The sequence below is a fragment of the Nocardioides sp. GCM10023255 genome, assembly GCF_042653125.1.
In the GTDB taxonomy this organism is placed as follows: Bacteria; Actinomycetota; Actinomycetes; order Propionibacteriales; family Nocardioidaceae; genus Nocardioides.
In genome coordinates this window covers 1-57,671 of record NZ_JBHSHU010000007.1, presented here as the reverse complement: position 1 = coordinate 57,671, position 57,671 = coordinate 1, and the positions used below count along the sequence as shown (strand labels likewise).

The window sequence follows — 57,671 nt, the reverse complement described above, 5'->3', positions numbered from 1 at the left end:
ACGGCCCGGCGCGCCGTCGTCGCCGACGTCGCCGCGCCGCACCTGTACGGCGGCCTGGTGGCGGCCGAGGACCTGCCCGGTCGCACCCTGCACGCGATGCGTGACTTCCGGATGGGCCCGGGCACGGTGAAGGTCGACTGGGCCCTCGACGGTCCCGTCCCGTGGGCGTCCGCCCCGGCGTACGCGCCCGGCACCTTCCACGTGGCCGACTCGGTCGAGCAGATGAGCACGGCCCTGAGCCAGGTGGCCGCCCGCCACGTCCCCGCCGAGCCGTTCCTGCTCGCCGGGCAGATGAGCACGACCGACCCCACCAGGTCGCCGGCCGGGACCGAGTCGCTGTGGGCCTACACACACGTCCCGCAGGAGACGGCCGGCGACGCCGGGGACGGCTCGGTCCGCGGGGTGTGGGACGACGCCGACTGCCAGCGCTTCGCCGACCGGATCCAGGAGCGGATCGAGAAGCTCGCCCCCGGCTTCGGCTCCCGGGTGCTGGCCCGGCGGGTGCTCGGGCCACGGGAGCTGGAGGCCCGTGACGCGAACCTGATCGGCGGGGCGCTCGACGGGGGCACGGCCCAGCTGCACCAGCAGCTCGTGTTCCGCCCGGTGCCGGGTCTGGGCCGGGCCGAGACCCCGGTCCGGAACCTCTACCTCGGCTCCTCCTCAGCCCATCCGGGTGGCGGCGTGCACGGGGCTGCCGGCCGCAACGCGGCGCGGGCCGCCCTGGCCCACGCGCGGCTGCGGCGACTGACCCTGCGCAGGCCCTGAACCGCTCCGGCCCCACGCGTGTCCCCGCGACGGGTGGGTACGAGACCGTCATGAGCAGCCCCCGACACCTCGACACCAGGCCCCGGTCCGAGAGCGTGGACGAGCAGCCCGACTCGCCGCTCGAGCTCACCAAGCGGTCGTGGTTCTACGTCGCCCGCAAGACCCTGCGCGAGTTCTCCAAGGACCAGTGCACCGACCTCGCCGCCGCGCTCACCTACTACGCGGTGCTGGCGATGTTCCCCGCCGCCATCGCGTTGCTGTCCCTGGTCAGCCTCGTGGGGCAGGGGACCTCGACGGTCGACACGCTGCTGCAGATCATGCGCGACGTCGGTGCCTCGTCGCAGGCCGACACCCTCGAGCCCACCCTGGTCCAGCTGAGCACCTCCTCCGGCGGGGGGATCGCGCTGGTCCTCGGTCTCGCCGGTGCCGTCTGGTCGGCGTCCGGGTACGTCGGCGCCTTCGGACGCGCCATGAACCGCATGTACGAGGTCCAGGAGGGCCGGCCGGTCTGGAAGCTGCGCCCGGTCATGCTCGTGGTCACCCTGGTCCTCGTGCTGCTCGCGGCGGTCACGATGCTCGGCCTGGTGGTGTCCGGCCCCGTGGCCACCGCGGTCGGCGACCAGATCGGTCTCGGCTCGGCGGCACTGACGGTCTGGAACATCGCCAAGTGGCCTGTGCTGCTGCTCATCGTCGCCCTGATCGTGGCGATCCTCTACTGGTCCACGCCCAACGTCCGCCAGCCCCGCTTCCGCTGGATCAGCGTCGGCGCCACCGTCGCGATCGTGGTGTGGGTCCTGCTCTCGGCCGTCTTCGGACTCTACGTGGCCAACTTCTCCTCCTACGACAAGACCTACGGCTCGCTGGCCGGCGTGATCGTCTTCCTGCTGTGGCTGTGGCTGACCAACCTCGCGCTGCTGTTCGGCGCCGAGCTCGACGCCGAGCTCGAGCGCGGCCGCGAGCTGCAGTCGGGCATCGCAGCGGAGGAGACGATCCAGCTGCCCCCGCGGGACGCGCGCAACATCAGGAAGGCCGAGAAGAAGCGGCGCAAGGACATCGAGAAGGGCCGACAGATCCGGCTGCAGAACGGTGCCGCCGACGAGGAGCGCTCGTGACGCTGACGTCGCTGTGGCGGGACCGTGCGGCACGCACCACCCCGGCGGCGATCGAGCTCGACGGGCACTGGGACGCGCTGGTCGTCGGGGCCGGCATCACCGGCCTGACGACCGCGCTGCTCCTGGCCCGCGCCGGGTGCTCGGTGGCCGTCGTCGAGGCCCGGGAGGTCGGGGCCGGCACCACCGGCGGCAGCACCGCCAAGGTGAGCGTGCTGCAGGGGACCCAGCTCTCGCGGCTCGCACGGCGCCAGTCCGACGCCGCCGTCGAGCAGTACGTCGCCGCCAACACCGAGGCGAGCGCCTGGGTGGACCGCTACTGCGCCGAGCACGGGGTCGCGCTGCAGAAACGGCCGGCGTACACCTACGCGACGACTGCTCGCGGGGAGCAGGCGGCCCGGGCCGAGCTCGCGGTCGCGCAGCGGGCCGGGCTCCCGGTCGCCTGGACCGAGACCCCCGAGCTCCCGTTCGCGACGAGGGGTGCCGTGCGGCTGCCCGACCAGGTCCAGCTCGACCCCATGGAGCTGCTGCTCGCGCTCGCGGCCGACCTGGAGGCGCACGGCGGCACCCTCGTCGAGGGGGCGCGCGTACGCCGGGTGACGGGCCGTCACCCAGTGACCGTCACGTCGGACAGGGGCTCGGCCACTGCGGACTCCGTGGTGGTCGCCACGAACATGCCGGTCCTCGACCGGGGCGGGTTCTTCGCGCGGGCCAGCGCCCAGCGGTCCTACTGCCTGGCCTTCTCCGGGGCCCGGCCGACCGTGCAGGGGATGTACCTCTCTGCCGACTCCCCGACCCGCTCCCTGCGGGACGCCCCCGGACCGGACGGACCGCTGCTGCTGGTCGGCGGCAACGGGCACGGAACCGGACGCTCCGCGTCGCCGCAGGCGAAGGTCGACGACCTGCTCGCCTGGACCCACGAGCACTTCCCCGGCGTGGAGCTGACCCACACGTGGTCCGCCCAGGACTACGTGACCAGCCACGCCCTGCCCTTCGTGGGACCGCTGGTGCCGGGCCGGGACGACCTGCTCGTCGCCGGCGGCTACGCGAAGTGGGGGATGACCAACGGGGTCGCAGCCGCGCTGGCACTGAGCAGCCGGTTGCTGGGCGGCCACACCGAGTGGGCCGCGGTGCTCGACAGCTGGTCCCCGGCATGGCTGCGGGGCGCGCCGCAGGCGGCTCTCCTCAACGGCGAGGTCGGCTGGGAGATGGCGCGGGGCTGGCTCGCCCCGCTCACGCACCGCGGCGGTCGGGCGCCCGAGGAGGGGCGTGGGGAGGTCCGGGTGGACCACCTCGGGCCACCGACCGCCGTCTCGACCGTCGACGGCGTCGTGCGCCGGGTGTCGGCGGTCTGCCCGCACCTCGGTGGCGTGCTGAGGTGGAACGACGCCGAGCACAGCTGGGACTGCCCGCTGCACGGCTCACGGTTCGACAAGGACGGCGAGCTGCTCGAAGGGCCCGCGACCTGTGGGCTGCGCCGGGTGGCCGACTGACCCCCGGGACGCGACGTGGGCCGGGTCCAGGCCGGAAAAGGTGTTGAGGGCGGTCCCGGGATCGGGTTGAGTTCCGCCTGCACGTCGTACGGCCCTGCAGCGTCGGCCGGCGGCAGCATCTCACTCTCGATCGCGAAGGACCGACATGTCTTCTCCGGCCCTCTCGGGCACCGATCAGCCCCGTGACTACGGCGTCCTCCGGTGGTTGGTGGCCGCCACCTTCGTCGTCATCCTCAACGAGACGGTGATGTTCAACGCGCTGCCGAGCCTGATGCGCGAGTTCTCCGTCGACGTCACCACCGCCCAGTGGCTCTCGACCGCGTTCATGCTGACCATGGCCGTGGTCATCCCGGTCACCGGCTGGTTCCTCCAGCGGGTCACCACCCGGCAGGCCTTCGGCCTGGCCATGGCGGTCTTCTGCGCCGGCACCCTGATCGCGGCGCTGGCCCCGGTCTTCTGGGTGCTGCTGGTGGGGCGCGTCGTGCAGGCCTCCGGCACCGCGGTGATGATGCCGCTGCTGATGACGACCCTGATGACGATCGTGGCGCCCGAGGACCGGGGCCGGGTGATGGGCAACGTGACCTTGGCGATGTCCGCGGCGCCCGCCCTGGGGCCGACCGCGTCGGGCTTCGTCCTCGAGATCGCCAGCTGGCGCTGGATGTTCGGCATCGTGCTGCCGATCGCCGCGACCATCGGCCTGGTCGGCGCCACCCGGCTCCGCAACGTGGGGGAGCCCCGCGCCGGGTCGGTGCACGTCCCGAGCGTCGTGCTGTCGGCGATCGGCTTCGGCACCCTGGTCTACGGGCTCAGCAAGTTCGGCGAGGGCGGCGACGCCCGCCTCGAGGGCGCGGTCTGCGCGATCGTCGGCCTCGTGTTCGTGGTCGGCTTCGTGACCGTCCAGCTGCGGCTACAGAAGGTCGGGGAGCCGCTGCTCGACCTGCGCACCCTCCGACAGCCCACCTACCGGCTCTCCCTGCTGATCATGGCGTGCGCCTTCGCCGGGATGTTCGGGGCGATGCTGATCCTGCCGGTCTACCTCCAGAACCTGCGTGACCTGAGCACCCTGCAGACCGGCCTGATGATGATGCCGGGCGGCCTGGCGATGGGCCTGCTGGGCCCGCGCGTGGGTCGCTGGTTCGACGCGCACGGCAGCCGCCGGCTGGTCCTGCCCGGGGGTGTCGGGGCCGTCCTGTCCCTCGCGATGCTGACCCAGGTCGACCTGTCGACGCCGATCTGGCTCATCCTCGCGGCGCACGTGCTGCTGATGGTCTCGCTGGCGCTGATCTTCACGCCCGTGTTCACCCTCGGGCTCGGAGACGTCCCGCCGCACCTGTACTCGCACGGCAGCTCGCTCCTCGGTGCCCTGCAGCAGGTCGCCGGTGCCATGGGCACGGCCGTGGTGGCGACCCTGATCGCGCTGCGGACCACGCACCTGCTCGAGCAGGGGGAGGACGTGCTCTCGGCGCAGGTCGGCGGCATGACCGCGGGCTTCTGGTTCGGCGTGGCGCTGACCGCCGTCGTCCTCGATCTCCTGCTCCGGCTGCCGAACCGGGCCGCGGTCCCGGCGCCCGCCCCCGCGCCCGACGCGCAGCTGCCCGCCCCCGCGGAGGCCGTGCCGCTGCAGGCCCCGGAGGGCTGAGCACGCAGGGTTCCTGCGGGCTCGCGGCCGTGGCCGCCCGACCGCTCCGGCACGCGACGAGGGCCGACTCCCTGGTGGGGGTCGGCCCTCGTCGTCACGGCGCGCGCTCAGGCGCAGCGGCTCACCGCACGCGCACCGTGAAGGCCCTGGTGGTGGCGCCGGTCACCGCGTCGGTGCCGTCGACCGCCAGGCGGTAGCGGAAGGTGCCCTTCCGGGACTGCCGGCCGAAGGTGACCCGGGCGGCGCCCTCCTCGTCCGACCGGACTGTGCGGACGTCGGTCCAGACGCCGTTGGTCAGGCGCTGCAGCGTGAGCGGCTCCTCGTCGGCCTGCTGGACGCTCACCGCGTCGGAGGTCACGACGTTGCCCTTGTCCACCGTGACGGTGCTGGTGCGCCATCCGGCGATCGTGGTGACGCCGACCGGCAGGTCCGTGGTGGCCGGGTCGCCGTCGTCGGTGACCAGGCAGCGGACCGTGCCCTGCCAGTGGTAGTTCGTGCCGCCCACCTGCGTCCAGACCACGGAGTACGACGTCACGCCGGCCGGCCAGTCCCGGTGGCTGGCGTAGGGGAAGGACGCGGTGCCGCCCCAGAAGCCGTCGTTGTTGTGGAAGTTCAGCGTGACCTGACCCTTGTCGGTCTGCACGCGCACGTTGACGTCGTTGGCCTGGCCGTCGGGGATGTTCGCCGGGTAGTCGACCGTCAGGCCGGTGCAGGACGGGTCGTCGTACTCCCAGTCCCAGCTGAAGTCACCCGGGTCGGACGGGCCGGTCGGTCCCGTGGGGTCGGTGGGGTCGGTGGCCGGCGCGTAGGTGTCGATGCTCGCGCTGGCGGTGCTCGAGGCCGCGGTGCCGGCGGCCGGGGTGCCAGTCGCGGTGGCGGTGTTCACGATCGTGCCGGTGGCGGCCTCGGCCGCGGTCACGGTGTGCGTGGCGGCGGGGAGCGCGGGGCAGGTGGTGGTGGCACCGACCGGGAGGGTGGCGACGCAGGTGGCGCCGGAGGCCAGGGCCGGGATCATGGGGTCGGTGACCTTGACGTCGGTCAGGGGCACGTTGCCGGTGTTGGTGACCGAGAAGCCGTAGGTGAGGGTCTCGCCCTCGGCGGCCAGGGAGTCCTCGTCGGCCGAGTCGGTGACGGACTTGGTCAGCCTGAGTGCCGGCGCCGCGGCGGGTGCCGCCTTGGTCGCGATGGTGGCCCGGGCGCTCCCGGTCGCGGCGACGGAGGAGCCGCCCGAGGACTTCGCCGCGGCCGTGGCCGTGTTCACGACCGAGCCGGCCCTGACCTCGGCCGCGGTCACGGTGTGCGTGGCGGCGGGGAGCGCGGGGCAGGTGGTGGTGGCACCGACCGGGAGGGTGGCGACGCAGGTGGCGCCGGAGGCCAGGGCCGGGATCATGGGGTCGGTGACCTTGACGTCGGTCAGGGGCACGTTGCCGGTGTTGGTGACCGAGAAGCCGTAGGTGAGGGTCTCGCCCTCGGCGGCCAGGGAGTCCTCGTCGGCCGAGTCCGTGACCGACTTGGTCAGCTTGAGCGCGGGAGCCGGGGCCTCGCAGCCCTGCACCCAGAAGACCTTGGACTTGCTGTTGTTGCCCTGGGAGCCGCCGGTCTCGACGGTCAGCTTGACGTGGTAGCCCTGCTGCGCCTGCGGCTGGCCCTTGAAGGCGAGGACGTAGGTCTTGCGCCCGTCGAGGTCGGTGCCGCCACCGGCCGCGTCGCCGCCGACGAACACCGAGGTGTCGCCCTGGACCGTGAGCCCGACGTCCTTGGTCGGCGCCTGCATCTCGAAGTCGACCTGCGAGATGATCTTCGAGCCCTGGTCGAAGCCGTACCACTCGACGGTGAGGGAGCAACCGGTCAGGTGCGGGTCGTTGCCGGGGGTGCCCTCGTCGGCGAGCTCGGCGATCTTGATCGTGCCGTTGTTGCCCGCGGGGTCGTTGCCGTTGCCCGCGAAGGCGGCGGACGGGACGAGGGCGGCGGCGGCCGTCATCGCCGTGACGGCGACGAGGGCTGCGAGGCGGTGGCGCACGTGGGCTCCTGCTTCTGCGCGGACTGCTGGGACGAGCAGGAGCGTTCCACGCGCGGGAGGGCCTGCAGCCGTTCTTCGTCGAACCTTCCGCGGACCTTGAGGCTTTCTGGAGGAAGTCGCACCGGATCCCCCGTTCCGGGTACGGGAATGCCTGGCAGCACCGCCGGTTGTCACCAGGTGGTAGCCCCGCGAACGCATCGACGAGAGGACCCACCGTGCCCGACGAACTCGCCACGATCGGACTGACCGGACTGGCCGTGATGGGCCGCAACCTGGCCCGCAACATCGCCCGGAACGGCCACCGCGTGGCCGTGCACAACCGCACCACCGCCAGGATGGAGTCCCTGCTCGAGGAGCACGGTGACGAGGGCGACTTCGTCGGCGCCAGGACCCTCGCGGAGCTGGTCGCCGCGATCGAGCGCCCGCGCGCCATCATCGTGATGGTCAAGGCCGGCGATCCCACCGACGCCGTCATCGACGAGCTGGCGCCGCTCCTCGACGAGGGCGACATCGTCGTCGACGCCGGCAACGCCCACTTCGCCGACACGGTGCGCCGCGAGCAGGCCCTCGCCGAGCGTGGCCTGCACTTCGTGGGCATGGGCGTCTCCGGGGGAGAGGAGGGCGCCCTGCACGGCCCCTCGATCATGGTCGGCGGCTCCGAGCATGCCTACGAGCGGCTCGGCCCGGTGCTGCGCGACATCGCCGCGCAGGTGGACGGCACCCCCTGCTGCGCCCACGTCGGGCCCGGCGGGGCGGGCCACTTCGTCAAGATGGTGCACAACGGCATCGAGTACGCCGACATGCAGCTGATCGCCGAGTCCTACGACCTGCTGCGCAGCGTCGTCGGGCTGGAGCCGGCCGGGATCGCCGAGGTCTTCCGCGACTGGAACGCCGGCGACCTGGAGTCGTTCCTCATCGAGATCACGGCCGACGTGCTCACCCACACCGACCCCGACGGGCCGCCGTTCGTCGACGTCGTACGAGACGCGGCGGAGCAGAAGGGCACCGGGCGCTGGACGGTGCAGAGCGCCCTCGACCTCGGGGTGCCGGTGACCGGAATCGCGGAGGCGACGTTCGCGCGCAGCCTGTCCGGGCACACCGAGCAGCGCGAGGCCGCCCGCGCGGTGTTCAGCACCGGTCCCGAGGCGGTGGACCTCGGGGACGGGGACGCGTTCGTCGACGACGTCCGCGCCGCCCTCTACGCCTCCAAGGTGGTCGCCTACGCCCAGGGCTTCGACCAGATCGCGGCCGGCAGCCGCGAGCACGACTGGGGCATCGACCCCGGGGCGATGGCCACGATCTGGCGGGGCGGCTGCATCATCCGGGCCCGGTTCCTCGACCGGATCCGCGAGGCGTACGCCGCCGAGCCCGACCTGACCACGCTGCTCACCGCGGAGTTCTTCGCCGATGCCGTGAACCGCGGCGCGGAGGCGTGGCGCCGGGTGGTCGCGACCGCCGCCCGGGCCGGGGTGCCCACCCCGGCGTTCGCCTCGTCCCTCGCCTACTTCGACGGGCTGCGGCGCGAGCGCCTGCCCGCGGCGCTGATCCAGGTGCTGCGCGACGACTTCGGGGCGCACACCTACCAGCGCATCGACCGGGAGGGCACGTTCCACACCGACTGGGCAGGGGACCGCTCCGAGACTCAGCTGTGACGACCACCGGACAGTCCGGCAGGAAACCCGTCGGGCCGACGACCCGGGACGACGAAACGTGCCGGACTATCCGGTGGAAGCGGGATGGGTGTGACGCGGGGATCGACGGGTACGTCACGCCCATGACCAGCCTGCACGAGCTCGGCGAGGGCGTCCTCCCGCGCAGCGCCCCCTTCGGTGACCTGCTGATCGACTACGACGCCCGGGTCCTCGAGCCCCGGCCGTGGACCGCGGCCCAGTCGCGGTGGGCGGCCGAGTTGCTGCGCAACGCCCCGGCGGGCCCGGCGCTGGAGCTGTGCGCCGGGGCCGGGCACATCGGGCTGCTGGCGATCCGGCACGAGCCCCGGCCGCTGGTCAGCGTTGACCTGAACCCCATCGCGTGCGACTACACCCGGGCGAACGCCGAGCGCGCCGGTCTGGCGGACCTCGTCGAGGTGCGCGAGGGAGCCATGGACGAGGTCCTCGAGCCCGACGAGCGGTTCGCGCTGGTCATCGCCGACCCGCCGTGGGTCCCCCGGGCGGAGACCGGCCGCTACCCCGAGGACCCCGTGCTGGCGATCGACGGGGGCGTCGACGGGCTCGACCTGGCCAGGCGGTGCTGGACCCTCGCCGACCGGCACCTGCTGGCAGGGGGCTCGGCCGTGCTGCAGCTCGGGACCGTGGCGCAGGTGCGCCGGCTGGCGCGCGAGCTGCGCGGGAAGACCCGGCTCAGGGTGCGCGAGTGGCGCTCCTTCGAGCGCGGCGTGCTCGTCGCCCTCCGGGCCTGACGCCCAGGCCAGGCCCGGGGGAGATCGCCTAGGGTCGCGCCTTCGCAGGAAGCACCTTGTGGGTCCCGTCGCACCACGGCTGGGCAGCGGACTTCCCGCACCGGCACACCGCGCTGACCGGCCTGGTCGTGCGATGGGTGCGGCCCTGGTCGTCCTGCACGACGTGGTCGCCGCGCAGCAGCAGCGGCCCGCCGGGGCAGATCACGACGTCCGGGTGCTCCATGTCCCGGGGCCGCTCGGCGCTCATGCCGCCCACTGCGCGAGCAGGACCCGAGCGACCCGGTCCTCGAGGTCGAGGCAGGTGAATGCTCCGAGGAACACGTCCACGGCCAACGCGGGCTCGGCGGCGACCAGACCGCCGCAGATGGTGCGCACGGCCAGCTGCTCGTGCACCGCGTCGGCCTCCACGTGCTCGCGGTAGTAGTGCGCCATCTCCTCTGCCAGCCCCAGCCGCTCGATGCCCTGGGCCATCTTCCGCGAGGGCAGCGAGCTGGTGGCCTCGAACGCCGCGAGGTGCCCCAGTGCGGCGCCGCGCAGCCGCCGGTGCAGCCCGAAGAGCGACATGGCGTTGTTCTGCTCGAGCACCTCCAGCGGTACGTCGTCCACGTAGGCGCCCGGCTCGGCACTCAGGCCGCACGCCTCGAGGCCGCGGGCGAACAGGTGGGCGTGCAGCCGGTTCGGGTCGCCGGTGCCGTACTCGTCGTACTGCAGCTCGACCAGCGCGGCCTTGGTCGCGACCTCGAGCCGCGGCACGACCCAGGCGGTGGGGTCGGCCTCCTTGAGGTGGTAGACCGAGCGCAGCCGGAACAGGTCGAGGACCTGCTCGGCGTCCGCCTCGCGCTGGACGTACGACGCGAGGGAGGCGCCGTCGTGGCTCTCCACATACGCGAACAGCGCCTCCGCGAACCCGTCGCCGCCGGGCATGGTGTCCGGCGCGGCCCAGCGCTCACGCAGGCGGCCCTCGAAGGCCCGCTCGAGCCGGCGGCGCAGTGCCAGCAGGTCGGGGTCCCACTCGAGGTCGTCGTCGACGTCCTCGAAGCCGCGGTGGTGGAGCTCGTAGAGCGCCCAGAGCGCGATCTGCTCGTCGTCGATGCTCTCGGGGTCGGCGGCGACGACCGGGGCGAGGTCGGCCGGTCGCACCCGCATCGCCTCGAACAACGACTCGCTGAGTGCGCCGCGCGCCTTGGGGGTCAGCATGCGGGAGAGGTACCCCCGGCGTCGCACCCCATGCTCGGCGGGTCTGCCGACCACGCCACACACGGAGGAGAAGGGCGCCGACCGGCCCGACGGGGGATGCAGGCCGGTCGACGCACCTCGAATGCTTCCCGGCCGCCGGGACCCGCGCTCGGTGCGCAGGTACCGATTCGACTAGTACATCCGCACTAGGTGGACGCTGGGGGCCCGCCGGCGTCACTGCCCGGGAGCCACGTCGTCACGACCGTCCCCCCGCCGGGAGGGCTGCTGAGCGCGCACCAGCCGCCGGCGATCGTGGCCCGGTCCTGCATGGTGAGCAGCCCGCGGTGGCCCGGGGTGGGCGGTGCGGGGGTCGCGCCGAGCCCGACCCCGTCGTCGGCGACGGACACCTCGATCCCGCCGTCGCGCCCCCGGACCGTGACCGCGACGTGCCGCGCACCCGCGTGCTTGCGCGTGTTGTTGAGGGTCTCCTTCGCGATCCGGTAGGCGATCGCCCGCACCGCGTTGGGCACGTCCGGCTCGTGCTCGCCGTCGACGGTCCACTGCACGTCGGAGAGCTCGAAGATCTCCTCCGCGGCGCGGGCGAGGGCACCCGAGAGACCGCGCTGGAGGTCGGGCGGCTCGAGGTCGAAGAGGAGGGAGCGCAGCCGTTCGGTCGCTCCCGAGACGCTGGCCTGCAGGGGCTCCAGCGTCTCCAGCAGGTCGGGGGCGCGCTCGCGCAGCCGTCGGTTCAGCAGCCCCAGGCGCAGGTCGACCGCGGCGAGGGCCTGGACGGGGTCGTCGTGGACGTCGGCGGCGATCCGGGTCCGCTCGGCGTCCTGGGCGTCGACGAGCCGGGTCAGCAGCGCCTGCTGCTGCTCGGCCAGCTCCTGGCGCGCCGCCTCGGCGGCCAGGCGCTCGCTGATGTCGCGCTGCACGGTGGCCAGCGCGAACGGCTCGCCGCTCTCGGGGTCGTGCATCAGGAAGCTGACGATCTCCACCGGCACGGGAGCGCCACGGTGGTTGCGCAGGGTGGACTCGCCCTCCCAGTGCCCGGTGGCGACCACCGCGGGCTGCTCGATCTCGAGCGAGGCCCGGATCCCCTCGGGCGTCAGGTAGTCGGTGATGGTGGTCTTCGTGACGTCGACCTCGGGATCCAGCCCGATGAGCTCGCGCCCGCCCGGGTTGACGTACGTCACCGCCCCGTCCAGCCCGGCGATGGCGATGAAGTCGGGGGAGGCCTCGACCAGGGCCTTGAACCGCATGAGGTCGGCGTTCACGGCGCGCAGCGCGGCCTCGGTCGTACGCAGCTCGGTGACGTCCTTCGCGGCCCAGGCCGTGCCCAGCGCCGCACCGGTCTCGGGATGGTGCAGGTGGAACACCTCGAGCTGGGCGACCATCACGTGGTCCGCGAGCGGGATGCGCAGGTCGCCCGACCAGCGCTCCGTCGCCTGCAGGCTGCGCCGGATCTCGTCCCCGGTCGCGTCGGGGACGTACGACATCAGCGTCGCCCACACGTCGTCCCGGTCGATCTCGATGCCGTACTCGTCGATCCTGGGGTTGGTGTAGACGAAGCGGTCCTGCTCGTCGGCGATGGCGATGAGGTTGTCGGAGGCGTCGGCCAGGGCCTTGAACTTCACCAGCTGCTCGCGGTCCTCGCGCTGCGCCTCCAGCAGGAGGGCATTGTCGAGGGCCAGGGCGCACCGGTCCGCGATGTCCGCGGTGAGGTCGAGGCGGTCGTCGTCGAACACGCCCCAGCTCCCCGAGCGGGTGATGTCGATGGCGCCCACCAGGTGCCCGCGGGAGCGCAGCGGGACCCGGAGCATCGCGTGCCCCGGGTCGGTGTGGACCACCTGGAGCACGCCGAGGGCCTCCACCTCGGCCGAGGTGGGACGCTCCGGCTGCTCGCCGTCGCACGGCTCCGCGACGCCGTCCCGGATCCAGCGGGCCCTCTCCTCCAGCTCGTCCCTGCCGCGGACGCGCACCCAGACCGTGACGGCGTCCGCGAAGGACTCGCCGACCGAGCGGGCGACCATGCGCACGAGCGCGTCCGGGTCGAGGACCTCACGGTTCATCGCGGCCGAGATGTCGGCCAGCATCGTGGCCCGATGCCGCGCGGCCCGCAGCTCGGCCTCGGCCCGCCGCTGCTCGGTCACGTCGGTGCTCACGCCGAGCGCCCCGGTGATCGCCCCGTCGGGGCTGCGCACCGGCTCGTAGTAGACCGACAGGATCCGGCCGTGGAACTCCCTCTCGATGCTGAAGGTCTCGCCGGCCAGGACCCGCCGGAGCGCGACGAGCGACCGCTCGTCGTCGGCGTACACCTCGAAGAGGTCGCGGCCGACCAGCTCGCCCGGCCGCACCCGGAGCGGGCCCAGCCCGGGGCCGGTCGAGAGAGTGCAGCGCCCGGTGGTGTCGAAGCCGAAGATGACGTGCGGTCCCATCGCGGGACCGCGCTCGGCCGTCTCGTGCATCCCTGGCCCCCCTCCGGTGGTGTCGGGCGACGGCGCCTCGACAGCGGTGGCGGCCATCGTAGGCACGACCGAGGTGAGCAGGTCGGGTTCGGCCCGGACCCGACGGCGTCGTACCCGAAGGTGGTCATGACGCGGCAGCGGCGGCGTTCCTAGGCTGAGGCCCCTGCCCACGGAGGACTCATGCACGGACACTGCAGAGCGGTCAGGATCGTCCTCGGCCTCGTCCTGGCGCTCACCGGCGCGGTCGCGGTCACGCCGGACGCCCGGGCGCTGGCCCCGCAGGCGCTGGCGCCGCCCGGGGTGCCGTGGACCTGGGGCGGCAACTCCTACGGCCAGCTCGGCATCGGGACGACCTCCCCGCGCCTGGTGCCGGGGCCGGTCAGCACCCTCGGCGACGTCGTCGACCTGCACGGGGGACGCGAGCACGTCGCGGCCCTCCGGTCCGACGGCAGCGTCTGGGTGTGGGGCAGCAACGTCCAGGGCCAGCTCGGGCTCGGGACGTCGGGGAACAGGCTCACTCCGACCCGGGTCACCTCGCTCAGCGGCGCCGTCGCGGTCGAGACCGGCCACAACCACACCGTCGTGCTGCTGGGCAACGGGACCGTGTGGACCGCGGGGCTGAACAGCGACGGCCAGCTCGGGGACGGGACGACCACCAACCGCCGGTCGTTCGTCCGGGTCCAGGGCCTGAGCGACGCCGTGCTCATCGCGGCCGGCCGCGACATGTCGTACGCCGTGCGCGCCGACGGCACGGTCGTCGGCTGGGGCCGCAACGCGGAGGGTCAGCTCGGGGACGGGACGACCACCCGACGCCTCACGCCGGTCCGGGTCGGCCAGCTGACCAACGTCACCGCCATCGCCGGCGGCCGCGACCACGGCCTGGCCGTGCGGTCCGACGGCACGGTGTGGGCCTGGGGTGCCAACACCTACGGCCAGGTGGGCGACGGGTCCCAGACGAACCGGCGCGCGCCGGTCCAGGTGGCCTCCGGGGCCGTCGACGTGAGCGCCGGTGCGCACCACTCCCTGGCGCTGCGCGCCGACGGGCGGGTCCAGTCGTGGGGCCGCAACTACCGGACCGAGCTCGGCGACGGCACCACCACCAACCGCTCGCGACCGGTCTTCGTGCTGAACGTCTCCGGGGCCACCTCGATCGGCGCCGGTCGCGACACCGGGATGGCCGTGCTCGGCGACGGCACGGTGCGGGTCTGGGGGCACAACGCGAGCGGGCAGCTCGGCGACGGCACCACCACCAACCGCTCGACCCCGATCGTGCTGCGCGGGGTCAGCGGCGCCACCAAGGCGGCCGGCGGCGGGGCGGCGTACTCGACGGTCCTGGTCGACCACCGCTGAGCCTCGCCGCACCTCGACGACGCCCGGGAACGACGAAGGGCCGGTCCGTGTGGACCGGCCCTTCGCGGGTGGTACGGCATCAGGGACTCGAACCCCGAACCCGCTGATTAAGAGTCAGCTGCTCTGCCAATTGAGCTAATGCCGCGTGCGGTGAAGCGAGAAGAACTCTAGCAGCGGCCGGGCTGCGAGGAGAAATCGGGGGCGGTCACCGGGACTCGAGGACCGCCTGCGCGGCGTTGTGGCCGCCGATGCCGGAGACGAAGCCGCCGCGTCGTGCGCCCGAGCCGCACAGGAGCACCGACGGCGCCTCGGTCTGGACGCCCCACCGCTGGGCCGGAGTGTCCAGCCGCGCCCGGTTGGAGGCCCACGGCCACTCGAGGTCGCCGTGGAAGATGTGCCCGCCCGGCATCGCCAGGTCGGCCTCGACGTCCTGCGGGATCTTGGCCTCGATGCAGGGCCGCCCGTCGGCGTCGCGCGCCACGCAGGACTCGATCGGCTCGGCGAAGTGCTCGTTGAGCGCGGCCAGCGCCCGCTCGACCGCCAGCGCCTTGGTGGCGGCCCGGTCCTGCTCGAAGAGCGCCGCGGGGGTGTGGATGCCGAAGTAGGTCATCGTGTGCGTGCCGGCCGGGGAGTCGCCCAGGATCGAGGGGTCGGTGAGGGAGTGGCAGTAGACCTCCCCGGGCATGGTGGCGGGGAGCCGCCCGGCGGCGGCGTCGTCGTACGCCGCCTGCAGCTGGGTGTAGTCCTCGGCCACGTGCAGGGTGCCGGCGAAGGCGACGGCCGGGTCGATGCCCGATCGGAGCCGCGGCAGCCGGTCGAGCAGCAGGTTGATCTTCAGCTGGGTGCCCTGCGGCTTGCCGGCCGGGTCCTCGCCCTCGCCGAGCAGGATCCGCAGCACCCAGGGCGCAACGTTGGCGAGCACGAACCGCGCCGAGACCGTGTGGTCGCGGCCGCCGTCGTGCCAGGTCACCTCGGCGCCGTCGCCGGCGTCGCGGATGCCGCTGACCCCGGCCGAGGTGATGATCTCGGCGCCGGCGGCCGTCGCCGCCCGGGCCAGGGCGTCGGTGACCGCGCCCATCCCGCCGACGGGCACCCGCCACTCGCCGGTGCCGTTGCCGATCACGTGGTAGAGGAAGCAGCGGTTCTGCACCAGCGACGGGTCGTGCACGGAGGCGAACGTCCCGATCGCGCTGTCGGTCGCGACCACCCCCCGGACCGTGTCGTCTGCGAAGCGCGACTCGATCACCTCGCCCAGCGGCGTGGTGACGAAGTCGCGCCAGATGCCGGGGTCGACGTCGGCGCGGATCGCCTTCTCGGTCGGGAGGGGGGAGAGCAGCGTCGGCGCCACCACGTGTGCGAGGTCGGCCACGTCGGCGTGGAACTCGCGCCAGGCGTCGTACTCCGCGTCCCCGCCGGTCAGCTCGGCGAACGACCGTCGGGTCGCCTCGCCCTCGGGCCGCTCGACCAGGAGACCGGTGGGCTTGCCGTCCCGGACGACCGGGGTGTACGACGCGGTCGAGCGGGACGCGAGCCGGATGTCGAGGCCGAGGTCGTCGACCAGCTGCTCGGGCATCAGCGAGACCAGGTAGGAGTAGCGCGAGAGCCGCGCGGGCCGACCGGGGAACGCGGTCGCCGACACCGCGGCGCCGCCGGTGTGCGCCAACCGCTCGAGGACGAGCACGGAGAGTCCCGCGCGGGCGAGGTAGGCGGCCGAGACGAGGCCGTTGTGCCCGCCGCCGACGACCACCACGTCGTACTGCTGCTTCTCCGAAGTCACCACGCCAAGGTAGCGGTCTCTGAGACCCTGAGGGCAGCCACCCGGCGCCGCTCCGGCGACGCCGTGGTGGCCGATGTGTGGATCGATGCGTGCGAACGACGGGGAGGGCCGGTGGAGACGAAGTCCTGGCGGCTCCAGGTCGCCGCCCTCATGGGGGCCGTCGTCGGGTTCGGGCTCAGCGCGGTCGTCGCGGCGCCGGACGGTGGCACCGGGATCGGCATCTGGCCCGTGGGCGGTGCCGTGGCCGCGCTGCTGCTGACGCCGCGCCAGCGGGTGCCGCACGTGACGGCGCTCGTGCTGACCGTCGCCCTGGCCACGATCTGGGCCGGCGGGCGTTCGTGGGGCGTCGCGCTCGGGCTCGCCGCGGGGATCGCGCTCGCGAGCTGGCTCGTGTGGAGGTTCCTGACCGAGGGGCGCTCCGGCCGGCCGCCGTTGACGGACAACGCCGACCTGACCAGGTTCTACGCAGCGACGGCCGTCGGCGCGCTGGTCGTCGCGGCCACGGCGATGGTCACCTCCGCGCTCAGCGGCTTCGGCCACCCCGCCCTGACGGCGCTGACCATCGGCACCGCCCAGCTCTGCTCCCTGATCACCGTGCTGCCGTTCTTCGCCCGGCTGCGCCACCACGAGTCGACGGCACCGACGTACGAACGCGTGCTGCAGTGGTTGCTCATCGTGACCATCACCCCGCTGGTCTTCCTGCCGCACGAGTTCCCCAGCCTCGTCTTCCTGGTGATCCCGCTGCTCGCCTGGGGCGGCCTGCGGGGCAACCCCTACGAGGCGCTGGCCCAGACGATGGCGGTCTTCGGCATCGCCATCGAGCTGACGACCTACGGCTTCGGTCCGTTCGCCGACGTGCCCCGGACCTACGGGCTGCCGATCGACGCCCGGCCGATCCTGCTGGCGGTGTTCGGCATCGCCTGCGCGGTCGTCGTGGTGCCGATGATGCTGGTCGTGGGGGAGCAGCTCGCCGACGCGCGCCAGGCCGCGGCCGAGCGCGACAAGGTGCAGCGCATCGTCAACGGCGCCACCGGGATGGCCATCATCGGCACCGACCAGGCGGGCCGGATCACCCTCTTCAACCCCGGAGCGCAGCGCCTCTTGGGCTACGCGCCCGAGGAGGTGATGGGGGAGTCGACCCGGATGCTGCACAGCGACCGGGCGGTCGCCGAGAAGGCGCGCGAGCTGGGGGTGCCCCACGACTTCGTGGCGGTGGCCCTCGCGCTGACGGACCCGGGGATGGCCGGCACCGACATGGTCTTCACCCGCAAGGACGGGGTCGAGCGCAACCACTCGCTGACCCTGAGCCGGCTCGAGGACGACCGCGGCCGCACGCTCGGCTACGTCAGCACCTCCGAGGACGTCACCGAGCGGGTCGAGGCCCAGGCCAAGCTCGTCGAGGCGCTGGAGACCGAGCGCACCGCCGGGGAGCGGCTGCGGGAGGTCGACCGGGTCAAGGACACCTTCGTCGGCAGCGTCAGCCACGAGCTGCGCACCCCGATCACCAGCATCGTCGGCTACCTCGAGATGCTGGAGGAGGGAGCGTTCGGCGACCTCTCCCCGGCGCAGTCCGACGCGGTCCGCCGGGTGAGCGCGAACAGCTCCCGGCTGCTGCTGCTCATCGACGACCTGCTCACGCTCTCCCGGGTGGAGGACGACGGGCTGGTGCTCGCCGACCGGGCGCTGGACCTGCGCGCGCTGGTCCGGGCCGGCCACGACGTGGTCGCGCCCGCGTGGGAGGCGCGCGACCTCAAGGTCCACCTCGAGCTGCCGGACGACCCGGTGCCATTCCTGGGGGACCGGGACATGATCGAGCGGGTCGTCGTCAACCTGGTCAGCAACGCGGTGAAGTTCACGCCCGACGGCGGGCACGTGCGGATCGGACTGACGGCCGAGGGTGACACCGCGCTGGTCGAGGTGGTCGACACCGGGCTCGGCATCCCCGCCGAGGAGCAGGGCCGGATCTTCAGCCGGTTCTTCCGGTCCTCGCTGGCGCAGAAGCAGGCGATCCCGGGCAGCGGCCTGGGGCTGTCGATCACCCGCGCGGTCGTGGAGAAGCACGGCGGGCGCGTCGAGCTGGACTCCGCCGAGGGCGAGGGGTCGACCTTCTGGGTGTGGTTGCCGGTCGTGGTCTGAGCCAGGCCCCGTCGCGCACCCCTGCCGGAATATCCAATCTTCAACTATCGTTGGACCCGGTGACTTCCGAGGAGGTGGGCCGATGCCCGCGATCACCGTTCCCGACCTGACCGTGCTCGACCGGATCCGGACACCCGGCCTGGGCGACCAGCCGCGTCCCGTGTGGCAGGTCACGACCGCCCCGCAGGGCTACGAGGGGGAGGGGTTCCCGGTGCGGCGCGCGTTCGCCGGCATCGACCTCGCCCACCTCGACCCGTTCGTGATGATGGACCAGATGGGCGAGGTCGAGTACGCCCCCGGCGAGCCCAAGGGCACGCCCTGGCACCCGCACCGCGGCTTCGAGACCGTCACCTACATCATCGACGGCGTCTTCGACCACCAGGACAGCCACGGCGGTGGCGGCACCATCACCAACGGCGACACCCAGTGGATGACGGCCGGCTCCGGCCTGCTCCACATCGAGGCGCCCCCGGAGTGGCTGGTGCAGAAGGGTGGCCTCTTCCACGGCATCCAGCTCTGGGTGAACCTCCCGCGGGACGCCAAGATGAACGCCCCGAAGTACCAGGACCTGCGCTCGGGCGAGGTCGCGCTGCTGACGTCGTACGACGCGGGCTCGCTGGTCCGCGTGATCGCCGGGTCCGTGGACGGCCACGCCGGCCCGGGCTCGACGTACACCCCGATGGCGCTGGCGCACGCCACCCTCGAGCCGGGCGCGCGCCTCGACCTGCCGTGGGACGTCGACTTCAACGCGCTCGTCTACGTGCTGAACGGGCACGGGACGGTCGGTGACGGGACGCCCGTCCACACCGGGCAGTCCGCGGTGTTCGGCGCGGGCGACTACCTGACCGTGACCGCGGACCGCAGCCAGGAGAGCCGCTCGCCGAAGCTCGACGTGATCATCGTCGGCGGCCGGCCGATCCGCGAGCCCCTGGCCTGGGCCGGGCCGTTCGTGATGAACACCAAGGCCGAGGTCCTGAAGGCCTACGAGGACTTCCAGCGGGGCCACTTCGGGCACGTCCCGGCCTAGAGCGCACACCCGGCCGGCGTTGCCGGACACCCGCTTCCTGCGGTTTCGGGGGCGGGAGGCGCCCGGCGCCCCTACCCTGAGCGGGTCGCCCGGACCTCTCGGGCGGAGCGGGAGGACGGTGCCGGATGAGTGGCTCGATGCTCTACACGATCGGGACCGCGCTGAACCACGCGCGCGACCACGCGCTCGAGGTGGACCTGCTCGTGGGCGGCCAGTGGATGACGGGGGTCGTCGCGGCCGTCGACGGGTTCGGCGTGCTGCTGGTCTCGGACGGTGACCACGCCGTCGTCCGCGCGGAGGCCGTCTCCGCGGTGCGGATCGCCGGTGGCCCCCCGCAGCGGTCGGAGATCGCCGCCCACGTCCGCCCGATGCCCGGTCCCGAGCCGGCCGCGACCCGCGACTGACGTCCGGGATCACCGGTCCGGGGTGCGTCGGGGCGGCCCCGGGGCCGCGGCTGCAGCATGATGGCTCGCTGTGACCGGTCCCGAGCTGCGCCGCCACCAGGCCGAGGCGCTCGCCGCGCTGGAGCGGAGGTGGGCGGCGCGGACGACCCGGACCTGGGTGACGCTGCCGCCCGGCGCGGGCAAGACGCTCGTCGGGCTGCGCACCGCGGCCGCGATGCTGGCCGGCGGCAGCGTGTCCCGGGTGGTGGCCTTCGCGCCCAACACGGCGATCCAGGGGCAGTGGGCGGCCCAGGGGTCCGCGCTGGGGCTGGAGGTCGGGACCGACCGGGTTCTCGACGAGCCGGTGACCGCCCTGACCTACCAGTCCCTGGCCGTCTTCGACGCGGACGCCGAGGTCGACGACGACGGTCTCGAGGGCACGCTCCTGGCCCGGCTGCACCCGGGCGGCCGGGCGCTGGTCGAGGAGCTGTCGGCCTGCGGACCGGTGCTGCTGGTGCTCGACGAGTGCCACCACCTCCTCGAGGTGTGGGGCCGGCTCCTGGCCGAGCTGCTCGACCGCCTGCCGCAGGCCGTGGTGCTGGGCCTGACCGCCACCCCGCCGACGGCGCTGCCGGCAGACCAGGCGGCGCTGGTGGAGGAGCTCTTCGGGGACTGTGCGTACGCCGCGTCCATCCCGGCGCTGGTCCGCGAGGGCGACCTGGCACCGTTCAGCGAGCTCGTCTGGCTCGCGTCACCGACCGCGGCGGAGTCCGCGTGGCTGGCGGAGTCCGCAGCCCGGTTCGCCGAGCTGCTCACCGACCTCACGGACCCGGAGTTCGGCTCGACGCCCTTCCTGTCGTGGCTCGACGCGAGGTTCACCGATCCCGACGTGCCCTGGCTGAGCGTGCTGCGCACCGAGCCCGACCTCGCCCGGGCCGCCCTGCGCGCCCACCATGCCGGCATGTTGGCGCTCCCGCCCGGCGCCCGCCTCGCCGAGGAGCACCGGGTCGACCCCACCTCGGACGACTGGGTGCTCCTCGTCGAGGACTGGCTGACCCGGTGCGTGCGGGCCTCCTCCGACCCGGCGGACGAGGAGGTCGTGGAGGCAGTGCGGCGAGCCCTGCCCTCGGTCGGCTACGTGCTGACCCGGCGCGGCATCAGGCGGGGACGCTCGGTGGTCGACCGCGTGCTCGCGAGGTCGGAGTCCAAGACGGTGGCGGCCACGGCGATCGTCGCCCACGAGCAGGCGACGCTCGGGGACCGGTTGCGGATGCTCGTGCTCTGCGACCACGAACGGGCCTCGGCGCTGCTGCCGGCGGACCTCGACCGGGTCATGGACGCCCAGTCCGGGTCGGCGGTCGCCGTGGTCGCCGGGCTGGTCGCGGACGCCGGGACCGCCGGGCTCGACCCGATGCTGGTCACCGGCTCGACGGTCGCGGCCTCGGCGACGACCCTGGCCGCCTTCCGGGAGTTCGTCGCCGCCCGTCCCCGGGCGGCGGAGGCCGACCTGGCCGCGCGGCTCGAGGTCCAGCCGATGCCTGAGGCGGAGGGTGTGGCTCGGCTCGTCGGTCCGTGGTCGAGCCGGACCTGGGTGCGGCTGGTGACGGACTTCTTCACGGCCGGGGGCACCCGGGTCCTGGTCGGCACCCGCGGCCTGCTCGGTGAGGGCTGGGACGCCCCGGCGGTGACCGGGCTCGTCGACCTGACCGCGGTCACCACGACCACGGCGGTGACCCAGACCCGGGGCCGCGCGCTGCGCGTGGACCCTGCCTGGCGGGAGAAGGTGGCGGTCAACTGGACGGTCGTGTGCGTGGCCGACGACCACCCCCGGGGCGGCAACGACTGGGACCGGCTGGTCCGCAAGCACGCGGGCTACCTCGCCCTCGACCAGACCGGCGAGGTCACCGACGGCGTCGCCCACTGCGACTCGCGGTTCTCGGCCTTCGCCCCGCCCGACACGGCGGACTTCGACGCGATCAACGCCGAGATGGTCGTGCGCAGCCAGCGGCGTCACCTGACCGCGGAGGCGTGGGCGGTCGGCACGCCGTACGTCGACGCGGCCGTGCCGGCGATCCGCGTCCTCGCCGAGGAGCGTTCCCGGCTCGGGTCGGCCAGCACGCCCGCTCCGGTGGTCGCCGGCCCGACGGAGCTCGCGGTCCGGGACGCCGCGCTGCTCGGTAGCAGCCCCTGGCCGGCGCTGCTCCTCGGTGCCGGCGGGCTGTCCGGGGCGGGTGCCCTGCTCGCCGGCCACGCCGCGCTCCTGGGTCTCGGCGTCGTCCTGCTGGTCGTGGCCTGGTTCGTCCGCCGGGGGCAGCGCCGGGCGCGCGGGACTCGGGTTCTGGCCGCCGCCTGCGTCCCGCCGTCGGTCGCCCAGGTGGCGTGCGCCGTGGCCGACGCCCTGCACGCGGCCGGACTGTCCCCGGCGGGCTCGGACGCGGTGCGGCTCCGGGTCGAGCCCGGCGGTGAGTACCGCTGCGTCCTCGAGGGGGTGGGGGAGCCCGAGGCCGAGACCTTCGCGGTCGCCGTCGACGAGGTGATGAGCCCGCTCGGCACGCCCCGCTACGTCGTGCCCCGGTGGGTGGTGCCTCCGGGCCCGTGGCCGTCGAGGACCGCGCTCGCGGCCGCGTCCGGCCGGGCGGAGGCGACCGCCGAGACCTGGCACGCGGTGCCGACCGTGCTCGGCGTCAACGCGGGGCGGGCCCGCGCCTTCGCCCGGGCCTGGCAGCACTGGGTCGGCGGCGGCGAGGCGGTCTTCACCGGCTCGCCGGAGGGCGCCGGCGTGCTGGCCGCCCAGGCGGGGACCGATCCGTTCGCGGTCACCACCCTGATGCGCCGGCACTGGGGCTGACCGCCCCCGGGTCGTGTGGCTCCGAGTGCGCCCGGGCGCACTCACCCCCACGACTCACACCAGGGGCTTCTCGAAGAACGCCTCGGCGTGGGGGTTGTCGTTGTAGCGCTCGATGCGCCGGTAGCCCGCCCGCTCGTACATCGCGATGGCCTCGGCGAGCGAGTCGTTCGTGTCCAGCCGCACCGTGGCGTAGCCGAGGGCGGCCGCCTCGCCCTCGAGGTGACGCAGCAGCCGGGACCCCAGGCCGGCGCCGCGCAGCGACGGGTGCACCCACATGCGCTTGATCTCCGCGGTGCCGGGGGCCAGGCGCTGGACGGCTCCGCAGCCGACCACGCGGTCCTCGTCACGCGCCACCACGAAGATCCCCTCCGGCGGGCTGAACGCCGCCGCGTCGTGGGTCCATGCGTCGCCGGGGTCGAAGCCGCCGGGAAACCGCTCGTCGAGCTCGTCGAAGTAGCTGCGCACCGCGGCGACCGCCTCGGGGGCGCTCGCCGCGACCGGCTCGAGGTCGAGGGTCGCGGCCCGGACGAGCAGCTCGGCGGTCGCCAGCGCCTCGTCGAGCCGGGCACGCTGGGACTGCGACAGCGGGGCGACCAGGTCACGGGCCAGCCGCTCGGAGCGGTCCTCGAGGCTCTGCCACTCCTCGAGCCCGCGTCCGGTCAGGGTGGCCAGCCGGCGGCGCCCGTCCCCGGGGTCGGGCACGACCTCGACGAGGCCGTCGTCGGCGAGCTGGCGCAGCAGCCGGCTCAGGTAGCCCGAGTCGAGCCCGAGCCGCTGCCGGAGCGTGAGCACGCCGGCGCCGTCCGGCCCGATCTCGAAGAGCAGGCGCGCGAGGCCCAGCGGTCGGCCGGACCCGAGGAACGACTCGTCGAGGACCCCGACCCGCTGGGTCCAGGCTCGGTTGAAGCGGCGCAGGACGGCGTACGGCGATGCGGCCATTCTCTGACCCTAGTCAGAGAAACCGGTGCGTCAAGGAGCGGGATCGACGAAGCCCCGCCTGCGTTGCAGGCGGGGCTCCGGACTGGGGTGAGTAACGGGACTCGAACCCGCGACATCTGCGACCACAACGCAGCGCTCTACCAGCTGAGCTATACCCACCAAGGCAGATCCCGGCAGTGCCGGGATCGGTGAGGAGTGTACTAGTCCTTGCCGGTTTTCCCCGCATCGGGCTCGTCGCCGGTGAGACCGGTCAGCGCGCCGCCGTGCCGGGCCGCGATCGCGCGGGCGGCCTCGCTCTCGGGGCCGGGGGAGGGCACGAACACGGCCTCGCGGTAGTAGCGCAGCTCCTCGATGCTCTCCTGGATGTCGGCCAGGGCCCGGTGGTTGCCGCGCTTGGCCGGAGCCTGGAAGTAGGCGCGCGGGAACCAGCGCCGCGCGAGCTCCTTGATCGAGGAGACGTCGACGATCCGGTAGTGCAGGAACGACTCCAGCTGGGGCATGTCCCGTGACAGGAACGCCCGGTCGGTCGCCACCGTGTTGCCGGCCAGCGGGGGACGGCTGTTGTCGGGGCAGTGCTCCTTGATGTAGGCCAGCACCCGCTCCTCGGCCTCGGCCATGGTGATGCCGTGGTCGAGCTCGGCCAGCAGGCCGGACGTCTCGTGCATGGTGCGCACGAAGTCGTTCATCTGCTCGATCGCCTCGGTCGGAGGCTTGATGATCAGGTCGATGCCCTCACCCAGCACGTTCAGGTCGAAGTCGGTGACCAGGGCCGCCACCTCGATCAGGGCGTCGGCCTTCAGGTCGAGCCCGGTCATCTCGCAGTCGATCCAGACCAGTCGTTCGTTCACGTGACGCACCCTACTGCGCCGCACCCCCGGACTCTCAGGCGAGATTCAGCCCGGCCACCTAGGGTCGGAGGCGTGAAGGAGTGGTTCGGCCTGGTCGCGCGGCTGGTCACCGGGGGCGTCTGGATCGCCGCCGGTGCCGTGAAGCTGCCGGACCCGGCCACGAGCGTGCAGGCGGTCCGCGCCTACCAGCTGCTGCCCTCGTCGCTGGTGCCGACGGTCGGTCAGCTGCTGCCCATGGTCGAGATCGTGGTCGGGCTCTGCCTGGTCCTCGGCGTGCTCACCCGGGGCGCCGCGGTGGTCTCGTCGCTGCTGTTCCTCGGCTTCATCGTGGGCATCGCCTCGGTCTGGGCGCGCGGGATCACCATCGACTGCGGATGCTTCGGCGGCGGCGGCTACGACCCGGACGCCCGGTCGCAGTACCCCTGGGAGATCGCCCGCGACGTCGCGCTCCTGATCCTGTCCGGCTACCTCGTCGTGGTCGGGCGCACCCGCCTGGCCGTGGACAACCTGCTCTTCCGTCGTACCCCCGCCCCTGAAGGACGCTGACCTTGTCGAAGAAGACCGCCCGTGACTCCCGCGCCGAGCGGGCCGCCGCAGCGCTGAAGGAGCAGCAGCGGGCCGAGCGGCGCCGGGCCACCCTGATGATCGGCGGGGTCGTCGTGGCCATCCTCCTCGTCGTGGTCGGTGGCTTCCTCGTCAACCGGGCCCGCGACACCAGCACCGACGTGAGCGCGCCCCCGGCCGGCACCGGCGACTACGGCGTGGCCATCGGCCAGAAGGACGCGCCGCACACCGTGGTGATCTACGAGGACTTCCTCTGCCCCTACTGCGGTGAGCTGGAGAAGGTGAGCCACGACGAGCTCGCCTCGCTCGCAGACGAGGGCAAGGTGTACGTCGAGTACCGCCCCTTCAACCTGCTGGACACCGACTACTCCGTCGCCGCCGCCGCCGCGTTCAAGGTCGTCCTCGACGAGTCCGGACCCGACGTGGCCAAGAAGTTCCACGACCTGCTCTACGCCGACCAGCCCGAGGAGTCCGGCCCCTACCCGGACAGCAGCTGGCTGGTGGACAAGGCCGTGGAGGCCGGCGCCACCGAGTCGGACGTGCGTGACGGCATCGAGAGCGGGGCCGGCAAGTCGTGGGTCGAGGACGCGTCGAAGGCAGCCGACGCCGCCGGGGTGCGCGGCACGCCCACGATCCTGCTCGACGGCAAGGTGTTCACCGACGGCCGGACCGTCGACCAGCTGTCGCAGAACCTGGTCGACCAGCTCGGCTGAGCGCCCGGGGCGCGGGCGCGGCCTAGGCTCGGGCCATGCAGGTCGAGCGGGTGCAGCGCTGGGTGATGTCCGCCCTGCTGCTGACGACCGCGACCATCTTCGCCGGCGGGCTGTCGGTGCTGGCCGGGTCGGTCGACCGGGCGGGCGCCGAGCCCGGCCTGCTCACGATCGCCGCCGTCGTCGGTCTGCTGGCCATGGCGGGGGTGCGCCTCATCAACGAGAAGCCGGTGCTCTCACCGTGGCTCCTGCTCGGCGTGGTGCCGGCCCTCGCCATTTGGTACTTCGCGATCCACCGCTGACATCATCGGCTGGTGAGCACCCAGCACCCTCTCTCAGCGTTCGTGGCCGGCCTGCCCAAGGCCGAGCTGCACGTCCACCACGTCGGCTCCGCGTCGGCCCGGATCGTCAGCGAGCTCGCCGCCCGCCACCCCGGCACGGTCCCCAGTGACCTCGAGGAGCTCCAGCGCTTCTACGAGTTCCGCGACTTCGCCCACTTCGTCGAGGTCTACCTCGCGGTCGTCGACCTCATCAAAACGCCCGAGGACATCCGCTACCTGACCTACGAGGTGGCCCGCGAGATGGCGACCGGCCAGAGCCTCCGGTACGCCGAGCTGACCTGCACGCCGTACACCTCCGTGCAGCCGCACGTCGAGGGCAAGGGCATGCCGATCGAGGCCTACACCGAGGCGATCGAGGACGCCCGGGTCGCCGCCGAGCGCGATTTCGGTCTGGTGCTGCGCTGGATCTACGACATCCCGGGCGAGTCCGGGGTGCCGTCGGCCGACGCCACCCTCGACTACGCGCTGAACCACCGGCCCGAGGGCCTGATCGGCTTCGGCCTCGGCGGGCCCGAGATCGGGGTGCCGCGGCCGCAGTTCCAGCCGCACTTCGAGGCGGCGCGGGCCGCCGGCCTGCGCAGCCTGCCGCACGCCGGCGAGACCACCGGCCCCCAGACGGTCTGGGACGCGCTCACCCTGCTCGGCGCCGAGCGGATCGGGCACGGCACGTCCTCGGCCCAGGACCCCGAGCTGCTCGCCCACCTGGCCGAGCGAGGGATCCCGCTCGAGGTCTGCCCGTCGTCGAACATCGCCACCCGTGCCGTCGCCACGCTCGACGAGCACCCGATCCGGGCCTTCCGCGAGGCCGGCGTGACGATCACGATCAACTCCGACGACCCGCCGATGTTCGGCACCGACCTGAACCGTGAGTACGAGATCGCGGCCGACCTGCTCGACCTCGACGAGGAGGGCGTCGCCGACCTCGCCCGGGCCGCCGTGCACGCGTCGTACGCCGACGACGACGTCAAGAAGCGCCTGCTGGGCGAGATCGACGCGTACGTCGCGGGCTGACCGGCCCGCACATGCGTCGGCCGCGCCAACTCATACTTGGCGCGGCCGCCCTTGTTCTACCCACCCGGGCGTGGGATCCACGCATCCGGAGCGGTGTCGTCCTCGTCACGTCAGCCCGTCGAGGTAGTCGGCGAAGCCGCCCGAGAGCCGACCGCGGCGACGTGCGGACGTCGTGACCGCGGTGGTGCTCGTCGCGATCCAGGGGAAGCCGGCGCACCGGACCGCCTCGACGAGGAGCGCGTCCTCGTGCAGCGGCACCGCCGGGAAGCCGCCCACCTGCAGGCAGGCGTCGAGCGAGAGGCCGAGGTTGGCCCCGTGCACGTGGGGGTGGCCCTCCTGCAGGCGGTGACGCTCGTGCCAGGCCCGCCACCGGCGGGCGTCCAGCCCCTGCCGGTCGGGGCGGACCGCGCCGACGACCATCGCGAAGCCCTCGGCGGCCAGGTCGAGCTGCCGGGTCAGCCAGTGCTCCGGCACGACCGTGTCCGCGTCGGTGTTGGCCACCCACACCCGCCGCTGGTGGGCCCCGGCGCCGAGCGCGACGGCCCGCTCCACCCCCGTCCGCCGGGCCAGGCCGACGCAGCCGGCGGTCGTCTCCACGACGTCGGTCCCGGCCCGGGCCGCAACGAGCGCCGTCGCGTCGGAGCAGCGGTCCGCCACGACCGTCACGGAGGTCCGCACGTGCGGATGGGTCCGGACCAGGTGGGCGACGGCGCCGGCCACCGAGTCCAGGCACGCAGGCAGCAGGTCCTCCTCGTCGTGCGCGGGCACCACCACGTGCACGCGGTCGTACGCCGTGGTGCGGTGGCCGTCGCTCACGCCGACGGCTCGGGCCACTGCTCGGCGGGGGCGAGCACGGAGATCTCCACGTCGCGGTCCTCGTAGCGCGCCATCTCCGGCGGAAGGGAGCTCGCGCGGAACCGCTCGTGCACGTCCGGGCCGTCGAGGACCCAGCCCTCGACCGGGTGCCGCCAGTGGCACAGGAGCACCACCCCGCCCGGCTCGAGACAGCCGCCGATCCTCGCGATCAGCCGGTCCAGGCTGCCCGGGCTCAGGAAGTAGCCGGTCTCGGACACGACGACCAGGTCGAACCGGCCCTCGGGCCAGTCCCGCGGCACGTCGCACTCGCGCACCTCGACGGTGCTCCAGTCGGCCAGGCGGGCGCCGGCCCGGGCCACCGCGGTGGGGCTGCGGTCGACCGCCACCAGCTCGTCGCAGCGGGTCGCGAGCTGCTGGGCCAGGGCGCCGGTGGAGCAGCCGATCTCGAGACCCCGGCGGAACCGCGGCCGGGGCAGGGCGGCCAGCGTCAGCTGGCGCTTGCGCTCCTCGTACCAGCGCTCGTCGACGCCCCACGGGTCCGCCTGCTGCTGGTGGAGGTCGTCGAGGGCGGGGTCGGCCAGGGGCTCGGTCACGAAGTGCTCGACCGGTGCGTTGAAGTGGGCCAGCACCCGGTCGGGCAGGAGCACCCCGTCGCTGGGCGCCGGTGACAGCGGCCGGACCTGGGTGGTGTGGGCGTGGATGGCGAGCCACTTGCGCTGGGTGACCTGGGCCGAGAGGTCGAGGCGTCGCATCTGCGGCCAGGGGGCGGCGTCGGGCTGGTCCTTGTGCCACATCCAGATGGGGTACTCCGCCAGCTTCGCGCCGGTCCGCTCCGCGGCGGCCGCCGCCGCCCGGCCCGCGGCCTCGTGGTCGGGGTGCCCGTCGCGGCGCCAGGGCGCGGCCAGCAGCGTGGCGCGGCCGTCACCGATCAGGTCGACCAGGCTCGCGGTCACCTCCGCCTCCACGTCGGCGACGCCGCCGTCGGAGGCGCCGAGGAAGACCAGCGGGGCCTCGGGCGCCAGGATGCCCAGGGCGCGCTCGGCCTCGGCGAGGCGGCGGGTGGCCAGCGCGTGCCGGCTCAGGGTGGGGGAGTCGGGGTGGGAGGCCTCGCCGGCGGTGAGCAGCACGACGTAGACCGTCAGGCCGGCGGCCGCGGCGGTCGCGATCAGCCCGCCGGCGCCCAGGCTCTCGTCGTCGGGGTGCGCCGCGACCACCACCAGCCGGGAGCAGGGCACCTCCCCGTTGACGAGCGTCAGCTCGGGGACCGCGCCCCAGGAGGGGTGCCGGCGCCAGGCCGCCGCGTCGGTGCCGGTGCCGTCGTGGGTGAAGGCCGCGGTCACCAGGGGCCTCCGTCCGTCGGGGTGCTGCCAACGACCCGGTCGCCGAGGGCGGCCGCATCGCGCTCCGCGTGGTGCTGGCGCACGTAGAGGAGCAGGTCCGCCACCCGCGCCGCGTGCTCGGGCTCCAGCGCCAGGGGCCCCGGACCCAGTGCGTGGTCGGCGACCACGAGCACCCGCTCCACCGCGTCGGCGACCACGTGGCGGACCCGCAGGGCGAGGGCCGCGCCTGCCTCACCGGTGGCGGCTCCGTCGTCGACCTGGCGGGCCGCCTCCGCGAGCACGGCGCGGGCGGCGGTCAGGGTGGCGTCGAGGGTGCCGACGTGCACGAGGGCGACCTGGTCGGGGGTGCGCTGCCGCGCCTGCTGCAGGACCCGGCGCGCGACGCCCACGGCGCCGCCGTACCAGACCGCCGCCACCCCGATGCCGCCCCAGGCGAAGCCGTCGCGGCGCAGGTACCACTCCGGTTCGCCGACCGGCGTGGCCGGCGCGCTCTCGAAGCGGACCGGGCCGGAGGGGACGTCCCGCAACCCGCGCGCGTGCCAGGCGTGCTCCACGGGGCGGACGCCCGGGTGGCGCAGGTCGACCGCGAACAGGGCGCGCCGCGTGCCGTCCACCCAGGCCGTGACCAGGGCGTGCGTGAGGTGGCCGGCCAGCGAGCACCAAGGCTTGGTGCCGGAGAGCAGCCAGTCCCGGCCGTCGTGGGCGGCCTCGAGGCGCACGCCGGCACCCTCGGCCGCGAAGACGCCCCACGTGCTCCCGTCGGCCGGTGCGGGGGATCCCGACTCGGCGAGGATGGCCCGCGCGTCGAGGTGGGGCTCGAGGGTGCGGGCCACGGAGAGGTCGCTGGACGCCACGGTGGCGAGCGCCTCCCACAGCTCGGCCGTGGAGCCGCGCCCCGGCAGCGGCAGCTGGTTGCCCCAGGACCGGGCGAAGTCGACGGCGGACCGCGGAACGTCGTGGGCCGCCTCGCGGGCGGCCTCGGCCACGAAGCCGAGCGAGGCGCTGACCAGGCCCGGCTCGCGCCGCAGCAGGACGGGCGGGCTCACCTGGTCGGACACGGGACTCCTCCGGTTCGGCGACTGCCGCCCGGGCCCGGGTGGCACGACACGGTAGGAGATCACGGCAACCCGTCGCTTCCTCCGCCAGGGTGAAATACAGTTTCGCCATGGCCCCCGACCAGACTCCGCCGATCCGGCTGGCGATCGTGAACGACTACGAGATCGTCGTCGCCGGCGTGGCGGCCATGCTGGCGCCCCACCAGGACCAGGTCACGGTCGTCGAGATGGACTCCGGGATGCCGGTGATGAGCAACGTCGACGTGATCCTCTACGACACCTTCGGGCAGGTGCAGGGTGACGGCGTCGACCTCGAGGACCTGGTGCACGGCAGTGGCGCGAAGGTCGTCATCTTCAGCTGGAACGTCCAGCCCGAGCTCGTCTCGCGCGCGGTCACCCGCGGCGCCGCCGGCTACCTCTCCAAGGGCATCGGGGCGAAGGAGATCGTCGACTCCCTGGTGCGCGTGCAGGGCGGCGAGGTCGTCGTACCCGCCCGGGAGGACGGCCTGGACCGGAGCGCCGGCGTGTGGCCCGGCCGCGAGTGGGGGCTGACCGAGCGGGAGGCGGAGGTGCTGGCCCTGATCACGCAGGGGTTGAGCAACCAGGAGATCGCCGACCGCAGCTACCTCAGCATCAACTCGGTGAAGACCTACATCCGCACCGCCTACCGCAAGATCGGCGTCACCCGTCGGTCACAGGCGGTCGTGTGGGGGATGAAGCACGGCTTCGAGCCCGACCGCCTGCGCGTCGTGGAGGCCACCGGCACCGAGTGATCCCGGGCAGGTGTGGGATCGCGACATCGGGGTACCTGCCCCGACGTGACCGTCTCGGACCCCCTCACCGACCTCACGCGACGCGAGGCGCAGGTGCTCGCGCTCATCGCGCTGGGCAGGAGCAACCAGGAGATCGCTGCCGAGCTGTACGTCAGCGTGAACTCGGTGAAGACCTACATCCGCACGGGCTACCGCAAGATCGGTGTCAGCCGCCGCGTCGAGGCGGTCAGGTGGGCGATGCAGCACGGGCTCGAGGCGACGGTGCTGCAGGACCTCTCGGCGCCCCCGGCAGGACTCGAACCTGCGACCTAGAGATTAGAAGGCTCTTGCTCTATCCAGCTGAGCTACAGGGGCGGGGGATCGGAAATACAGTCGGGAATGACATCGGGATTGCAGCGATGTAGTTCTCCGTGGCTGACGTCCGGCCCGCGGGACAGTATGCCTCAGTCCGTCCGATCCGTTCCGGAGGCCGCCTCAAGCGCGGCCGCCACGGCCTCGAACTCGGCGAGGGCGGCGGTGAGGTCCTCCACGATCTCCCGGGCGATGATCTCGGGCGCCGGGAGGTTGTCCATGTCCTCGAGGGACTCGTCACGCAGCCAGGTGATGTCGAGATTGGCCTTGTCCCGGGCCACGAGCTCGTCGTAGGTGAAGGACTTGAACCTCTCGGTCTCCACCCGCTCCGCCCGGTCCTTGCCGGGCAGGTAGCAGTCGACGAAGTCGTCGAGGTGCGGCCGGCGCAGCGGGTTCTGCTTCAGGGTGAAGTGCTGGTTGGTGCGCAGGTCGTAGACCCACAGCTTCTCCGTCCAGGGTCGCTCGGCCGCCGGCTTCTTGTCGAAGAAGAGCACGTTGGCCTTCACACCCTGGGCGTAGAAGATGCCGGTGGGCAGGCGGAGCATCGTGTGGAGGTCGAAGTCGCGCAGGAGACGCCGACGGAGGGTCTCGCCGGCACCGCCCTCGAAGAGCACGTTGTCCGGGAGCACCACGGCGGCCCGGCCGTTGATGTCCAGGATCGTCGCGATGTGTTGAACGAAGTTCAGCTGCTTGTTCGAGGTGGTGACGATGAAGTCCTGCCGCTCGATCTCGCGGTCCTCGCGGACCTCCCGGCCGTCCGCGCCCACCATCGTGAGGCTGGACTTGCGCCCGAACGGGGGATTTGAAAGGACGACCGACCAGCGTCTGCCGGGGTCGGCGATGAGCGCGTCCTTGACCTCGATCAGGGACGGCCCGTTCGCGGTGCCGATGCCATGGAGAAGGAGGTTCATGGCTGCGAGGCGTGCGGTTCCGTCGACCAGTTCGTAGCCGTGCACGAAGCTGTCCCGGAGGTGGTCGCGCTGCTTGGGCGTCAGCTGTGCGGCATCCCGTGCGGCGTACTCGTGGGCGGCCAGGAGGAATCCGGCGGTGCCCGCTGCGGGGTCCGCCGCGGTGTCGTCCGGGGTCGGCTGGACGCAGTCGACCATGGCCTGGATCAGCGGCCGAGGAGTGAAGTACTGCCCGGCCCCGGACTTGATGTCCTCGGCCCCCTTGGACAAGAGCTCCTCGTACGCGTCGCCCTTGATGTCGGTGCCGGTGGCTGACCAGTTCTCCTTGTCGATGAGGTCGACGATGAGTCGCTTGAGTTTGGCTGGGTCTTGGACCCGGTTCTGCGCCTTGCGGAAGATCGTGCCCAGGGTGCCCGGCTGCTTGGCCAGACCCAGCAGGATCTGGGTGTAGGTGGTCTCCAGCTCGGCGCCCTCGGCGTCGAGGAGCTTCTGCCAGGAGTACTCCTCAGGCACGATCTGCTCCGGCCTGAGGGTCCGGGTGGCCCGCTCGTGCGCCATCTTGAGAAAAAGCAGGTAGGTGAGCTGCTCGGTGTACTCGATGGTCCCGACGCCGTCGTCGCGCAGGACGTTGCAGTAGGACCAGAGCTTGTCGACGAGGCGACGGGAGTCAGACACGGGTTGTCTCTCTGTGGCTGGGAACCAGTTCGGGGTGGGGTCAGCTGTTTTCGTAGCTGGTCTGGATCAGGGGGAGGGCGCGACGAAGTTGGTCTTGGTCGGCGATTCGCAACTCGAGATCCCCGGTGCCGAAGTGACCGATTGTGCGGACATCTCGGCTGAATCCGGGTTCGAGGTCGACTTCATCAGGATTCACCTTGAGGAACACCAGCAGTGTCTGGGTCTGAGGGTGCACCTCGACGCACGCGAAGTTCTTCAGGCGACGGAAGGCGAAGTACAGCTTCAGCGCCTTCTTCGTCACGTCGTCGCCGAGGCCTTCACAGAACGCCTCGAGCTCCCCGTAGAGGTCCTTCAGGCTTGCGGGCGATTGTTCCAAGTAGTCCGTGACCGTCTTGTCGCTGGACTTCCCGGGGGACCCCGCCGGGGTGGGCGGTGCGCCGGCTGCACTGGTGGAGTCGAGCTTTGCGGACGTCATTAGTTCAAGGGCGAGGAACTCACCCTTGAAGTCGCGGTACCGAACAAGCTCGATGCTGCGGTTGATCTGTTGGACAGCGTGCTCGTCGTAGCGGGTGAACCCACTGGCAACACAGATCAGCCGGGGATTCCGCCAGTCGATCGCCTTGGCTACGTCGGCACCAAGCTTCTCCATGACGAGTAGTTGAAACTCGGCTCGGTGGTCAAGCAGCCAGTCGAGGTAGAACAGGCCTTGGTTGATGACGTTCTCGTTGACGGCGCGCTTGTATTCGAAGATCACCGGCGAGAAGTTCTCATCGAGCCCGAGTGAGTCGATGCGCCCGCCGTGCTTGACGCCGGTGCCGTACTCGCTGGCCAAGAAGCGGATCCCGAACAGTGTCTCCATGTTCCGCTCTACGACCTGCTGAAGCGACTTCTCAAGGGCGACGGAGGAACTGGACAGTTCGGTGGCTTGGCCATTGGCAATCCGGAACAACTTGAGGTCAGACAACCGCGAACTCCTCGATAACATCCGTGTCGGAAGCGCGTCCGGTAAGGCGACCTGCGAAGGCTGCAGAAAGCACGGCCCGACGTAGCGAGGAGGATCGCGCCTCGGCCACAGGGATACTCGACTCCATTCGCCCGATGGCTGCCAACTGCTCGGTGAGTCGTTCGACCACTGCCTTCGAGACCCCAGCCGGGGGGACGATCACCGGCATCTTGCGGATCATCTTGAGGCTGATTGAGGCGAGGTTCACGCTCTGCTTTCCGTTCCGCTCCGCCCAAGGTCCCCCGAACAGGTTGGCCGTCCAGGACAGGAAGTACGGATCCAGATCCACGTCTTCCCGTATCCGGGCCCGGAAGACGTGATTCTGATGGATGCAGCGGTCGATTTGGCTCTCCCACACCCAGCCGCGAGCCAACTTGTCGCGGTCGCCGCCTTCGTTGAGCAGCACATCCCCGGGCAGTAGCCGAAGTTGCGCGGCCTTGACGGGTGGCACGCGGATGGTAGCTATCTGGCCAAGGTTGAGGTGTGCTCGTTGGACGTTGGCAACCCGCAGGTAGGGCACCTCGATGTAGCTGGGCTCGTCCTGTTTCTTGGCGTCCTTGGTGACCCCACCGACGACGTCAGCGACTTCTTCAAGTCGGCGCCACGTCCATCCATGGGGTAGGGGCGTGAGTTCTCCATCCGTTGCCCCCGCCGGTGTCAACGCGGCCGGAATGCGATCGCCTGTGACGAGTTCGCCGGTTAGTTCTTGGATGACAAGCCGATCTTGAAGCCGGCGCAGCCGAGCCGCCGCCAGATCTAGCCCGGCCTCCGCGGCGTCGAGCCGGGAGAACTGGTCTTCTAGCGTCTCCGCGATTCGGCACTGCTCGTCAAGGGAGGGGAAAGGTATGAGCTGCTTCATCACCTGAGCGGGTTTGGCGCGCGTATGGCTGCCCGTAACACCCGAGACCTGGGCGACGATCCAGTCGCGGAACTGAGGGCTGCTCAAGTAGTAGCGGAGAAAGTCGGGCAGAATCCGACCATGTGGTTCTGGACGAAGAGTGATCCATTCCGGGGACGCAATCTGTACCGCATCTCGGGTCGGGCCCACCTTCCAAACCCGGTTGAGTCTCGGATTGATCTTGCACAACAACACGTCGTTGGGTTTCACCGGACGCTTTGAGCTGCGGATCTCACGGCCATCGACCTTCTCGGGGCGTCCGCCCGAGAAAGAGGGAACACTCCAAAGTTCATATTCAGTGCCAGGGGCGGGTGTGATCGAGCCCTTCACCTCAGGAGCGATCTCTTCCAAAGGGAGGGCTTGCCACCCTGCTGGAAGGGTCATGCGGTGAGCTCCTCGTTCAGCAAATCGATCAAGTCGGCGGTTCGGTCGCCGAGGTCGCGGAGTGCCCCGTCAACGCCTCCGCGTTCGGTGAAGGGGGCCTCATCGAGGTCGTCGGGACTGATGCCGGCCGACGCGGCGATGACTTCGACCATGCGGTCTAGCCACCACCTTTCGGATTCCGAGAACGTCGCGCCGGCCTGCTCTTGCTGGGCCAGCCACGAGGCGTACCGCTCGTGCACGCGGTCGGCGTACGGCACGAGCTGGTCGTCGGCGCCGACCGTATAACGGAGGAGCGAGATCAGGTCGGTCAGGGTGTGGCGTGTTCGTGTCCCGCCGCCAGCGCTCGTCGGTCCGGGGGTGTCGAGGGCCACGTAGGCGTCCCAGATGATGTCGGGAGTCCAGTTGTGAGGCGGCCGGCTGATGCGGTCGGCGAGCTCCTGGATGTCCGCGTAGGAGATGCGCCGCTCGCGGGCTTCGGTGAGGAGCTGGATGGCGGTGATCTCGTCCCGATGCTCCTCGAGGTAGGCGCGCCAGGACTCGACGACTGCCTTGGCCTTGGTGGTGTCGACGACGCCGTGGGCGTCGAGGAGGACGTCGCGGCTGACCTCGTCGATGACGCGGTCGTGGGTGGCGCGCAGCTCGAGGATCCGCTGCCGGAGCTCGGGGTTGGCGGCGATGGGTCGGACGGCGGTGTCGAGGAGCTGTTGGATGGCCGCTGCGGGGTCCGGCGCGCCGTCGGCTGCCTTGACCTGTACGTCGGGGTCGACGGCGTCGACGAGGCCGCGGACGATGTCGCGCACCGGGCCGCCGGCGACGTCGTCGAGCTCGGTGCGTTCCTCGGGGGTGAGCTCGAGCTCGAGCTTGGCCAGGCGGGAGGCGAGGGTGGCGGTCTCGTCCTCGGTGAGGGTCAGTGCGGCGGCCTTGTCGAGCAGCTTCTTGAGCGGGACGGACTTCTGCCGGTTCAGGGGTGGGTCGACGAAGTCGTGTTCGGTGACGCCGATCGCGTCGACGATGACGAAGCGGGTCTTCTCGGTGGCGTCGGGGGTGACGGCCTGGAAGTCGGCGGGGGTGATGGTGCGGGCGCCGCGGCCCTTCATCTGCTCGAAGTACTGCGCGGAGCGGACGTCGCGCATGAAGAACACGCACTCCAGCGGTTTGACGTCGGTGCCGGTGGCGATCATGTCGACCGTGACCGCGATGCGCAGGGTCGCGGAGGTGCGGAACGCTTGGAGGTGGCCCTTGGGGTCGCGGGCGTTGTAGGTGATCTTGGCGGCGAAGTCGTTGCCCTTGCCGAAGACCTCGCGGACGTTGGTGACGATCTCCTCGGCGTGGTTGTCGTCCTTGGCGAAGATGAGGGTCTTGGGCACGGTGGAGCGGCCGGGGAAGATCTCGGTGAAGAGCCGGTCCCGGAAGGTCTCCAGGACGGTGCGGATCTGGCTCTTGGAGGTGACGGCGCGGTCGAGCTGCTTGTCGGTGTACTCCAGGTCCTCGTCGAGGGTCTCGAGGCGCTGCACCCGGGTGCGGCGGTCGACCTTGGGGACGACGGTGCCGGCCTCGATGGCCGAGCCCTTCTCGCTGATCTCGGTGCGGATCCGGTAGAGGTCGAAGTCGACGTTGACCCGGTCAGCGACGGACTGGGGGTAGGTGTACTCCGAGACGAGGTTCTGCCGGAAGAACCCGAAGGTCTGCTTGCCCGGGGTGGCGGTAAGGCCGACCACGTGGGCGTCGAAGTACTCCAGCACCCCGCGCCACACGCCGTAGATGGAGCGGTGGGCCTCGTCTACGACGACAAGGTCGAAGGTCTCCGGCGGCAGGGCGGGGTTGTAGGACACGGTGACCGGGGTGTCCGGCACGTACCCGTCGAGGCCGGGGTCGTCGGCGTCGGTGACCTCTTCGTTCTTGATGGCCTTGAAGACGCGCTGGATGGTGGAGATGACGACGTTGGAGGAGCCGAGCATGCCGGCGCTGGTGAGCTTGTCGACGTTGTACATCTCGGTGAACCGGCGGCCGTCGTCGGGGGTGCGGTAGTTCTGGAACTCCGCGAGGGTCTGGTCGGCGAGGTTGTTGCGGTCGACCAGGAAGAGGACCTTGTTGAAGCCGCCGTGGTTGAGCAGCCGGTAGGCAAGGGTGACCGCGGTGTAGGTCTTGCCGGCGCCCGTGGCCATCTGGACCAGGGATCGGTCGTGGCGCTGCTGGGCGAGGCTGGTTTCGACGCCGTGGATGGCCTCGATCTGGGCGGGGCGTAGGGGTGCGGTGTCCAGGTCGGGCAGGTTCCGGACCTTGGCGCGCCAGGTGGGCTGCTCTGGCTTGGCCTCGGCGTCGCGCAGGAGTCGGGCGAGGGCGCCGGGCTGCGGGAAGTTGAAGACCTGGCGGGCGCGGGGGGCGGGGTCGTAACCGTTGGTGAAGTGGGTCTCGGTGCCGCTGGCCTCGAACACGAACGGGATCCGGCCGTCGCTGGTGACGGCCTTGAGCCGGACCTCGGCGGGCAGGCCGCTGGCGTACATGGCGGATTGCCACTCCACTCCGGACAGGGTGGTGCCCTCGGGCTTGGCCTCGATGACCCCGACGACCTTCTGGTCGACGTAGAGCAGGTAGTCGGCCCGGCCGTGGCCGGGCGCCATGATGGTCTCGCGGACGGCGACGCCCGGGCCGGCGAACAGGTTCAGGTCCTTCTTGTCCTGGACCGTCCAGCCGGCCTGGGCGAGCTGGGTGTCGATGAGCTTGCGGGCACGCTGCTCCGCGGCCAGCCGGGCCGGGTCCTCCGTGGTCACCGCGGCAGGCTAACGCTGCTTGGGTCGCTAGGGGACGATTCCGTCGCCGTGGGCGCTGGTTCTACTGGTGCTGCTGAGCGGCTGTGGGGCACCGGGCCGGCGTATCACCTCCTTGGCCCGGTGTTGTTGGGGACAGCCGCTGGTACGGGTCGATGTGGTGCTGGCACCTCCTTCCTGGTCGGTTTCGTGGGGCTGAGCCGTCTGTCGTGTTCACTGTTGAAATGTCAAGGTGCTGGCGGTTCGCCAGGCAGTTCAACGCTGCCGGGAGGGGACTGTCCGCGGTGATTCCTGCTGCGCAGTCCCGCACCGGCTGGGCGGGAATGCGGGCGGTGGACGGTCCGGAGATGGCAGCGGCCCCGACACGGTGGGTCCGTTGTCGGGGCCGTGCTGGCTGCTTGCTAGGCGGCGGTCTTGGGCTTGCGGTCGAAGAGGTGCCGGGCCTTGACCTTGGCCACGGGGCGGCCGGTGTGGTCGAGGATGCGGATCTTGCCCTTGTGGAGGGTCTCCTCGTCGGTGGTGCACTTGATGTCGACCAGCAGGTTTGCGGTCTTCCCGCCGTGGATGGCCTTCGCGGCCTTGAGTTCGCGGTCTGGCGGATGATGCGGAGGGGTCGGGTGACGCTGAGGCTCTTGGCGGTCACGTCGGGGTCGCTGATGCCGGCGCGGCGCAGGAACCGGGTGAGGACCGGTGCCAGGGAGGCGGCGGCCTCCTTGGTGCCGGGCTGGGTCCCGAAGTAGGTGAGCCGCTGGGGGCCCGGGGCGGTGCGGGCCAGGGTCCGGCTCAGGGCGTTGCGGGTGAAGTCGTCGAGGGCGACCTCGCGCCGCTTGGGGGTCCATCCCCACAGGCCCTTGGCGCTGACCGTGGTGGGCTCGGTGCGATCGTCGAGGTGGTCGGTGGTGAGTTCGTTGCTCTCCATGTTGTGGACGCCGGCGGCCCCGAGCAGGTAGGCGGTGATGGGGCCTACGGGGGCGTCCTCGAGGAGGTCGATCTCGACCAGGATGTTGCCCAGGAGGGTCTCGTCGTCGGTCAGGGGGCGCCGGGTGAGGTTGCAGCGGCGGGGGAGCTTGGGCAGATCGCGGTCCAGGCTGTCGCTGGCAGGGCGGTCGCTGCGCCGGCGTCCGAACGACTCGCTGTTGAACAGCACGGTGCCCCGCAGCGCGCTCAGCGTGTTGCGGAGCAGGTGCAGCTGGTCGCGCTTCTTGGTGGTCAGCTTGCCGGTGAGCGTGGTGACCCCGGCGAGCTGGCGGAGCATCTTGGATGCGTCGATGTCGAGCAGGTTGGGGGCGTTGTTGTCGAGGGCCCAGGTCTCGATGACGGTGACGGTGGGGAGGATGGCGTCGATGTCGCCGGGGTAGAGGTTCATCGGGGCCCAGGTGGCGCGGGCGAGGTCGGCGGCAAGGCTGACGGGGATGTTGGCCAGGTCCTCGATCATCGGGTGCCGTGTGCGCTTTCCGCGGGTCGACGTGCGGGTCGTTGTGGTGGTGGCGGTGGTGGTCATGGTGGTCTCCTTGTTGGTGTGACGCGGAGACCTGTCCGGGTCCAGGCGCGAGGGGCAATGCCGAACACACGAGTGGTCTAGCCCACCTGATGTGCACGGAACATGCGACAGCCCCGACCCGAAGTTCGGGCCGGGGCTGCTGCCTTGCGCAGATCCAGGTTCAGTGCTCGTAGCGATAGGTGCGCAGGGCCAAGGCGTTGGTGACGATGCCGGCGTAGAGCACGTCGAGGAGCTGGTGGTTGAGGTCGAGGCTGGCGGCGCGTTTGTCCTCGAGGAGCCGGGTCTTGAGGTCGGAGAACCAGCTTTCGATTTCGTTGCGCAGCCCGTAGGCGCGGCGGTAGCGCTGGTCGCAGCGGGCGACCGGCTGCATCAAGGCCAGGGCGCGCTGCTCGGCCGAGCGGGCGGCGGTCTCCTTGTCGGTCGGCTTCCGGCGCCAGGGCCGGGGCTCGAACACGGCGTCGAACTCGAGGATCTCGCCGGTGCGGTAGCAGATCAGCTGATGGGTCGACAGGGTGCGGTGCATGCCGGTGGTCTGGTCGACCTCGGGGACGGAGTCCAGGCAGGTGACCCGCTGGGTCTTGATCCACTGGCCGCCAGTCCACCGCGCCTCCCAGAAGGCGCCGTCGTCGACGTAGACGGCGTGGGGACACACCCTCCCGTCGCCGCCGGCGTGCTCCACGTTGCGGTAGAAGGCGTGCTGGCTCTTGATCGTCACCAGCCGTTTCTGGGAGCTGACGTAGTGGCTGGTGCCCAGCGGCAGGCCGTGACCGGTGGGCAGGCCCTTGTCCACCTTGGCGATGAGACCGTCCAGGTCGTGCCGGATGGCCTGGCGCTTGTGCATCAGGGTCTCGGTGAGGATCTTGGGCGGTCGGGTGGACTTCTTCTTGGCGTTCTTCCGCGCCGGCACCTTGCTGCCGTCGCCCCGGGTGGTCGTGGGCTTGTTGCCGGTGCGGCGCAGGGTCTCCTCGGCGTCGATCTGGCTCAGCCGGAGTTCCTGCTCGGCGAGCATGTCGTCGAGCTTCTCCTCATCCGACTTCTTCGCGCTGGCGACCTTGGCCGGGAGCACGACCTGGACTCCGTACTTCGCGGCGAGCCACTCCACGGTCCAGCCGTGGAAGCCCTTGTCGTAGGTCAGGGAGTGGAGACCGTCGCCGGTGTGGCGGATGATGCGCTCGGTCAGCTCCAGGGCAGCGATGTTTTCGCCACGCAAGGCTCGCTCGACTCCGAGGAAGACCCGGCCGTACTTGGTGCGGGTGATGCCGACGACGTGGTTGATGCCCATCACCCGGCGCCCGTCCTTGACCGTCATCTTGATCAGGCGCTGCTGGCGGACCCCCGCGGGCGTCTTGGCGCGCGAGTGAAGCTTGTGCTCTTGGCCCTCGGGATCGGTCCAGCGCTTCGCTCGGGAGTAGGGGGTCAGCCAGGTGCCGTCCATGCACACGGTGTGCCGGGGCGAGGGGTCGGCAAAGTTCCGGGGGCGGTTGCGCTCGTACTGACCCAGCTTGCGGGCCCGCTTGGCGCCGAGCTCGGTGGAGAGCTCGACGAGCGCGGCCAGGCTCATGGGCACCACGACCGGATCGGTCGCCTCGAGGGGAGGGACCCATCGGGTGCGCCACTTGCGGACGGCGAGCGCGCTGGGCGCGGTGGCGGGCAGGTCGCGACCCGACACCCGGCGGACGAGCCGCCGCTTGGCCGCCCAGGTCTCCGGGACGCGGTTGATGGCCTCGACCTTCTGTCGGTTGCCGTAGACGCGGGTCTCGACGTCCTCGATGTAGCAGGCCAGATCGGTAGGCGTCGGCGGTGTCCCGGCCTCGCGGTGCGAGGCCAGCTCGTCGAAGTAGCGGTAGAGGTGGGGGTCACTGAGGAGTGCCAAAGACTCCTGCAGCTTGGTGGGCGCCTTGCGCGTTGCGGGCATGTCGAATCCGTCCTGCCGGGCTCCGGTTGAGCCGTTCGAGGCTGGACCGTCCGGACAGGCCCGAACGGCGCAGTCGCGCACACGCGGAGTCCGGCCCGTAGTGGCTTTCGCGCTCGTGGAGCCACCTGGGTCCGGCTAGGGCACTCGTCGTTCCCAATCGAGACACCGCAGGTGCCATAGGACTCCAGGCGAGAGCACGCCGGCTCGACGATGCGAGAGGCCCTCACAGTCGGACTGTGAGGGCCTCTCGACTTCTCTAGCCGGGACGCGCAGATATGCCCTGGGAGCAGAGCCGTCTTTGTCACAAGCGGTTGGCGACTGTCCAGCCCTTGAGCGAGAAGACGCCGCACGGGGCCCCGGCCGCTGCCCCGGTGCAGTTGTCGACTTCGTCGATCTGCATCACGACCTGGCCCGTGCGAGCGTCGAAGGTGAGTCCAGTGACGACGAACTCCGCGCCATTGGGGTTGAAGACGATGCGGCCGACGAGGTCAGCAGCGGGCATCTCGAGGATCTGGGTGGCGTTCATGATGGCTCCTGCGTGAGTGGTGGATGCGCCCGAACTGGACACGATCTGGAAGGTGCGTCGTTCGCTCTTTTGCGCAGTCACCTCACGTCCGGGCGTGCGGACCGGGGTCGGCCGTGGCCGGATGCAGGTCCTCGCCGAACTCCACCTTCAGCACGTCTTGCTTGAGCGCGGCGCCGGCGGACTCCCCAGCTCCGGTGGCCTCGGGAGACGGATCCGCGTTTTCGTGGACGCGGGCCCGCCGACTACGATTCGGCCGACGGCCGAGCCCGCGGCCGACCACAGTCACACGGGGGATCGCTGTGCTACGCCTGAAAGTCCTATCCGCGGCCACCATCGGCGCACTCGCCGCCGTCCTGGCCGCGCTGGTACTCGTCGCGGTCCCCGCGACCGCGGCCGGCACCGCGACCCTGACCGGCAGCGCCGGCGTGTCCGGCGCGACCATCACTGTCTACCCGACCGGCTCCTCGGCCGCCGCGGTCGTCGCAACGACCACCACGGACGGGTCGTTCACCATCTCCGGCCTGGACTACGGCTCCTACGAGGTCCAGTTCTCCGCGCCCGGGTACGTGGCCATCTGGTATGGCGGCGGGGAGGAACGCAACACCGCAACGGCCGTGGAGTTGGCCGACGACACCCCGGTCGCCCTGGACCCGGTCACCCTCAGCCGCGGCGGCAACCTGCAGGGCACCATCCGGATCGCCGGAGTCCCAGCGAAATCGGCCCAGGTCCGGGTCCTGAAGCTCCTCAACGGCATCTGGGTGCCCGAGTCCACCAAGGTCGCCTACACGACCTCCACGGGGACGTTCACCTACAACCTGTCCACCCTGCAGCCGGTCAAGGTGTACGTGTACACCGGCCCGACCGCCTACCGGCGCTACCGCGTCTACTACGGCGACGCGTTCAACCAGCAGACCGCGACCCCGCTGAACGTCGAGTCCGGCGCGACCGTCACCGGTGTGGACATCAACGCGCCCGCGTCCGGCACCCTGACCGGGTCGCTCGCGAACTCGTTCGGCGGGCCGCTGTCCGGTCAGGTCATCGTCTACGCGCGCGACCACGGCCAGACCGTGCCGGTGGAGATGGAGACGTCCGGCCCGATCTACTCGGGTCCCTCCTCCGGTTTCACCGTCGGCGTCCCGGCCGGCGTCGACCTGACCTACTCCGGGTCCAGCAAGTACTTCACGCCCGCGTTCCTCGGCGACGTCGACACTCCCGACCAGGCGACCTTCACCACCACCCTGCCCGGCGGGACCCGCACCGGACCCGCCGTGCGGTTGCCCGGCGGCCTGGGCATCCAGGCCCGGCTGGTTCAGCCCATCTGGATCGGCTCCGGTGGCCGCCCGGGCGTCGCGGGCCTCGACGTCACCGCCTGGCACGGGGACACGCTGATGAGCCAGGCCGTCACCAACGCCGACGGCTGGGTCCGGCTGCCCGGCCTGTCCGAGAACACGCCCGACGTCCAGGTCCGCGTCGACGGCGACGGCATCGACACCGTATGGCTTCGCGGCTTCGCCAACGAGGTCACCACCGACCGGACCGCCGCGTCCAACTACAGCCTGTTCGGCGACACCAGCGACGACCGGCTCGGAGAGTTCCCGATGAGCTACGCCGCCGACCGGCGGCTCGCCGCGACCGGCCAGCTCCAGGTCGCGAATCAGGTCCGGGGCAAGCCTATGGCGGTGCAGCTGCCGACGTGGTCGCAGACCCCCGACCAGGTCGACGTGTACATCGACGGCGGCGGCTACGCCTGGCACGTCGCAACCGTGACCGGCGACGTCAGCGGCGTCACCCCCATCGACTGGGCCGACAGCTGGGACGGCCAGGGGCAGACCGTGTACGCCGTCGCCTCGAAGGCTGGATGGCAGGGCGCGGCCTCGAGCACCGGCATCAGCCGGGTCCCGTTCACGGCCACGCACCCGCCGACGATCCGCGGGACTGCGGTGCCCGGCCAGTTGCTGCGCTACAAGCCGGCCACGTTCAACACCACCCCCGACAGCACGGAGAGGCGCTGGTCACGCAACGGTTCGGCCGCCGGGAACGCGGAGACCTACCGGGTGACCGCCGAGGACGTCGGCACCGTGCTCCGGTTCCAGGAGTACGCCACCTTCGGGTCTAGCGCCACCACGACCACGTCCCAGGCCGTCCGGGTCCTGGCGAAGTCGGCCCTGACCGGCTCCGCGAAGACGACCGGAACCCAGGCGGCCGTCACCGTCAAGTTGTCCACGCCGGGCGTCACCAAGCCGCGCGGAAAGGTGTCCATCGCCGCCGCAGGCAAGACGCTCAAGACGTACTCGGTCACCACCGCGCCGGCCAGCAGGACCGTTCAGGTCACAGTCAAGAAGACCGTCAAGCAGCTGACGGTCACCTACACCGGGAGCGCGACCGCGGCACCGGCCACCAAGACCATCGCTATCCGGCGTCCCTGACCGCCGCTCCTGACCGTCACGGCGCGTCCCCGATTGCATCGGGCGCGCCGAGTGCGGGTGTGCGTGCTGGCGTGGTTGCTGGCGCCTTCGGCAGGAGTCGAACCTGCGGCCCGCAACGTAGGAGGCCGCTGCTCCCGAGCTACAGAGGCGTGCCGAGTGCGGCACCGGCACCCGTCGGCACGATCGGACGGATGCCCAGCTGAGCTGTCCGTAGGTCCTCGTGGCGCTCCCAGATCCTGGTCGTGGGGCCATCGCGTTGACCGGTGCGCTGCTGGTCTCGGAGGTCGTTTCGATGGGGTGGCGTGGCGCCGTTCCCCGACTCGAGCGACCCGCGGCCGGGAACTCGATCGCGTCGACGATCTTGTGGCCTGCCGCCTCCACCGAGGCTCATCCAGAGGAGCGCGCTGAGGCAACCAGGGGGTAGTTCGTCACGGTTGCTGACGGCGCCGAGTAGGCGAACTGCTCGGACTTCTCACACGGGATCGAGCAGGCCCGCGGGGAGCCACTCCTCTACAAGAACCCAGCCGTCCGGGTCAAGGACGGGGTGGACGACCCGGCCTTCCCAGGTGCCGGCGACGTTGCGCCACTCGAGGAGCAGGCCTGCATGGTGACCGGCGCCGGTGGTGACCCAGCAATGCTTGATGGAAAGCGGCCCAGGGTCAGGGCCCGGTGGGCCGGTCGCGGCCTCCTGGCTGCGGGCGACGCGGTCGGCCATGGAGCCGTAGCTGCCTCGCTTGTTCATCCCGCCCGCCATGTGAACATGATGCCGCACGATCGAACTGGTGTTCTAACTCTGTCTTCAGAGTGCGCTCGGACCAAGAAGCAGCCGGGGTCTAGGTGCCCCGCAGGAACCCGGGGTCTCGTCGTTCTGCGGAGGGACAGGGCGCGTTCCCGGGTCGTTCGCCCGCTGACATCGCCGAGCCCGTGTGCCTAGCGTCGAGGGCGAGGAGAACGCCATGTCAGACCCCGAAGACACCTTCCGCCCCACCAGTCTTCCCGCGCTGGCCGAGCTGGTCCGACGCCGGTGGGCCGAGGAGGACGCGTTTACCCCCGCGACCTTGGAGAAGTGCGGGGAGACCGTGTCCCGGTTCGCTCGCCGACTGGACCAGCAAGGCATCCAGGAAGCCGGACAGATCGACCATGAGCACTGCCAGGGGTTCGTCGACGCCGCCACCCACGAGGGCGGTCCGCCCTCGCTGACCACCCGGCACTCGCGACGATCCGCCATCCGGATGTTCTTCCGGACCCTGCGGGAGCTGGGCTACGAGATCGGGGACCCCTCGCTGGACGTGCGGCTGCCCACGCGCAGCAACGCCGCGGCGCGGCCGCTCACCGACGTCGAGATCACCCTGTGCCGGGCCACCTCACGCATGGGTGCGGCCGGCGGAAGGTCCCTGCACCGGGCGGTGTGCTGGGCGCTGGGGGAGACCACCGCGGTCTCCAGCGAGATCTCCACGATCCGGATCGGCGACGTCGACCACCCCACCGACCCGCGCTGGGTCCGGCTGCCCGGGACCCGCCGACACGACCCGCGGCTCGGCGAGCTCAGCGACTGGGGGAGCCGCATCATCGCCCGCCAGCTCGAGCAGCTCGCCCAACGCAGCGCCTCCCCGGCGACGCTGCTGACCTACCGCGGCCGGGCGCTCCCCGGCGGCACCCACGCCCAGTCCGCGGTCTGCAACGCGCTGGGCGGGGTGCTGCAGCTCTCCGGACTGGCGGAGGAACCCGACGTACGCCCCGCCTCGGTGCGCAACTGGGCCGGCCGGCGGCTCTACGAGGCCGGCATGCCGGTGGAACAGGTTGCCCGCCGGATGGGCGCCCGCAGCCTGGACATGGTGGCCGCCGACATCGCGCTGGACTGGAGGGCCGCGCCATGAGCCGCGACCACTACAACACCTGGACCCGGGTCAGGGCCGTCCTGACCTCACCGAGCCTCTACGAGCTCGCCCGGACCATCGAGCCCGACCACCGCGGCCGAAAGCGAATGGCCAACCCCGCCTACGTCGTCCTGGCCTACGGCGTGATGGCCCGCGTCCTGCGCTCGGGCATCCGCGTCGAGCTCGACCTCGCCGACCGCAACACCTGGACCGCAGTGCGAGCCCTGATGATCAAGACCATCGCTGACCAGCACCTCGAGCTGCCACCCCCAGGGCCGCGCCCACCGAAGTGGGACCACTGGCGATTCCTGCGCGACCGCCACCTGGGCACCGACGAGGGCCTCGCCCTACTGGGGCGAGAGTTCCCTCCGATCGCGGTCGCCGCCGCCAACCGGATCGGTCTGCTGGACCCGCACGGCCCCGGCTCGCTGACCCACCCCGACCAAACCCGGGTCGTCTACGGCGACGGCACCCTGGTCCGCCCGCTGTACCGGCCCCCGGAGACGCGCCTGCTGGACAACGACGACGGCACCACCACGACCGCCTACCCCGACCCCCGCACCAGCCAACTGAACTCCCAGCCGGTCCACCGCTTCGACCCCGACCTGCAGCAGCACCACGGCCGAGGCGGCCCGGTGCTCACCCACGGCTACGTGTGCTGGCATGCCCGTGGCCCGCACCCCTACGAGCGCATCGACCTGGCCGCCGGCCACATCCCCGTGCCCGGCGCCGAGGCCGCCACCGCCGTCGACCTGCTCCGCGACGTCCACCGCGCGGCCGGCACCGGGATCCAGCTCGTCGTGTACGACGGCGCCCTGCGTGGCGTCCACATCGAGGACATCATGCGCAACTACGGGTACCTCGTCCTCGCCAAGCAGCACGCCGACAGCACCAGCGACGACCCCGAGGCCCTGACCCTGGTCAAGACCCCCCAGGGGCACCGCGCGCGCAGCCTCCCGCTCGGCACCGTCACCCACGACCTGCCCACCCGGCGGTGCGTCCACCACATCGCCGCCGCCGGCGGCAACGTCGTCGAGATCGACCTCGACGACCGCGGCGACCCCGTCGTGACGCGCACCCTGACCCGCAGCCACGTCAAGCGGCAGCGCCGCAAGGACGGCCACTACCACTTCAACGTCGGCTACCAGCTCGCCTGCCCCTACGAGACCTTCACCGTCTGGCTCAGCCCCCACCCCGAGAAGACCGCCGAGCCGGGAGACACCCGGCGACCCGAACAGCTCCGAGTCCTGCCCACCGGCGACCCCGACGCACTCCGGCTCGCCGGGATCCGCTCCGACGCCGAGAACTTCCACTCCAACTTCAAGCGCACCCTGCTCGTCGACCGCGCCATGAGCCTGGGCTGGCGACGCGGCCTGATCGACCTCTACTGCTTCACCCTGCTCAACAACGCCCTCGCCGAACACCGAGCCGCCGAACAGGACCAGCCCGCCACCGGCAGAGGCCTCTTCGCCACAGACCGGCTGGCCTGACCGGTCTCGTCCCGCCCTCGCCGCCCCACCTGGGCCGGCGAGCTATCCCAGTACACCCACGCGAAGGAGAAGGTCATGCCCGAGAACACCCAGCCCGAGAACACCGGACAGGCTCCCGAGATCGCCGCGAGCGAGAACGCCGGCACCGGGGGCTCCGCCGAGGAGCAGCCGTCCCCGAGCGGCACCCGTGCCGACGCCTCGGAGACCGCGCCGGAGGGCCGTCCAGAGATGGCGACGAGCTACGAGCGCACCCCGGAGGGCCACCGGGTCACCCGCCGCACCGTCTCGCGACGTGAGGTCACCGAGGAGACCCAGGAAACCATCACCGAGACCTACCCCGTGCCGTACCAGCCGCCGAGCCCGACCGGGCACCCGGCGCCGGTCGGCTGACACCAAGGGAGGCGACGATGCCCACCAGACTCGCGCCGCTGCCGCGCCACAGCCGAACCCGACGCCGGCCCCCGCACCGGTGTGGGCCGAGCACTACCCGGACCGGTGGCACCAAGAGCTCGCGGCCCTGCACGCCACCGGCTGGACCCACGAGGTCGCCCATCAGCCGGCCGGGGTTGTCCTGCGCGTGGACGACCCCCTCCCCCCGAACCTGGCCGACACGGTGCTCGCCCGAACGACGGCGCGGCCCACGAAGGACCGCGCCTGTCACCTGAGCTGCTGAGACTCGAGGTCTGGTTCCCGGCCCAGTACCCGTTCTTCGCCCCCACCGTGTCAGACCGGGACAAGCGGCTGCGACTGCGGCGCCACCGCAACCCACACGGGCTGCTGTGCTTGGTCGAGAGCGACGACTGGCAGGTGAACACCACGGTCGCGGTCCTGCTGGCCACCCAGCTGCCACGACTGCTGCGCGCCGCCAGCAGCGACACGCCCCCCGAACCGGACCTGGAGGTCCCGCGCCCCGAGCCGATCATGGCCCTGCTCCCCGGCGCCACGGTCACCGACGCCGTCATCATGCCGAACCAGCAGCCCGACCCCGGCACCGCAGAGGGGGCACTCGTGGTCCGCTACGCGCTGCGAGCCGGCGACCTGCTCGGCGCCGCGCTCGTGGAGCGGATCCTCGGCCACGGCATCGACATCCCCGGCCCGGCCCAGCGCATGCACCCCGCGTTCCGGATCGTCACCTACGGCCGCTGGGCACGGGACCCGGACTTCGACCCCGCCGACCCGCCGGAGGCCACCTACCGACGCCTCGAGGAACGACTGTGTCCCCTGGACGTCGACGACCCGCTGCTGACCACGCCCGACGGCAACGACCCGCTAAGCCGCGACGGCCAGGCGGTCATGGCACCCGAGGTGCTCGAGACCCTGTGCCTGCTGGTGCCCAGCGAACGCGGCTACCGCCAGGCGGCCGAGGAATGGGTGGCGATCCAACGCCTCACCATCGACGGCCAGCCACACTGCCGCTAACTCCCCGTCCAGTACGTCGGCGGTGACGGGGCCGCGGTCCGCACCCCCGAGACCCTGGCTCTAGCCAGCCGGCACGCGGTCATCGTCGGCGTCGGCGCCCTCGGCGCACACGTGGCCATCGATCTGGTCCGCACCGGCATCGGCCGACTCGACCTCGTCGACGGCGACCAGGTGGACGTGGCCACCGCCAGTCGCCAGTACGCCCCGGTGTTCGCCGCCGGCCGCCCCAAGGCCGAGGCCCTGGCCAGCCACCTGATCGTCGGCCACCCCGACACGCACCTCCGGGTCTTCGACCTCACCGTGGGCCACCTCGACCTCTCCGACCACCGCCGAGCACACCGCCGCGAGCTGGAACAGCGGCTGCGCACCGCGGACCTGGTCATCGACGCCAGCGCCGCACCAGCCGTGACCCGCTACCTGGCCGGCGTGCGCGCGGCGCACGGCTTGGACTTCCTCCACCTCAGCGCCACCGCCGGGGCCTGGGGCGGCTGCGTCTTCCTCGCCACCCCGGCCACCGGATGCTGGGCCTGCCTGCAGCACCATCGCCTCGACGACGCGGTGCCGGTGCCACCGGCCGACCCCACCGGCACCATCACCCCACCGGGCTGCGCAGACCCCTCGTTCACCGGCACCAACCCCGACCTGGCCACCATCGCCCACCACGCCTCCCGGGTGGCGATCGGCCGGTTGCTGGGCTTCCGGGGCCTGGGCGGGGACCTGTACGTCGCACGACTCCGCAGTCGCGACGGCACTCCCCGGCCCGTCTCCTGGCGCGCCGTCCCGGTGCCCGTGCACCCCGACTGCCCCCTCCACCCCGCGGCCGACACCACACCAGGTGCCGACCAGCACCGGGGAGCCGAGACGCCGTGAACGCGAGCACACACCGGTCCGCGACCACACCGGCGTGCACCGACTGCGCCCCGGCCGCCAGCCCGGACGATGCCCCAGCGACCTCACGAAAGGGAGGCGGACGGCCACAGCCCACCGGGGGCACCGATCCCACGAACTCAACAGAGGGAATCAACACGGCGACCGGCACCGCAACCGCGGGTCCGGGCGGCGGGGACGCAATCCGAGCGCGAAGGAGGTGAAGCAATCACGCTCACGCGCATCCCCGCCCCGGACCCCGCCGGGTCGCCCCGCGACCGACACAACCAACCCGCCCACCTGCTCGCAGGAGGGACCCCGATGACGACGCCTACCCACCCCGACCTCACACGAGCATTCCGGCTCGCAGCCGGGGACCTGCCCCCGACCGCCGACACCGACTTCGACGACCCGACGTCGCACGAGCCCGGGTGCATCGACAAGCGTGTCCTGCTCCAGGCCACCTGGTGGTACGACATCCACGCCCACCGGCACGGACTCGGCGCCATGAGCCCCGACTACCGAGCCAACGTCCTGGCCCACCTCGAACGACAGGGCCCCGTCTGGCTGAACGAGGCCAAGGTCTGGGTCTTCCTCGACTGCCTGCGCAGCGACATCTCCCCGGCCGAGGCGGCCGCTCGGCTGGAACTGCTCGACCTGCTCACCCCCGGCTGGACCGGACACACGCCCCTGGGCCGCAGGCTCCACAGGCTCAACGGCACCATGCATGAAGCCCTCGAGCCGCCGCCGACACTGCTCGGGCCCGGCGAGACCGAGCAACCGGAGGTCCTGCGCGACAGCGACCGCGGCAGCTGGCAGGTCACCACCGAGAGCGCCACGACCTACCTGATCGACCTGGACGGTCGCCGCATCGCCCGCCACCCCGGCACCGGCACCGGCACCGGCACCGGCACCGGCACCGGCACCGGCACCGGCACCGGCACCGGCAACGGATCTAGCCCCTCTGCACCCGCCGTAAACATCAGCCTGCTTCCCTTCGACGGAGAGTGGGCACGCCTCGCCGGCCTGGTTCAGTGCCGCCTCGGCAGGCCCCTCTTCATCCTGGACGAACGCCCTACCGGGGCCGGCTACCGCATCTCCACGCCCGTCACCATGATCGAACAGGGGCCCGTCGCCCAGAACCCGTCACGCGGTGGGCCCGGGAGGCGTTGATGCCCCCACCCCGCAAGGCACTCATCGTCGACGTCGACGGCGTGGTCTCACCGGTGCACGGCCGCACCGCCTGGGGCGACGACGTCACGGCCGGCAACGTGTTCGGCCCCGTCCTGGTCTCACCCAGGCTGTGCGCTCGCCTGGACGACCTCGCCCAGACCCCAGGCCTGTCCTGCTGGTGGCTGACCAGCTGGAGCATCAAGATGCGCACCGCGATGCACCCGTTCCCCGGCCGGGGCTGGCCGGCTGTCGCCGACCCTGCCCAGGCACCCATGGGCGGCCGGACGTGGTGGAAGCTGGCCGCACTCGAGACCTGGCTCGACCAGCACGCCGAGATGCTCGCCCTGGCCTGGTGCGACGACGACCTCCGAGGCGGCCGACCCCGCGCGGTACGACGCCGGCTCGCCTCCCGTGGACTAGAGCCACTCCTACTCAGCCCCCGCACCGAGGTAGGTCTCACCCCCGCGCACTTGGACCAACTGGAGAGCTGGGCGATGAGCCTGATGCGCCCACAATGATCCGCCTCCCACTTCCCGACCGGGTACAGCGTCGGGTGCCGCGACCGGGGCGGCACCCTCCGCCGTTTCGCCACCGCGGCCCGGACCTTCGGGCTACGGTCCACAGACCTGGCTTCGCCGCGACGGACCACTACCTCGGAAGGCACCACGCATGCCCACTGCAGACCCGACCCCGGCCACCGCAGCTCGCCCGGAACGGGGTTCCTATGCGGCCGGCCGCACCTACCCGTTGCCTGCCGGGTGGCGGACGGTCGAGCCTCGCGTTCTCGAGGTCGCCCTGGAACGCACCCTGTTGGCCCTCGACGGCGACGCTCTCGAGCGCCTGGCTGCCTACTATCGGCCCGAGGGGCACTTCGCCGGCGCTCTGGTCAGCACCATCGACCCCAACCCGGAGAACGAGATCTGCGCTGCGGACCTGCTGGCCGTCTCCATGCTCTCCATCGAGATCCCGCAGCTGACGGCGCGCCAACTGCTCGACGTAGGACAGCCCCGGCGCGTCGCCCACCACCTCCTCAGCCAGATCCCCTATGGCCTGTCGATCACCGCTCTCGACACCAACCACCCCGAGGTGGCCACGGCCACGAACGCCATGTGGGACCTGCACAATCACTTCCGCACCCTGTTGTCCACCGAGGACCGCGACAGCAACCGGTGGGTGTTCGCCGCGAAGCTGTGCGCACGCAAGCGCCCGTGGCTCTTCCCGGTGCGCGACAACCTGGTCTGCACCTACCTCGCCGAGGACCACAAGCTGCGCACCGGCCGCGGCCTGGGGCAGTTCGACGTCGACCTCCAGGTCTTCGCCTTCTTGATGTCCGGGCCGCGCGTGGCACACCGCCTGGCTGAGCTCCGCGCAGAGCTGCAGGCGCGCGGCTATCAGCTGGACGAGACCGACCTACGGCTCCTCGACGTGGCCTTGTGGACCGCGGCCCGGTCGACCCCTGCGGCGTAGTCACGCAAGGAGCGCCCGGGCGATGCCAGTCTCCCTCGATGCGAGGCGGGTCACCTTGCCTCAGTGGAGACAGGAGTCAACAAAAGACGCGTCGACGCGCTCGCCGGTCAACTGGCGATGGCCAGGCCCGAGCCGCTCCCGGCCTGGGCCCCGTCGTGCGTGGGGCCTCAGCTATCCGCGGTACTTGCAGGTCGCCGCGGTTCCATCGACGTTGGCGGTGAACTCGTCGGCCCCGTGCTGCGCTCCGAGCGAGAACTCTCGCACTCGGACGTGGCTGAAGCCGTTCCACTTCATGTTGACCACCTGGCCATCTTCCACTGTGGCTTTCCAGAAATGCCCAACGACAAGCGGGTTCTCGGGCCTGCAACCGTAGTGGCCGGCCTTCAGGTCGACGGCTTGGGCGGTCAAGTACCAGATTGCGAACGCGACCCCGGGCGCGCAGAAGAGCGCGATGAAAACCCAGTGGGTGCGCCTGGCTGCCCGTGCAGCGGCGTCCTGGTCCAGTACCGTCATGATGGCCCCCTCGATCGTGGCCGGTGCAGGCTACCGAGTCACCGGGAGCCGCTCGGTCGTATTCGGGATTTGCGTCGCTGCCGCCCGCAAGCCGGCTGCTCGTACGCCGCAGTCTTCGGCGTTCAGGCGACACGGCCCCAGTTTGTGAAGCAGACCCGGGTTCCCCTCCCAGTAGCGACTCGCTCGAGTGGGCAACAACGCGACCCGATCACCGCGAAACCGGTACACGCCGCATGCGGGTTGAGATACTTCACCGCGCCGGCCGGGCAGCGCGGGGCTCGCCCGCCGGTTGGAGGAGGATCCCATCCCTACCGAGACACTCCGGCTCACGAAAGACGAGCTGCTTGCTGCCTACCCGGACCAGGCGTGGCGGCAGTCACTCTTCGAGGTGCAGCGGATCGTGGACTTCCTGCGCGGGTCGATCCTCAAGGAGAAGTACAAGGTCGCCGACGATCTGGGGCGGATTGTGCACCTGACGGAGCACGGCAACCAGGTGATGAACAAGCTCATCTCCAAGCACGACGCAAACCCCAAGGACGCTCGGCTGTTGTGCCTGATCCAACTGATACACCGCGAGCCACTCGTCGACTTGGACAAGACCAAGGTCGAGGATCTCCGGGCTTGGGTCGACCAGCAGGTGCGGGGCCGCGACCTACTCTTCCCGTTCATCGCGGGGCGCGATCTCTACGACCGGGCGGCCGAGCTCTTCGAGGAGGCGCGCGACAGTCTGTCGCACGCGGACACGCTCAAGCTGCTCGACGGCTTGCCCATCGGTGTATTCCAGTCCGGGCCGTTCGTGTCCGGGCCCTACGGCCTGTTGCGCAGCCCCGAGCGGCGCTGGTTCGCGCCGGTCAAGACCGTGCCGATGTACCACTGCAGCGAGCTGACCTGCGGTGCTGTGCACCGCTGCCAACTGAGCAGCGACTACACCGCCCCCATCAACGAGCACTGGGCGACGCTCGAGCAGGTGCTCGACTCGTTCGGGTCCGATGAGTCCGAGTGGGGCGAGCTTCTGGAGCAGGTAGGGGGGACCGAAGGATCACGGTTCGACGATCGTTCTTCCGAGCCGCTCATCCTAGTCCTGACGGACCTGCTGGCCGACGATGAGCTGCGGACGCTGCTGAGCGACGTCCTGGACAACTCGGCCGGATCACTGCGCGCGCTGGTCGAGCCGCTCGGCTTGGTTGGTCGCGCCGACGACATCGCCGAGCAACAGGGCCGGGCGCAGCTGATTCAACTCCTGCTCCTCGTGCCTAACGATCTGCTCCTCACCCGGCTGGACAAGCTGATCGTCAAGGGCGGCCAGCCCGGCCAGACGGGCCCAGCCATCCACGTCGAGGCCGGTGAGGTGCGGCGCCTGATGAGCAACCGCGGCATGGGCTACGGCACGTTCGGCACCTACCCGGAGATCTCACCCTTCGGAGTCCGCTTCACCTCCGATGATTTCGCGCTCGGGCCGATGCGTCTCAAGCGGCTGGTCGAGGCGCTGTACGGCATGGATGACCACGGGGAGATTGACGAGCTGCAGTGGCAGTTGCGCCACGTGGAAGGCGACGACCCGCACGAGCAGCTCGAGGAGTTCGTCCGCTCCGCCGCACCGGACGACGTGGTAGCCCGCCTTATCCTTGCGCGACGCACGAACCAGATCCTGGCCTGCGAGAAGCTGGGCCTCGACTACGAAGACTTCAACGACGACGCGGTATTCGTCGAGGCCATCCTCTGGAAGCTGGGGTTTTACCACCAGGAGCTGCTCGACCCTAACCGCGAGTTCTGGGAGCACCATGGACGCTTGAAGCGCTATGCACAGACCGCCGGCGTCGGTGCACGCGTCGACGCCGGTGAGCTGAGGTCAAGGGCGGTGAACTACTTCGTCGAGCTCGAACGCCTCCTCGACGACACCTTGGCCTTCGCCACCTGGGCGCTCATCAGTGATCATCAGGCCGCGGAACGAGCCTTCGCCTACGAGCCCTCGGCAGAACGAACCAGATCCTTCGACCGGCTCAACGAGCAGGAGGCGCGACGTGAGGCCGGCGACGAGGTCATCCGGCTCGCGGAGGCGAACACGCTGTATCCGCTGATTCGCGGCTTCGGGATCCTGGCAGATCTTCTGGAGCGCCTCCAGGGTGAGGCGGCAGAGCACCGCCGGGATCTTGGCGACTACCCCCGCTACGCCGCCTCCACCACGCTCAAGAGCTTCCCGTTCGCACACACGGTTCCGTTCCTCGACCTCCTTCCGAAGGCGCGCGAACGAATCATCGAGTCGCTCCGTCATGTCCGCAGCACCTTGGAGTCGGCGGCCGTGCATGAGGTTCGCAATGACTACATGCACTACCGGGCGTCCGCCATGGATTTGCCCCGCCTCGACAACTCGTTGGAGGCCGCGCAGCGAGCCGTCGGCCGGTTAGAGGCCGACGGCCTATGCCGCACCATGTTTGGCCTGGCGAGCAACACCGGCGACGCCTGGGACCGCCGCATCTTTACGCTGCGCAGCGCCAAGGGCCGGGAGGTCGCCTTCGCCCGCCCCGGGGCGTTCGACTGGAACCTGATGCCCGGCTTGCGGGGCATCCAGTACATCGTCCCGGCAGCGGTCTTCGCTCGCCCCAACGAGATGTTGCGATTTCGGCCCGTCTTTCGGACGCCGTACGCGGCCTACTGGGACGACTTCCCCAAGCCTCGGCAACGCCGCTCGGCGGTGACCGCATCGACCGAGGTGCGACAGGAGGCCGTCATCCCCTAGGCGTCGGCGAGGCACTGCTCGGAGGGGCGATCTGGGGTGGGCGTTCCTGCAGCAGCACGGCGTGACGCCGGATATGACCGACGCTGCTGCCCCCTGGGGGTCAGGGCGAGTACGGCTGGACCTTCTCGCATCCGATGAACCGGTCCCCGGGGTCGCGACCCTTGAGGTACTGGACTAGGTCGCGGCCGGGCCCGCATCGCACCACGTCAGCGTGGCCGTCCTTACGCATCACCACGTAGTCGCGACCGGCGCCCGCCCAGGCGTGGTCGGCACCATCTCCAAGGTTCAAGGAGTCCCGATCGCCTTCACCGTAGATCGCGTCCCGGCCGGCGTAGTCGGAAATGACGTCCCCTCCGAATCCACCGTGGAGCTCGTCGTTGCCTGGCCCGCCGCCGATCGCGTCAATGCCGCCTCGGCCGGCGGCGAAGTCGTCGCCAGCTAAGGCCCGGATGTTGTCGCCCTGCGCGGTCCCGACCAGGTGGTCGTCTCCGGAGGTTCCCCGGATCTGCGCGGCCGCGGCCGGCGCCGCGGTGGCGAGAACCGCGATCGCCGCAACCACCCCGGCACCGCGGCGAAGCCGCTGGGAACGAATGCCCAAGAGCCTGACCATGTCGCCGTCTCCTCGTTACTAGGACTTCCGATACCTCGAGGCTAGACCGGACGGTGGCCGGTCTGCACTCAGTGCGCTTCGGCTGTGCGCCGGCCGTGTCGAGGGCGTGGGTGTGGGCCCCGTCCGGGGTCGGGGCCGGGCCTCGCCGAGTGTGAAGCCTCCTTGTCGGTCAGTAACGGTGCATGAGTTCCCGCAGCCTCCGCTGTCCAGAGAGCCAGTTCCATCGGGTGGGTCCCGCCGCCCCGCGGTGTCGATCACATTCGACGGGTTTGCCTGCGTGGCGCCGGGGGTGGTGAGAGGATTCCTCGGCCGAGATTCCGGCCGCCACTCACGAAGATCGAGAAGACCGATGATTTCGACGCGCCCTTTGGTTCTCCTGGCCCTGACTGCGGCTTTGCTCGTTCCCTCGGGGCCTGCCGCGGCTACCCCGGGCGCCGCCTGCACGATTGTTGGCACGGCTGCCGACGAGACCCTGGTGGGTACGGACGGCGACGACGTCATTTGTGGAGGCGGCGGCGCCGACCTGGTCCGAGCCGGCGCCGGGAACGACAGGGTCATCATGGCGACAGGCCAGGTCATGACTGCGTTCCTGGGCGATGGGAACGACTACTTCGATGGGTCGCTAGGGGCGTCGGCGACCGTTGACGGAGGCGTCGGCAGTGACGAGATCGTGGGCACCCCCGGTAATGACGATCTCACCGGGGGAGCTGGTACGGATGGCGACGAGGACGTCATCGACGCCCTGGGCGGCGACGACGTGGTCGATGGGGAGTCTGCCACGGACGTGAACGTCGACCTTGGCGACGGCGACGACGAGTTCGACGGCGGTGACGGAGGCAGCGCGGACATTGATGGCGGGGACGGCGAGGACGTCATCACCGGCACCCCCGGCGCCGACGTCATCGCCGGCGGCGCCGGCGCAGACGAGCTGTGGGGAGTCGCCGGCGCGGACAACCTGGACGCCGGGGTCGGTGACGACATTCTCGTTGGCGGCGACGGGGTCGACGTCCTCGACGGGGGCTTCGGACTCAACATCTGTGACTACACCGCCACCGAGGTCCGCACCACCACCTGTGAGTACGACGATGCAGGACCGGTGGTGGAGTCTTTCGGGATCAGCCCGGATCCGGTGGAGGTTGGCGCGTCGGCGGCCGAC

Annotated in this window: 48 protein-coding genes and 4 tRNA genes (1 of these 52 running past the window's edge); 28 read left to right on the top strand and 24 right to left on the bottom strand. The window is 71.5% G+C overall.

Annotated features, from left to right (window positions below; all coding sequences use genetic code 11):
- The 4 genes from ACFO9I_RS12380 to ACFO9I_RS12365 form a co-directional block, all read left to right on the top strand.
- Positions 1-765 carry the 3' portion of a phytoene desaturase family protein gene (locus ACFO9I_RS12380; RefSeq protein WP_379181238.1) on the top strand. It extends 828 nt beyond the left edge of the window, so only the last 765 of its 1,593 coding nucleotides appear in the window; its start codon lies off the left edge, out of view; its stop codon occupies positions 763-765.
- Positions 766-815: 50 nt separating this feature from the next.
- Complete coding sequence (locus ACFO9I_RS12375; RefSeq protein ID WP_379181237.1) at positions 816-1,877, top strand: YihY/virulence factor BrkB family protein; 1,062 nt, start codon at positions 816-818, stop codon at positions 1,875-1,877.
- The gene (locus ACFO9I_RS12370; protein ID WP_379181235.1) at positions 1,874-3,367 is read left to right on the top strand and encodes an FAD-dependent oxidoreductase; all 1,494 of its coding nucleotides are present in this window, start codon (positions 1,874-1,876) and stop codon (positions 3,365-3,367) included. Before ACFO9I_RS12375 ends, ACFO9I_RS12370 begins: the two co-directional genes overlap by 4 nt.
- Before the next feature lie 145 nt (positions 3,368-3,512).
- Complete coding sequence (locus ACFO9I_RS12365; protein ID WP_379181233.1) at positions 3,513-5,006, top strand: MDR family MFS transporter; 1,494 nt, start codon at positions 3,513-3,515, stop codon at positions 5,004-5,006.
- 121 nt (positions 5,007-5,127) lie between these two features.
- Here the strand turns inward: ACFO9I_RS12365 and ACFO9I_RS12360 are convergent, their stop codons facing one another.
- Positions 5,128-7,026 (bottom strand): DUF7507 domain-containing protein, encoded by a 1,899-nt coding sequence (locus ACFO9I_RS12360; protein ID WP_379181231.1) that lies wholly within the window; start codon positions 7,024-7,026, stop codon positions 5,128-5,130.
- Positions 7,027-7,241: 215 nt separating this feature from the next.
- On the opposite strand from ACFO9I_RS12360, the gene gndA reads away from it, so the two are divergent.
- Entirely contained in the window at positions 7,242-8,678 is a 1,437-nt protein-coding gene (gndA, locus tag ACFO9I_RS12355) for an NADP-dependent phosphogluconate dehydrogenase (RefSeq protein ID WP_379181229.1), read from the top strand.
- A 122-nt stretch (positions 8,679-8,800) separates the two neighbouring features.
- Positions 8,801-9,445, top strand: coding sequence for a methyltransferase (locus ACFO9I_RS12350; RefSeq protein ID WP_379181227.1), 645 nt, complete (start codon positions 8,801-8,803; stop codon positions 9,443-9,445).
- 28 nt (positions 9,446-9,473) lie between these two features.
- On the opposite strand, the gene ACFO9I_RS12345 is transcribed toward ACFO9I_RS12350, so the two are convergent.
- From ACFO9I_RS12345 to ACFO9I_RS12335, 3 genes are all read right to left on the bottom strand, one after another.
- Positions 9,474-9,692: a CDGSH iron-sulfur domain-containing protein gene (locus ACFO9I_RS12345; protein WP_379181225.1), complete on the bottom strand. Its 219-nt coding sequence runs from the start codon at positions 9,690-9,692 to the stop codon at positions 9,474-9,476.
- Positions 9,689-10,642 carry an iron-containing redox enzyme family protein gene (locus ACFO9I_RS12340; protein WP_379181223.1) on the bottom strand — a complete coding sequence of 318 codons (954 nt, stop codon included), beginning with the start codon at positions 10,640-10,642 and terminating at the stop codon, positions 9,689-9,691. Before ACFO9I_RS12340 ends, ACFO9I_RS12345 begins: the two co-directional genes overlap by 4 nt.
- Positions 10,643-10,827: 185 nt before the next feature.
- Positions 10,828-13,089 (bottom strand): PAS domain S-box protein, encoded by a 2,262-nt coding sequence (locus ACFO9I_RS12335; protein ID WP_379181221.1) that lies wholly within the window; start codon positions 13,087-13,089, stop codon positions 10,828-10,830.
- 180 nt (positions 13,090-13,269) lie between these two features.
- Here ACFO9I_RS12335 and ACFO9I_RS12330 point away from each other — a divergent pair, with 180 nt between their 5' ends.
- Complete coding sequence (locus tag ACFO9I_RS12330; protein WP_379181220.1) at positions 13,270-14,439, top strand: RCC1 domain-containing protein; 1,170 nt, start codon at positions 13,270-13,272, stop codon at positions 14,437-14,439.
- 69 nt (positions 14,440-14,508) lie between these two features.
- On the opposite strand, the gene ACFO9I_RS12325 is transcribed toward ACFO9I_RS12330, so the two are convergent.
- A tRNA-Lys gene (locus tag ACFO9I_RS12325) sits at positions 14,509-14,584 on the bottom strand.
- A gap of 60 nt (positions 14,585-14,644) precedes the next feature.
- Positions 14,645-16,216, bottom strand: coding sequence for a phytoene desaturase family protein (locus ACFO9I_RS12320; protein WP_379181218.1), 1,572 nt, complete (start codon positions 16,214-16,216; stop codon positions 14,645-14,647).
- A 111-nt stretch (positions 16,217-16,327) separates the two neighbouring features.
- On the opposite strand from ACFO9I_RS12320, the gene ACFO9I_RS12315 reads away from it, so the two are divergent.
- The 4 genes from ACFO9I_RS12315 to ACFO9I_RS12300 all read left to right on the top strand — a co-directional run bounded on the left by ACFO9I_RS12315 (position 16,328) and on the right by ACFO9I_RS12300 (position 22,610).
- Positions 16,328-18,352, top strand: coding sequence for an ATP-binding protein (locus tag ACFO9I_RS12315; RefSeq protein WP_379181216.1), 2,025 nt, complete (start codon positions 16,328-16,330; stop codon positions 18,350-18,352).
- An 82-nt stretch (positions 18,353-18,434) separates the two neighbouring features.
- The gene (locus ACFO9I_RS12310) at positions 18,435-19,379 is read left to right on the top strand and encodes a pirin family protein (protein ID WP_379181214.1); all 945 of its coding nucleotides are present in this window, start codon (positions 18,435-18,437) and stop codon (positions 19,377-19,379) included.
- A 125-nt stretch (positions 19,380-19,504) separates the two neighbouring features.
- Positions 19,505-19,783, top strand: a complete 279-nt coding sequence (locus tag ACFO9I_RS12305; RefSeq protein ID WP_379181212.1) for a hypothetical protein — start codon at positions 19,505-19,507, stop codon at positions 19,781-19,783.
- A 70-nt stretch (positions 19,784-19,853) separates the two neighbouring features.
- A complete protein-coding gene (locus ACFO9I_RS12300; RefSeq protein ID WP_379181210.1) occupies positions 19,854-22,610 on the top strand; it encodes a DEAD/DEAH box helicase in 2,757 nt (918 codons plus the stop codon).
- Positions 22,611-22,664: 54 nt separating this feature from the next.
- On the opposite strand, the gene ACFO9I_RS12295 is transcribed toward ACFO9I_RS12300, so the two are convergent.
- From ACFO9I_RS12295 to orn, 3 genes are all read right to left on the bottom strand, one after another.
- Positions 22,665-23,549, bottom strand: coding sequence for a bifunctional helix-turn-helix transcriptional regulator/GNAT family N-acetyltransferase (locus tag ACFO9I_RS12295; RefSeq protein WP_379181208.1), 885 nt, complete (start codon positions 23,547-23,549; stop codon positions 22,665-22,667).
- 83 nt (positions 23,550-23,632) lie between these two features.
- A tRNA-His gene (locus tag ACFO9I_RS12290) sits at positions 23,633-23,708 on the bottom strand.
- A gap of 41 nt (positions 23,709-23,749) precedes the next feature.
- The gene (gene orn / locus ACFO9I_RS12285) at positions 23,750-24,397 is read right to left on the bottom strand and encodes an oligoribonuclease (protein WP_379181206.1); all 648 of its coding nucleotides are present in this window, start codon (positions 24,395-24,397) and stop codon (positions 23,750-23,752) included.
- Between the two features lie 72 nt (positions 24,398-24,469).
- Between orn and ACFO9I_RS12280 the strand changes: the two genes are divergently transcribed.
- The 4 genes from ACFO9I_RS12280 to ACFO9I_RS12265 are packed head-to-tail and all read left to right on the top strand — an operon-like array spanning position 24,470 to position 27,023.
- Positions 24,470-24,943, top strand: a complete 474-nt coding sequence (locus ACFO9I_RS12280; protein ID WP_379181204.1) for a MauE/DoxX family redox-associated membrane protein — start codon at positions 24,470-24,472, stop codon at positions 24,941-24,943.
- 2 nt (positions 24,944-24,945) lie between these two features.
- Positions 24,946-25,674 (top strand): DsbA family protein, encoded by a 729-nt coding sequence (locus ACFO9I_RS12275; RefSeq protein ID WP_379181202.1) that lies wholly within the window; start codon positions 24,946-24,948, stop codon positions 25,672-25,674.
- 35 nt (positions 25,675-25,709) lie between these two features.
- Entirely contained in the window at positions 25,710-25,973 is a 264-nt protein-coding gene (locus ACFO9I_RS12270; RefSeq protein ID WP_379181200.1) for a hypothetical protein, read from the top strand.
- Positions 25,974-25,985: 12 nt separating this feature from the next.
- Positions 25,986-27,023, top strand: a complete 1,038-nt coding sequence (locus ACFO9I_RS12265; protein ID WP_379181198.1) for an adenosine deaminase — start codon at positions 25,986-25,988, stop codon at positions 27,021-27,023.
- A 105-nt stretch (positions 27,024-27,128) separates the two neighbouring features.
- Here ACFO9I_RS12265 and ACFO9I_RS12260 read toward each other — a convergent pair whose 3' ends face one another.
- The 3 genes from ACFO9I_RS12260 to ACFO9I_RS12250 are packed head-to-tail and all read right to left on the bottom strand — an operon-like array spanning position 27,129 to position 30,237.
- Positions 27,129-27,839, bottom strand: coding sequence for a glycosyltransferase (locus ACFO9I_RS12260; protein ID WP_379181196.1), 711 nt, complete (start codon positions 27,837-27,839; stop codon positions 27,129-27,131).
- Complete coding sequence (locus ACFO9I_RS12255) at positions 27,836-29,179, bottom strand: PIG-L family deacetylase (RefSeq protein WP_379181194.1); 1,344 nt, start codon at positions 29,177-29,179, stop codon at positions 27,836-27,838. Before ACFO9I_RS12255 ends, ACFO9I_RS12260 begins: the two co-directional genes overlap by 4 nt.
- Positions 29,176-30,237: an acyl-CoA dehydrogenase family protein gene (locus ACFO9I_RS12250; protein WP_379181192.1), complete on the bottom strand. Its 1,062-nt coding sequence runs from the start codon at positions 30,235-30,237 to the stop codon at positions 29,176-29,178. Before ACFO9I_RS12250 ends, ACFO9I_RS12255 begins: the two co-directional genes overlap by 4 nt.
- Positions 30,238-30,344: 107 nt before the next feature.
- On the opposite strand from ACFO9I_RS12250, the gene ACFO9I_RS12245 reads away from it, so the two are divergent.
- Together ACFO9I_RS12245 and ACFO9I_RS12240 are read left to right on the top strand one after the other, a co-directional pair.
- The gene (locus ACFO9I_RS12245) at positions 30,345-31,007 is read left to right on the top strand and encodes a DNA-binding response regulator (protein WP_379181190.1); all 663 of its coding nucleotides are present in this window, start codon (positions 30,345-30,347) and stop codon (positions 31,005-31,007) included.
- Between the two features lie 45 nt (positions 31,008-31,052).
- Positions 31,053-31,319 carry a response regulator transcription factor gene (locus tag ACFO9I_RS12240; RefSeq protein WP_379181189.1) on the top strand — a complete coding sequence of 89 codons (267 nt, stop codon included), beginning with the start codon at positions 31,053-31,055 and terminating at the stop codon, positions 31,317-31,319.
- On the opposite strand, the gene ACFO9I_RS12235 is transcribed toward ACFO9I_RS12240, so the two are convergent.
- The 8 genes from ACFO9I_RS12235 to ACFO9I_RS12200 all read right to left on the bottom strand — a co-directional run bounded on the left by ACFO9I_RS12235 (position 31,288) and on the right by ACFO9I_RS12200 (position 41,936).
- Positions 31,288-31,361, bottom strand: a tRNA-Arg gene (locus tag ACFO9I_RS12235). The genes ACFO9I_RS12240 and ACFO9I_RS12235 overlap by 32 nt on opposite strands.
- Positions 31,362-31,450: 89 nt before the next feature.
- Positions 31,451-32,941 carry an N-6 DNA methylase gene (locus ACFO9I_RS12230; protein ID WP_379181187.1) on the bottom strand — a complete coding sequence of 497 codons (1,491 nt, stop codon included), beginning with the start codon at positions 32,939-32,941 and terminating at the stop codon, positions 31,451-31,453.
- A 40-nt stretch (positions 32,942-32,981) separates the two neighbouring features.
- Positions 32,982-33,905 (bottom strand): DUF5655 domain-containing protein, encoded by a 924-nt coding sequence (locus tag ACFO9I_RS12225; protein WP_379181185.1) that lies wholly within the window; start codon positions 33,903-33,905, stop codon positions 32,982-32,984.
- Positions 33,898-35,226 (bottom strand): hypothetical protein, encoded by a 1,329-nt coding sequence (locus ACFO9I_RS12220; RefSeq protein ID WP_379181183.1) that lies wholly within the window; start codon positions 35,224-35,226, stop codon positions 33,898-33,900. Before ACFO9I_RS12220 ends, ACFO9I_RS12225 begins: the two co-directional genes overlap by 8 nt.
- Entirely contained in the window at positions 35,223-37,997 is a 2,775-nt protein-coding gene (locus ACFO9I_RS12215) for a DEAD/DEAH box helicase family protein (protein WP_379181181.1), read from the bottom strand. The genes ACFO9I_RS12220 and ACFO9I_RS12215 overlap by 4 nt, the downstream gene beginning before the upstream one ends.
- Positions 37,998-38,058: 61 nt before the next feature.
- Positions 38,059-39,495 carry a hypothetical protein gene (locus ACFO9I_RS12210; RefSeq protein ID WP_379181179.1) on the bottom strand — a complete coding sequence of 479 codons (1,437 nt, stop codon included), beginning with the start codon at positions 39,493-39,495 and terminating at the stop codon, positions 38,059-38,061.
- Between the two features lie 160 nt (positions 39,496-39,655).
- Positions 39,656-41,410 carry a hypothetical protein gene (locus ACFO9I_RS12205; protein WP_379181177.1) on the bottom strand — a complete coding sequence of 585 codons (1,755 nt, stop codon included), beginning with the start codon at positions 41,408-41,410 and terminating at the stop codon, positions 39,656-39,658.
- Between the two features lie 301 nt (positions 41,411-41,711).
- A complete protein-coding gene (locus ACFO9I_RS12200) occupies positions 41,712-41,936 on the bottom strand; it encodes a hypothetical protein (protein ID WP_379181175.1) in 225 nt (74 codons plus the stop codon).
- Positions 41,937-42,235: 299 nt separating this feature from the next.
- Between ACFO9I_RS12200 and ACFO9I_RS12195 the strand changes: the two genes are divergently transcribed.
- Positions 42,236-44,362, top strand: coding sequence for a carboxypeptidase-like regulatory domain-containing protein (locus ACFO9I_RS12195; RefSeq protein ID WP_379181173.1), 2,127 nt, complete (start codon positions 42,236-42,238; stop codon positions 44,360-44,362).
- Between the two features lie 79 nt (positions 44,363-44,441).
- Here the strand turns inward: ACFO9I_RS12195 and ACFO9I_RS12190 are convergent.
- Positions 44,442-44,511, bottom strand: a tRNA-Arg gene (locus tag ACFO9I_RS12190).
- 323 nt (positions 44,512-44,834) lie between these two features.
- A complete protein-coding gene (locus ACFO9I_RS12185) occupies positions 44,835-45,116 on the bottom strand; it encodes a hypothetical protein (protein ID WP_379181171.1) in 282 nt (93 codons plus the stop codon).
- A gap of 202 nt (positions 45,117-45,318) precedes the next feature.
- Between ACFO9I_RS12185 and ACFO9I_RS12180 the strand changes: the two genes are divergently transcribed.
- From ACFO9I_RS12180 to ACFO9I_RS12145, 8 genes are all read left to right on the top strand, one after another.
- Positions 45,319-46,239, top strand: a complete 921-nt coding sequence (locus ACFO9I_RS12180) for a tyrosine-type recombinase/integrase (protein WP_379181169.1) — start codon at positions 45,319-45,321, stop codon at positions 46,237-46,239.
- Complete coding sequence (locus ACFO9I_RS12175) at positions 46,236-47,729, top strand: hypothetical protein (RefSeq protein WP_379181167.1); 1,494 nt, start codon at positions 46,236-46,238, stop codon at positions 47,727-47,729. The genes ACFO9I_RS12180 and ACFO9I_RS12175 overlap by 4 nt, the downstream gene beginning before the upstream one ends.
- A 75-nt stretch (positions 47,730-47,804) precedes the next feature.
- Positions 47,805-48,119 (top strand): hypothetical protein, encoded by a 315-nt coding sequence (locus ACFO9I_RS12170; protein ID WP_379181165.1) that lies wholly within the window; start codon positions 47,805-47,807, stop codon positions 48,117-48,119.
- A 330-nt stretch (positions 48,120-48,449) separates the two neighbouring features.
- Entirely contained in the window at positions 48,450-49,148 is a 699-nt protein-coding gene (locus tag ACFO9I_RS12165) for a hypothetical protein (protein ID WP_379181163.1), read from the top strand.
- 54 nt (positions 49,149-49,202) lie between these two features.
- A complete protein-coding gene (locus tag ACFO9I_RS12160) occupies positions 49,203-50,018 on the top strand; it encodes a ThiF family adenylyltransferase (RefSeq protein ID WP_379181712.1) in 816 nt (271 codons plus the stop codon).
- Positions 50,019-50,336: 318 nt separating this feature from the next.
- The gene (locus ACFO9I_RS12155) at positions 50,337-51,188 is read left to right on the top strand and encodes a hypothetical protein (protein WP_379181161.1); all 852 of its coding nucleotides are present in this window, start codon (positions 50,337-50,339) and stop codon (positions 51,186-51,188) included.
- Positions 51,188-51,706 carry an HAD domain-containing protein gene (locus ACFO9I_RS12150; protein ID WP_379181159.1) on the top strand — a complete coding sequence of 173 codons (519 nt, stop codon included), beginning with the start codon at positions 51,188-51,190 and terminating at the stop codon, positions 51,704-51,706. Before ACFO9I_RS12155 ends, ACFO9I_RS12150 begins: the two co-directional genes overlap by 1 nt.
- 151 nt (positions 51,707-51,857) lie before the next feature.
- Positions 51,858-52,655 (top strand): DUF6308 family protein, encoded by a 798-nt coding sequence (locus ACFO9I_RS12145; RefSeq protein WP_379181157.1) that lies wholly within the window; start codon positions 51,858-51,860, stop codon positions 52,653-52,655.
- A gap of 171 nt (positions 52,656-52,826) precedes the next feature.
- Here ACFO9I_RS12145 and ACFO9I_RS12140 read toward each other — a convergent pair whose 3' ends face one another.
- Complete coding sequence (locus tag ACFO9I_RS12140; RefSeq protein ID WP_379181155.1) at positions 52,827-53,168, bottom strand: hypothetical protein; 342 nt, start codon at positions 53,166-53,168, stop codon at positions 52,827-52,829.
- A 388-nt stretch (positions 53,169-53,556) separates the two neighbouring features.
- Between ACFO9I_RS12140 and ACFO9I_RS12135 the strand changes: the two genes are divergently transcribed.
- Positions 53,557-55,905 carry a hypothetical protein gene (locus ACFO9I_RS12135; protein ID WP_379181153.1) on the top strand — a complete coding sequence of 783 codons (2,349 nt, stop codon included), beginning with the start codon at positions 53,557-53,559 and terminating at the stop codon, positions 55,903-55,905.
- A gap of 100 nt (positions 55,906-56,005) precedes the next feature.
- Here the strand turns inward: ACFO9I_RS12135 and ACFO9I_RS12130 are convergent, their stop codons facing one another.
- Positions 56,006-56,515, bottom strand: a complete 510-nt coding sequence (locus ACFO9I_RS12130) for a calcium-binding protein (RefSeq protein ID WP_379181151.1) — start codon at positions 56,513-56,515, stop codon at positions 56,006-56,008.
- A 349-nt stretch (positions 56,516-56,864) separates the two neighbouring features.
- Between ACFO9I_RS12130 and ACFO9I_RS12125 the strand changes: the two genes are divergently transcribed.
- The coding region (locus tag ACFO9I_RS12125; protein WP_379181149.1) for a calcium-binding protein at positions 56,865-57,671 on the top strand (807 nt) is incomplete at its 3' end.

Bases quoted from the DNA above. Each gene is read 5' to 3' on its own strand.
- ACFO9I_RS12375 (WP_379181237.1), top strand. From the start codon at position 816: ATGAGCAGCCCCCGACACCTCGACACCAGGCCCCGGTCCGAGAGCGTG.
- ACFO9I_RS12185 (WP_379181171.1), bottom strand. From the start codon at position 45,116: ATGGCGGGCGGGATGAACAAGCGAGGCAGCTACGGCTCCATGGCCGAC.
- ACFO9I_RS12210 (WP_379181179.1), bottom strand. From the start codon at position 39,495: ATGACCACCACCGCCACCACCACAACGACCCGCACGTCGACCCGCGGA.
- ACFO9I_RS12305 (WP_379181212.1), top strand. From the start codon at position 19,505: ATGAGTGGCTCGATGCTCTACACGATCGGGACCGCGCTGAACCACGCG.
- ACFO9I_RS12130 (WP_379181151.1), bottom strand. From the start codon at position 56,515: ATGGTCAGGCTCTTGGGCATTCGTTCCCAGCGGCTTCGCCGCGGTGCC.
- ACFO9I_RS12340 (WP_379181223.1), bottom strand. From the start codon at position 10,642: ATGCTGACCCCCAAGGCGCGCGGCGCACTCAGCGAGTCGTTGTTCGAG.
- ACFO9I_RS12170 (WP_379181165.1), top strand. From the start codon at position 47,805: ATGCCCGAGAACACCCAGCCCGAGAACACCGGACAGGCTCCCGAGATC.
- ACFO9I_RS12155 (WP_379181161.1), top strand. From the start codon at position 50,337: ATGACGACGCCTACCCACCCCGACCTCACACGAGCATTCCGGCTCGCA.
- ACFO9I_RS12270 (WP_379181200.1), top strand. From the start codon at position 25,710: ATGCAGGTCGAGCGGGTGCAGCGCTGGGTGATGTCCGCCCTGCTGCTG.
- ACFO9I_RS12145 (WP_379181157.1), top strand. From the start codon at position 51,858: ATGCCCACTGCAGACCCGACCCCGGCCACCGCAGCTCGCCCGGAACGG.
- ACFO9I_RS12140 (WP_379181155.1), bottom strand. From the start codon at position 53,168: ATGACGGTACTGGACCAGGACGCCGCTGCACGGGCAGCCAGGCGCACC.
- ACFO9I_RS12220 (WP_379181183.1), bottom strand. From the start codon at position 35,226: ATGACCCTTCCAGCAGGGTGGCAAGCCCTCCCTTTGGAAGAGATCGCT.
- ACFO9I_RS12310 (WP_379181214.1), top strand. From the start codon at position 18,435: ATGCCCGCGATCACCGTTCCCGACCTGACCGTGCTCGACCGGATCCGG.
- ACFO9I_RS12335 (WP_379181221.1), bottom strand. From the start codon at position 13,089: ATGCACGAGACGGCCGAGCGCGGTCCCGCGATGGGACCGCACGTCATC.
- ACFO9I_RS12205 (WP_379181177.1), bottom strand. From the start codon at position 41,410: ATGCCCGCAACGCGCAAGGCGCCCACCAAGCTGCAGGAGTCTTTGGCA.
- ACFO9I_RS12245 (WP_379181190.1), top strand. From the start codon at position 30,345: ATGGCCCCCGACCAGACTCCGCCGATCCGGCTGGCGATCGTGAACGAC.
- ACFO9I_RS12175 (WP_379181167.1), top strand. From the start codon at position 46,236: ATGAGCCGCGACCACTACAACACCTGGACCCGGGTCAGGGCCGTCCTG.
- ACFO9I_RS12330 (WP_379181220.1), top strand. From the start codon at position 13,270: ATGCACGGACACTGCAGAGCGGTCAGGATCGTCCTCGGCCTCGTCCTG.
- ACFO9I_RS12295 (WP_379181208.1), bottom strand. From the start codon at position 23,549: ATGGCCGCATCGCCGTACGCCGTCCTGCGCCGCTTCAACCGAGCCTGG.
- ACFO9I_RS12180 (WP_379181169.1), top strand. From the start codon at position 45,319: ATGTCAGACCCCGAAGACACCTTCCGCCCCACCAGTCTTCCCGCGCTG.
- ACFO9I_RS12345 (WP_379181225.1), bottom strand. From the start codon at position 9,692: ATGAGCGCCGAGCGGCCCCGGGACATGGAGCACCCGGACGTCGTGATC.
- ACFO9I_RS12200 (WP_379181175.1), bottom strand. From the start codon at position 41,936: ATGAACGCCACCCAGATCCTCGAGATGCCCGCTGCTGACCTCGTCGGC.
- ACFO9I_RS12350 (WP_379181227.1), top strand. From the start codon at position 8,801: ATGACCAGCCTGCACGAGCTCGGCGAGGGCGTCCTCCCGCGCAGCGCC.
- ACFO9I_RS12365 (WP_379181233.1), top strand. From the start codon at position 3,513: ATGTCTTCTCCGGCCCTCTCGGGCACCGATCAGCCCCGTGACTACGGC.
- ACFO9I_RS12150 (WP_379181159.1), top strand. From the start codon at position 51,188: ATGCCCCCACCCCGCAAGGCACTCATCGTCGACGTCGACGGCGTGGTC.